This window comes from Streptococcus suis (assembly GCF_002964045.1).
Taxonomy (GTDB): Bacteria; Bacillota; Bacilli; order Lactobacillales; family Streptococcaceae; genus Streptococcus; species Streptococcus suis_U.
Map to the genome: position 1 here is coordinate 1 of NZ_POPB01000322.1, position 57,671 is coordinate 57,671.

The 57,671-nt window shown below is 40.4% G+C and carries 54 protein-coding genes, 2 pseudogenes and 1 riboswitch (1 of these 57 running past the window's edge); of the genes and pseudogenes, 2 read left to right on the forward strand and 54 right to left on the reverse strand.

Going from position 1 to position 57,671, the window contains the following annotated elements:
* The 40 genes and pseudogenes from C1E99_RS14960 to C1E99_RS06065 form a co-directional block, all read right to left on the reverse strand.
* Positions 1 to 126, reverse strand: a pseudogene (locus tag C1E99_RS14960) (ISL3 family transposase); the annotation flags it as partial.
* Positions 127 to 561: 435 nt separating this feature from the next.
* Positions 562 to 706: riboswitch (adenosylcobalamin (AdoCbl) riboswitch) on the forward strand.
* 382 nt (positions 707 to 1,088) lie between these two features.
* The gene (locus C1E99_RS05875) at positions 1,089 to 6,791 is read right to left on the reverse strand and encodes a discoidin domain-containing protein (RefSeq protein WP_161951160.1); all 5,703 of its coding nucleotides are present in this window, start codon (positions 6,789 to 6,791) and stop codon (positions 1,089 to 1,091) included.
* Between the two features lie 359 nt (positions 6,792 to 7,150).
* The gene (locus C1E99_RS05880; protein WP_105206930.1) at positions 7,151 to 7,723 is read right to left on the reverse strand and encodes a flavin reductase family protein; all 573 of its coding nucleotides are present in this window, start codon (positions 7,721 to 7,723) and stop codon (positions 7,151 to 7,153) included.
* Between the two features lie 33 nt (positions 7,724 to 7,756).
* A complete protein-coding gene (locus C1E99_RS05885; protein ID WP_105206931.1) occupies positions 7,757 to 8,857 on the reverse strand; it encodes an NADH-dependent flavin oxidoreductase in 1,101 nt (366 codons plus the stop codon).
* Positions 8,838 to 9,443, reverse strand: a complete 606-nt coding sequence (locus tag C1E99_RS05890; protein ID WP_105206932.1) for a histidine phosphatase family protein — start codon at positions 9,441 to 9,443, stop codon at positions 8,838 to 8,840. The genes C1E99_RS05885 and C1E99_RS05890 overlap by 20 nt, the downstream gene beginning before the upstream one ends.
* Positions 9,440 to 10,162, reverse strand: a complete 723-nt coding sequence (gene cobS, locus C1E99_RS05895; protein ID WP_105206933.1) for an adenosylcobinamide-GDP ribazoletransferase — start codon at positions 10,160 to 10,162, stop codon at positions 9,440 to 9,442. The genes C1E99_RS05890 and cobS overlap by 4 nt, the downstream gene beginning before the upstream one ends.
* Positions 10,159 to 10,743: a bifunctional adenosylcobinamide kinase/adenosylcobinamide-phosphate guanylyltransferase gene (gene cobU, locus C1E99_RS05900; protein WP_105206934.1), complete on the reverse strand. Its 585-nt coding sequence runs from the start codon at positions 10,741 to 10,743 to the stop codon at positions 10,159 to 10,161. Before cobU ends, cobS begins: the two co-directional genes overlap by 4 nt.
* Positions 10,736 to 12,022: a glutamate-1-semialdehyde 2,1-aminomutase gene (hemL, locus tag C1E99_RS05905; protein ID WP_105206973.1), complete on the reverse strand. Its 1,287-nt coding sequence runs from the start codon at positions 12,020 to 12,022 to the stop codon at positions 10,736 to 10,738. Before hemL ends, cobU begins: the two co-directional genes overlap by 8 nt.
* A gap of 4 nt (positions 12,023 to 12,026) precedes the next feature.
* Positions 12,027 to 13,001 (reverse strand): porphobilinogen synthase, encoded by a 975-nt coding sequence (gene hemB, locus C1E99_RS05910; RefSeq protein ID WP_105206935.1) that lies wholly within the window; start codon positions 12,999 to 13,001, stop codon positions 12,027 to 12,029.
* Positions 12,988 to 13,710, reverse strand: coding sequence for a uroporphyrinogen-III synthase (locus tag C1E99_RS05915; protein WP_105206936.1), 723 nt, complete (start codon positions 13,708 to 13,710; stop codon positions 12,988 to 12,990). Before C1E99_RS05915 ends, hemB begins: the two co-directional genes overlap by 14 nt.
* Positions 13,707 to 14,615, reverse strand: a complete 909-nt coding sequence (gene hemC / locus C1E99_RS05920) for a hydroxymethylbilane synthase (RefSeq protein WP_105206937.1) — start codon at positions 14,613 to 14,615, stop codon at positions 13,707 to 13,709. Before hemC ends, C1E99_RS05915 begins: the two co-directional genes overlap by 4 nt.
* A complete protein-coding gene (gene hemA / locus C1E99_RS05925; RefSeq protein ID WP_105106650.1) occupies positions 14,602 to 15,861 on the reverse strand; it encodes a glutamyl-tRNA reductase in 1,260 nt (419 codons plus the stop codon). Before hemA ends, hemC begins: the two co-directional genes overlap by 14 nt.
* A 16-nt stretch (positions 15,862 to 15,877) precedes the next feature.
* On the reverse strand, positions 15,878 to 16,312 hold the full coding sequence (locus C1E99_RS05930) for a precorrin-2 dehydrogenase/sirohydrochlorin ferrochelatase family protein (RefSeq protein WP_105206938.1): 435 nt from the start codon (positions 16,310 to 16,312) through the stop codon (positions 15,878 to 15,880).
* Between the two features lie 2 nt (positions 16,313 to 16,314).
* Positions 16,315 to 16,899: a cob(I)yrinic acid a,c-diamide adenosyltransferase gene (locus C1E99_RS05935; protein WP_105206939.1), complete on the reverse strand. Its 585-nt coding sequence runs from the start codon at positions 16,897 to 16,899 to the stop codon at positions 16,315 to 16,317.
* Between the two features lie 20 nt (positions 16,900 to 16,919).
* On the reverse strand, positions 16,920 to 18,407 hold the full coding sequence (locus tag C1E99_RS05940) for a cobyric acid synthase (RefSeq protein WP_105206940.1): 1,488 nt from the start codon (positions 18,405 to 18,407) through the stop codon (positions 16,920 to 16,922).
* Positions 18,370 to 19,209 carry an energy-coupling factor ABC transporter ATP-binding protein gene (locus C1E99_RS05945; protein WP_105206941.1) on the reverse strand — a complete coding sequence of 280 codons (840 nt, stop codon included), beginning with the start codon at positions 19,207 to 19,209 and terminating at the stop codon, positions 18,370 to 18,372. The genes C1E99_RS05940 and C1E99_RS05945 overlap by 38 nt, the downstream gene beginning before the upstream one ends.
* A 9-nt stretch (positions 19,210 to 19,218) precedes the next feature.
* Positions 19,219 to 19,884, reverse strand: coding sequence for a cobalt ECF transporter T component CbiQ (gene cbiQ, locus C1E99_RS05950; RefSeq protein WP_105206942.1), 666 nt, complete (start codon positions 19,882 to 19,884; stop codon positions 19,219 to 19,221).
* Entirely contained in the window at positions 19,871 to 20,152 is a 282-nt protein-coding gene (locus C1E99_RS05955) for an energy-coupling factor ABC transporter substrate-binding protein (protein WP_105106644.1), read from the reverse strand. Before C1E99_RS05955 ends, cbiQ begins: the two co-directional genes overlap by 14 nt.
* A 1-nt stretch (position 20,153) precedes the next feature.
* The gene (locus C1E99_RS05960) at positions 20,154 to 20,876 is read right to left on the reverse strand and encodes an energy-coupling factor ABC transporter permease (protein ID WP_105106643.1); all 723 of its coding nucleotides are present in this window, start codon (positions 20,874 to 20,876) and stop codon (positions 20,154 to 20,156) included.
* Positions 20,877 to 20,895: 19 nt separating this feature from the next.
* Complete coding sequence (locus tag C1E99_RS05965; protein WP_105106642.1) at positions 20,896 to 21,591, reverse strand: cobalt-factor II C(20)-methyltransferase; 696 nt, start codon at positions 21,589 to 21,591, stop codon at positions 20,896 to 20,898.
* A gap of 9 nt (positions 21,592 to 21,600) precedes the next feature.
* Entirely contained in the window at positions 21,601 to 22,368 is a 768-nt protein-coding gene (locus tag C1E99_RS05970; protein ID WP_105206943.1) for a sirohydrochlorin cobaltochelatase, read from the reverse strand.
* The gene (cobA, locus tag C1E99_RS05975; protein WP_105206944.1) at positions 22,365 to 23,819 is read right to left on the reverse strand and encodes a uroporphyrinogen-III C-methyltransferase; all 1,455 of its coding nucleotides are present in this window, start codon (positions 23,817 to 23,819) and stop codon (positions 22,365 to 22,367) included. The genes C1E99_RS05970 and cobA overlap by 4 nt, the downstream gene beginning before the upstream one ends.
* Before the next feature lie 27 nt (positions 23,820 to 23,846).
* A complete protein-coding gene (gene cobK, locus C1E99_RS05980) occupies positions 23,847 to 24,605 on the reverse strand; it encodes a precorrin-6A reductase (protein ID WP_105206945.1) in 759 nt (252 codons plus the stop codon).
* Positions 24,602 to 25,327 (reverse strand): precorrin-3B C(17)-methyltransferase, encoded by a 726-nt coding sequence (gene cobJ, locus C1E99_RS05985; protein WP_105206946.1) that lies wholly within the window; start codon positions 25,325 to 25,327, stop codon positions 24,602 to 24,604. Before cobJ ends, cobK begins: the two co-directional genes overlap by 4 nt.
* Positions 25,328 to 25,347: 20 nt before the next feature.
* Positions 25,348 to 26,409, reverse strand: a complete 1,062-nt coding sequence (locus C1E99_RS05990) for a cobalt-precorrin 5A hydrolase (protein ID WP_419580075.1) — start codon at positions 26,407 to 26,409, stop codon at positions 25,348 to 25,350.
* Entirely contained in the window at positions 26,384 to 27,157 is a 774-nt protein-coding gene (locus C1E99_RS05995) for a cobalt-precorrin-4 methyltransferase (RefSeq protein WP_029997866.1), read from the reverse strand. Before C1E99_RS05995 ends, C1E99_RS05990 begins: the two co-directional genes overlap by 26 nt.
* Before the next feature lie 5 nt (positions 27,158 to 27,162).
* Complete coding sequence (locus C1E99_RS06000) at positions 27,163 to 27,726, reverse strand: decarboxylating cobalt-precorrin-6B (C(15))-methyltransferase (RefSeq protein ID WP_029997868.1); 564 nt, start codon at positions 27,724 to 27,726, stop codon at positions 27,163 to 27,165.
* Positions 27,716 to 28,330 (reverse strand): cobalt-precorrin-7 (C(5))-methyltransferase, encoded by a 615-nt coding sequence (locus C1E99_RS06005; protein WP_161951162.1) that lies wholly within the window; start codon positions 28,328 to 28,330, stop codon positions 27,716 to 27,718. Before C1E99_RS06005 ends, C1E99_RS06000 begins: the two co-directional genes overlap by 11 nt.
* The gene (gene cbiD, locus C1E99_RS06010; protein WP_105206949.1) at positions 28,321 to 29,445 is read right to left on the reverse strand and encodes a cobalt-precorrin-5B (C(1))-methyltransferase CbiD; all 1,125 of its coding nucleotides are present in this window, start codon (positions 29,443 to 29,445) and stop codon (positions 28,321 to 28,323) included. Before cbiD ends, C1E99_RS06005 begins: the two co-directional genes overlap by 10 nt.
* A 1-nt stretch (position 29,446) precedes the next feature.
* A complete protein-coding gene (locus tag C1E99_RS06015; RefSeq protein ID WP_105206950.1) occupies positions 29,447 to 30,142 on the reverse strand; it encodes a cobalt-precorrin-8 methylmutase in 696 nt (231 codons plus the stop codon).
* A 9-nt stretch (positions 30,143 to 30,151) separates the two neighbouring features.
* Entirely contained in the window at positions 30,152 to 30,835 is a 684-nt protein-coding gene (locus C1E99_RS06020) for a cobalt-precorrin-8 methylmutase (protein WP_105206951.1), read from the reverse strand.
* A gap of 9 nt (positions 30,836 to 30,844) precedes the next feature.
* Positions 30,845 to 31,792, reverse strand: a complete 948-nt coding sequence (cbiB, locus tag C1E99_RS06025; protein WP_105106633.1) for an adenosylcobinamide-phosphate synthase CbiB — start codon at positions 31,790 to 31,792, stop codon at positions 30,845 to 30,847.
* Between the two features lie 3 nt (positions 31,793 to 31,795).
* Complete coding sequence (locus tag C1E99_RS06030) at positions 31,796 to 33,151, reverse strand: cobyrinate a,c-diamide synthase (protein WP_105206952.1); 1,356 nt, start codon at positions 33,149 to 33,151, stop codon at positions 31,796 to 31,798.
* A 180-nt stretch (positions 33,152 to 33,331) separates the two neighbouring features.
* Positions 33,332 to 33,940: a cob(I)yrinic acid a,c-diamide adenosyltransferase gene (locus tag C1E99_RS06035; protein WP_105106631.1), complete on the reverse strand. Its 609-nt coding sequence runs from the start codon at positions 33,938 to 33,940 to the stop codon at positions 33,332 to 33,334.
* Positions 33,941 to 33,955: 15 nt separating this feature from the next.
* On the reverse strand, positions 33,956 to 35,002 hold the full coding sequence (gene cobT, locus C1E99_RS06040) for a nicotinate-nucleotide--dimethylbenzimidazole phosphoribosyltransferase (protein ID WP_419580076.1): 1,047 nt from the start codon (positions 35,000 to 35,002) through the stop codon (positions 33,956 to 33,958).
* Positions 35,003 to 35,021: 19 nt separating this feature from the next.
* Positions 35,022 to 35,888 (reverse strand): kinase, encoded by an 867-nt coding sequence (locus C1E99_RS06045; protein ID WP_105206974.1) that lies wholly within the window; start codon positions 35,886 to 35,888, stop codon positions 35,022 to 35,024.
* Complete coding sequence (gene cobD / locus C1E99_RS06050; RefSeq protein ID WP_105206954.1) at positions 35,881 to 36,975, reverse strand: threonine-phosphate decarboxylase CobD; 1,095 nt, start codon at positions 36,973 to 36,975, stop codon at positions 35,881 to 35,883. Before cobD ends, C1E99_RS06045 begins: the two co-directional genes overlap by 8 nt.
* Before the next feature lie 9 nt (positions 36,976 to 36,984).
* Positions 36,985 to 37,434 (reverse strand): EutP/PduV family microcompartment system protein, encoded by a 450-nt coding sequence (locus C1E99_RS06055; protein WP_105106628.1) that lies wholly within the window; start codon positions 37,432 to 37,434, stop codon positions 36,985 to 36,987.
* A gap of 201 nt (positions 37,435 to 37,635) precedes the next feature.
* Positions 37,636 to 38,103, reverse strand: coding sequence for an 8-oxo-dGTP diphosphatase (locus tag C1E99_RS06060; protein ID WP_105206955.1), 468 nt, complete (start codon positions 38,101 to 38,103; stop codon positions 37,636 to 37,638).
* On the reverse strand, positions 38,096 to 38,599 hold the full coding sequence (locus tag C1E99_RS06065; RefSeq protein WP_161951163.1) for a GNAT family N-acetyltransferase: 504 nt from the start codon (positions 38,597 to 38,599) through the stop codon (positions 38,096 to 38,098). Before C1E99_RS06065 ends, C1E99_RS06060 begins: the two co-directional genes overlap by 8 nt.
* Before the next feature lie 219 nt (positions 38,600 to 38,818).
* Here C1E99_RS06065 and C1E99_RS06070 point away from each other — a divergent pair.
* A pseudogene (locus C1E99_RS06070) lies at positions 38,819 to 39,128 on the forward strand (type II toxin-antitoxin system RelE/ParE family toxin).
* Positions 39,115 to 39,390, forward strand: coding sequence for a helix-turn-helix domain-containing protein (locus C1E99_RS06075; RefSeq protein ID WP_105106626.1), 276 nt, complete (start codon positions 39,115 to 39,117; stop codon positions 39,388 to 39,390). Before C1E99_RS06070 ends, C1E99_RS06075 begins: the two are co-directional and overlap by 14 nt.
* Positions 39,391 to 39,530: 140 nt before the next feature.
* Here C1E99_RS06075 and C1E99_RS06080 read toward each other — a convergent pair whose 3' ends face one another.
* The 14 genes from C1E99_RS06080 to C1E99_RS06145 form a co-directional block, all read right to left on the reverse strand.
* Positions 39,531 to 39,773 carry a hypothetical protein gene (locus C1E99_RS06080; protein WP_105206956.1) on the reverse strand — a complete coding sequence of 81 codons (243 nt, stop codon included), beginning with the start codon at positions 39,771 to 39,773 and terminating at the stop codon, positions 39,531 to 39,533.
* Entirely contained in the window at positions 39,770 to 40,033 is a 264-nt protein-coding gene (locus C1E99_RS06085) for a hypothetical protein (protein WP_105206957.1), read from the reverse strand. Before C1E99_RS06085 ends, C1E99_RS06080 begins: the two co-directional genes overlap by 4 nt.
* A complete protein-coding gene (locus C1E99_RS06090) occupies positions 40,030 to 40,956 on the reverse strand; it encodes an Rpn family recombination-promoting nuclease/putative transposase (RefSeq protein ID WP_153060166.1) in 927 nt (308 codons plus the stop codon). The genes C1E99_RS06085 and C1E99_RS06090 overlap by 4 nt, the downstream gene beginning before the upstream one ends.
* Positions 40,957 to 41,271: 315 nt before the next feature.
* Entirely contained in the window at positions 41,272 to 42,240 is a 969-nt protein-coding gene (locus tag C1E99_RS06095; RefSeq protein ID WP_202863391.1) for a glycosyltransferase family 2 protein, read from the reverse strand.
* Between the two features lie 12 nt (positions 42,241 to 42,252).
* On the reverse strand, positions 42,253 to 43,749 hold the full coding sequence (locus tag C1E99_RS06100; RefSeq protein WP_105206959.1) for a hypothetical protein: 1,497 nt from the start codon (positions 43,747 to 43,749) through the stop codon (positions 42,253 to 42,255).
* Positions 43,750 to 43,760: 11 nt separating this feature from the next.
* Positions 43,761 to 46,232 (reverse strand): LTA synthase family protein, encoded by a 2,472-nt coding sequence (locus tag C1E99_RS06105; protein WP_105206960.1) that lies wholly within the window; start codon positions 46,230 to 46,232, stop codon positions 43,761 to 43,763.
* Complete coding sequence (locus tag C1E99_RS06110) at positions 46,229 to 48,004, reverse strand: rhamnan synthesis F family protein (protein ID WP_105206961.1); 1,776 nt, start codon at positions 48,002 to 48,004, stop codon at positions 46,229 to 46,231. Before C1E99_RS06110 ends, C1E99_RS06105 begins: the two co-directional genes overlap by 4 nt.
* Positions 48,001 to 49,407: a glycosyltransferase gene (locus tag C1E99_RS06115; protein WP_105206962.1), complete on the reverse strand. Its 1,407-nt coding sequence runs from the start codon at positions 49,405 to 49,407 to the stop codon at positions 48,001 to 48,003. The genes C1E99_RS06110 and C1E99_RS06115 overlap by 4 nt, the downstream gene beginning before the upstream one ends.
* 11 nt (positions 49,408 to 49,418) lie before the next feature.
* Positions 49,419 to 50,663 (reverse strand): ABC transporter ATP-binding protein, encoded by a 1,245-nt coding sequence (locus C1E99_RS06120; protein ID WP_105206963.1) that lies wholly within the window; start codon positions 50,661 to 50,663, stop codon positions 49,419 to 49,421.
* Entirely contained in the window at positions 50,663 to 51,466 is an 804-nt protein-coding gene (locus tag C1E99_RS06125) for an ABC transporter permease (protein ID WP_161943240.1), read from the reverse strand. Before C1E99_RS06125 ends, C1E99_RS06120 begins: the two co-directional genes overlap by 1 nt.
* Before the next feature lie 2 nt (positions 51,467 to 51,468).
* Entirely contained in the window at positions 51,469 to 52,401 is a 933-nt protein-coding gene (locus C1E99_RS06130) for a glycosyltransferase family 2 protein (RefSeq protein ID WP_105206964.1), read from the reverse strand.
* Positions 52,398 to 53,546, reverse strand: coding sequence for a beta 1-4 rhamnosyltransferase Cps2T (cps2T, locus tag C1E99_RS06135; RefSeq protein WP_105206965.1), 1,149 nt, complete (start codon positions 53,544 to 53,546; stop codon positions 52,398 to 52,400). Before cps2T ends, C1E99_RS06130 begins: the two co-directional genes overlap by 4 nt.
* A 161-nt stretch (positions 53,547 to 53,707) precedes the next feature.
* Positions 53,708 to 54,223 carry a glycoside hydrolase family 73 protein gene (locus C1E99_RS06140; protein WP_238146213.1) on the reverse strand — a complete coding sequence of 172 codons (516 nt, stop codon included), beginning with the start codon at positions 54,221 to 54,223 and terminating at the stop codon, positions 53,708 to 53,710.
* A gap of 11 nt (positions 54,224 to 54,234) precedes the next feature.
* On the reverse strand, positions 54,235 to 57,671 hold the 3' portion of the coding sequence (locus tag C1E99_RS06145) for a GBS Bsp-like repeat-containing protein (RefSeq protein WP_105206967.1). It continues 667 nt past the right edge of the window; only the last 3,437 of its 4,104 coding nucleotides appear in the window; the start codon falls outside the window, past its right edge; it ends in the stop codon at positions 54,235 to 54,237.

Genomic DNA, 57,671 nt, shown 5'->3' on the forward strand with positions numbered 1-57,671 from the left:
GCTAGGACTGTCGTAATCTAGCTTTGCCCTGATTTCTAGATGGGTTTGATGTTTCAAAACGAAGAGAATTTTAATGTTTTTATCTTTGATTCCGATTAGTTCTGTGGTATGATAAAGCTGTTCCATATGAACCCTTTCTAATGAGTTGTTTAGTCGCTTTTCATTATAGGTCATATGGGACTTTTTTTCTACACTCAAAAAGGCTCCATAATCTCCACGGTGGATTTACCCACTACAGAAATTATAGAGCCACTTTAGTGTACTCTTTTTTTCAACAATTTCAATCCTAAAACTCACTATTATCAACATTTTTAGTCAAAAACAGAACTTAGTCTGAGACTAAATTCTGTTGATTTTATGCAGTTTTCTCAAAGTAACTTCTGGAAGGACGGGAACTAGAACTTACTTTGAGAATTTACCATTTCTTTGTCTCAGTCTAATTTCCAGCTTTGGTATTAGACTAGAACTTACTTTGAGAATTTTAGTCTCCGTTCAAAAAAATAAAATTAAATCATTTCTGTTGAAAATATTAAATCTATAGGTTATAATAATAATGCTAGAAATTGATTTTAGTACTTTTGGAAACATGGAAGTTTGGTGTAAATCCAACGCGGTCCCGCCACTGTGATAAGCTTTGCTTTAAGTCAGGTCTTTGGTTTCAAATTTTAGTAGATTACATGCCTCGATGTAAGGTGTGTTGTCAGTTTGGATAAGGCATTTCGAATACTTTTCCATTATTGGCTCTACATGTAAGTACCTTTCATTTTCTAAAGATAAGGAGACTTATCTTACTGCAATGGAGCAGGGCCGATAATCGGGAAAGCTACCGTTAACCAATGATGCTTAACAATCCATACACTGTTGTATAATCGCTTTCTTAACGTGACCATCAAGCCATCTTTGATAGACTTATTAAGGTGGCTTTTCTCATACAGTCTGAAAAACTCGACACAGTAAATTGTGTCGAGTTTAATCATTTTTCAAGTTGTAAAAGGAAACATTCAATAGCTAGAACCTGAATACATCGCCAGTGCTATTCACCGACTAATGACAAATCAATATTCAATCAGGACAACATGCAAAATACATCAGTAATTGGTATTCAACATTGATTGAATTCGAGTATCCAGTGTTCTTGTTGACAAAGTTCTACCTACCAAAGCAGCACGAAGTCTATCATTTGCAGTATTAATTGCTACCTGACTCTGTCCTTGCAATGCAGTACGAGCTGCTGCTAGTTCCGTTTGGATAGTGCGGCGTTGGGCAGCGGTATAACGACTCGTTACAATGCTATGAGCTTGGTCAATCGCATTTAATAGATAACCTGTTGTTAAACTTACGACAGTATTTGAAGGAATGACCTTCAATTCTGCTACCGCTACAATTTTATTGACCATACTTGGACGCCAGTGATGTGTTTCCAGAGCAGTTAAGCGGAAATACTTGGCTTGTACAGCTGCAAATCTAATCGAACTTGTTGCAGTTGTTGTTTGGAAGCTAATCGTATTATCAGTATTGCCATTTGTAATCGTAACACGTTTCCATGTTTTTCCGTCTAGACTGTATTCCAAATAGGCTTTCTTGATATTGCCTACCGCATTTGCTGCATCTTGACGTGGTGTGTACTGAACTTCTGCAATGGACTGAGCTGTCTGCAATCCAATAACAACCTGTTGCTTGGTCTGACTGTTATCTTGAGTTGGAGAACTTACCCAATAGGTGTTTTTGTTTCCGTCTGAAAGGAGGGAAGCACGTCTTTCTCCACCATCATTACTATCAAATGACGTTGCGGATGTAAGGCTGGTATCTAAAGCAGCACCTTTTTTACCTGGATTTAATTGCTGGTATAATTCCAAGGCGGTTTCAAAATCCCGTGCCTTATTTTCAAGAATAAATCGACTAAAGGTTCCAGCAAAATTTGTACCTGCTAGTTTGAGTGTCGAACGGCTGAGCTGTTGATTTAACTTAGAAGAATTGTAGTGACTATTATGCAATTCTCCGTTGATGTACAAGCGTAAGCTACCGTTAGCAACACGAACAGCTGTAATGGTTACTTCTTCTCCAACTGCAATCAATTTATCAGCTTGACCACGGTCTGCTGTACTCAGTTGTGTAAATGGAGCTGAGGTAACTTTCTCACCCTTGACTTCAAAGACAGCTCGACCAGCCTCATCAACAGATAATTTCCATTGATTCGATTGCTCTGCGAGTATTTGACCAAGTCTATTTAATTTGGCCTTGACTGTCACTGAGAAAACTCCTCGTCCTTCTACACCGTCATTATCCAAACTATAATTATGAGAAAGACGACTGATATCTTGAACGACTCCATTACTGAAGGTCGTAAAGCTCACTTTTCCGTTCGATAGGTTTGCAAGCCCAGCATTGTCTTTGACATTTGAATAGCTCACCGATACTTTTTCTCGGTCTGTCAAATTTTTACCTAGTTGCAAGGTTACAGTTCTAAGGTTCTCATTTAATTTGACTGATTTTACTGTATGTCCAGCAACTGTGAAACTTGCCTTATCAATCACCACACGCTCATCAAATTCAAGTGTAATGGTATTATCAGTAATTGCTTTAGCTTCGAAAACTTGGGCAGGTCGTTTATCCTGACTCGTCGAATATTGGAAGATAACCGTTTCATAAGGTTTCAGAGTGATTCGGAGAACATCGCCATAATTTGTTACTGAACTTGTATCATGTCGTTTGTCACCTAAAACTGTCACTCTGTGCAAACCTGTTGTTCCTTCTCGCATTCCGACAATTCGGTCTAGGCGCAATTCATAGCTCTGTTCTTTATCTATTGGGTTGCGGACAGATACAATTCCATTATTCGCATCCCAAGCAGAGTAACCATAGACTTCTCCCTCGCGAGGTTGACCACCATGGTAAACTGCATTTCGAAGTGTTTCAAAATTAGACTCTATCCATTTGACAGCTTCACCATTGACCTGCCACTTGGCGTCGTCCAACATACTTGGACTATAGTAAAATTCCCAGAATCCTGTACCACGAGTGCCCAGCATGTAGAGATAGGTTCGGAAGTCTTCGGTAGAGAAATTGATTTGACCACGTGCTGGTCCAAGCGGTGTCATCTTCTTACTTGTATGGGCTGTTGCTCCATAAACTGGATCATGGTTATAAATATTTGAAAATGGGATCTGCCACTTACGATCACGGACTAACTTTTCATAAGAATCATCCCGATAAGTCAGTGCCTCATTGACATCGTTACCAAAATCAAGGGTATCATACGGAGCCTTCTTGACCCCATCCTGATAATCTACATCGGCAGTATTTTGCATCCAAATCGAATTGACCCATTGCAAGAACCATGGTGACGGTGGAATGTAGGATGTCAGATTGATCCACATCTGATCAGCACTTGGAGCATTGTCACGAATAATATGATACAATTCAATCCAACGCTCATGAGCTTCTGTCATGGAATACATATTTTTGTATCCACCACCGATGTAATTGCCAGCAGTATCTGTTGTCTGTTGCGGATAGCGGAGCATCCCGTCCAATTTCCAATAGTTAATATCAAATTCCTGGCCATAATTTGCAAACAATTCTTTCAAACCATCGACATATCGTTTATCTCCGATGTAGACATCGCCTGCTGGTGTTTTTGAACCGAGATTATTTTCTGCTAGGTAATTGGCCATGGTTCCTTCTGTTCCATAACCACCACGTGGTCCCATCCAGAGTCCAAAATCCGAACCAAAACGTTTGACCTGTTTACTTGAATCATAGAGTTTGTTAGGGAACTTGCTATTAAAATCCCACAAGGAACGAACATTTTGCCAACCATCATCGACAACAAATGAATCAAGAGGGGAAATTCCGCCGTTCGTAAAGCCACGGTCAATTTCGTTGAAACTTGATTGAATATTTTCTGCGGTAATATTCTTCATCAAGTCATACCATGAATTATACTGCTTACGGAAATAAGTCTTTGTACCAATTTTAGCGATGTAATCGTAGAAGTCTTGTTGCAAGACACTATAGTCATTGGAACGAGCAACACCCACAACTGTATTCCATGTCCGGTAATTGCCATTTTCATCCAAATCTAGTTCCGCCAAGGTTTTTCCTGAATAATAGCGTGACAACAACTGCTTGTTGGTACTTTCAACCGTATTCCAAGAAATCGGGAATTCCGAACCTGTGTAGAAACTCCCTAAATATACCGGCTGACCTAGGCCAGCATGGAAGCCATCAAAATTTGCCATTTCAGCAATTGGTGCCTGTTTTGAAAATTCTTCATACTTTTGATTTTCAACTAACTGGAATCGTTGAAGGTCAATTGTATCAATGGTTAAGGTAGAACGGTACTGTTCTGGAACAGAAATGGAGATATGTGACTGGCTAAATTTAGCTTCTTTTTTTAGATTCATCACATACTGAACAATTACAGGTACATTTTTATAGGTAAATGGTTTAAAGGTATAAGTTATAGTCTCTTCCTGGGCAGTTTTAACTCTTACTACACCATCTTCAGCCAAGGTCAATTTATCAAGTGAGATTTGGGTACGAGCTTGGTAGGCATCCAATTCTTTCTGGTAGGCCTTTTGACGGGCTTCCTGACGTGCTCGAACTTGAGCAACGGTAGAGCTTGATATATCTAATTCAGCAATGGCAGCATAGGGTTGACCATTTTGAGAACTAATTGCTTCAAAACGAATGGCTTGGACATTCTTTTTGGTTTGTCCAAAGTCAATGTATTGGGCCTGTTTAGGATTTGAGGTGATTGTTCCTTCCTTGAATAGAGTAAAGTCACTCTGCCCCTTTTCCTTAATATAGAGTTTATAGTCCTTAATCAGACCATTCACATTTTCTGGACCGTCTTGACGAGGTAAATAAATCAACGTGCGAATATCTTTGGCAGTTGGGAAAGTAATATCAACATAGGCTGGCAGGGTTTTATGAGGGCCGGTACCTGCATTGTGGTAATTACTGTGCCAAATTGTATTCTGATCTCCATCAAGAACGAGCTGAACATTCCCTTCTCGCTTGCTAGCATTCGCTTGACTATTAGTGGAAACAAGCCATTGGCTACGGTCTTTTGATTCTGGCTCATATAAGGGTTGACTCGGAACTGGCGTCGTATCCGTCGCATCTGGTTTAAACTGGATGACAAACTCTTTTGACCCCTCTAAAAATTCAACAGTTTCCTTGTTATTTCCTGGTAGTTTGTTGACAATATTAACCGTGCGAAGTTTGCCATCTCTGACAATCATGTTACGACTCATATAGTCATTTTCAAGGACAATATCCTGATTTTCAACAGTAGGATTGCTATTGATTTTTCGACCAGTAATTGAGACCTCTGCTACTGCAACGAGTGTATTATGTTTCGCTGCAGATTGCCAGTGGTAAGTATCAAGTGCAGCAATACGGAAAAATTGTGCCTCAACTGGACTAAACTGCACAATCTTTGTTTGCTTGCTAGTATCAAATACAAACACATTGTCTGTACTTCCAACAATGTTCACACGTTGCCAAGTATTCTGATCCGTTTTGTACTCGATATAACCTCGCTTGATATCGCCAGTCGCATATTGATTGCTTTCACCATCCTGACGAGGTGTAATATCGATTGAGTTGACCTTTGCCTTCTCTGTCAGTCCTACAGTTAGGTACTGGGTAGCGTTCTTGTTCCAATCGCTTTCAGCATTATTACTTTGCCACAGAGTATTTGGATTTCCATCGGTAGCATAGCTGACTTTGCGACCACCGCCATCTTTAGCATCCCAGCTAGTAGCTGTTGTATAGCGTGGGTCAATGGTGACCAAGGAATCAGCTGAAACTCTTTTAACTCCTATCGGCTTAAATTCCGCAGCAGCAACCACTTGATTGAGCTTTGAAGGATTCCAATGGTAGGTCTCTAAACCAAGTAATTTAAAATAGCGGGCAGTCACTGGTTCGATTTCAATGGCCTTAGTGACACGATTAGCATTTAAATGGAAGCTATTATCATTACTTCCCACTAAACCTTCACTATTTCCAGTTTCTGGATCAATGATTGCTGTCGGAATGGCTTCCTGCCAATTTTTCCCATCAATACTATGGAAAATTTTCCCGACCTTGATATTCCCAACAGCTCTAGCCGTTTCTTGTCTAGGGGTGTAGAGAACTTGGCTAACCTCTGCTGTTTCTGTCAAACGCACAGTTACAGTTTGAGGATTGCTGGTTGAATTTGGACTTGATGGATTTGATGCCCAATGAGTAGTAGACTTGTTATCAATAACATGGATCTTATCACCTTCAGGATCATTCGAAGTTACTTCTACATAAGTTGGGTCAACAGGAATTTCTACCTCAACAAGAGCTTCCGCTACACTTACAGGAGCTTCCGCTACACTTCTTGATTGGTAAACAGGAGAAGTTTCAGTAGCGACAGGAGCTTCTAATTCAGCTGAGCTTGTTGTCGCCTGCGTATTCACATCTGATGGCAGGTTTTGTGCAGCAACTTCTTGTTCAGCTGGATTCAAGTCGGACACTGGAACGGTTTCTGTCCCAGCCTGAGTCGATGAAACAACAACCTCTTCTGTGCTTGCTGCTGGAGTAACACTGGTCTCTGTTACTGCTTGAGTAGCTTCTGTTTGGCTTGTAGCCACTGTTGTCGAAATCGTTTCCGTTCCTGACGGTGTCGAAATTGTATCAGCTGCCACCTTTGGTGCTGAAGATAAGCCCGCAAGCAGGACACCAATCGCTACCGAACCAATTCCCAGACTCGTTTTACGAATCGAATATTGATAATTGCGATTTAATCGCTTCATTTTCATTCTCCTATTTCATGTATGTCAAACACTTTTTTCAAAAAATAATATGTATATACACTAAAATACTTTTAAAATCTTTTGGTCAAAATGTATTTTGTGAGCTTTTATAGTATAGAGTAAACTCCTTAATAAATCAAGTAAACTCTCCTTTATATAAGATATAACAATACTTTGTTTTTAAGTGTTAATAATAAAAAAACGAATGATTTCGAAGCGTATTTAAAAACTTCCAATCAATCGTTTGTAAAATATGACACAAGTGTTCAATTAAGTTATTTACCAGAAAAACATTATTCATCCAGTTGATGATAAAACTCAGAAAACTCATTTCCATTTTATTGCCAGAGTCTGAAAGTTTACTTTTCAAGGTCTTTCTTTTTCTTAATAAGACTCCCCATTTTAATAGCATGATCATTATAGTAACGATAGTGTCGACCTGAACCATCACCGATATAGCTGATCGGTGAAAAATCACTGCCCTTAAAATCACCATGCTCATCAAGCAAGTCTTCTTCTACCACTCTGCGCGTTACTTTTCCGATAATATTGGTCAACTTACCACATTCCACAAGTTCAACAACTTCGCACTCAATAGAAATGGGGCATTCATTGACCAAAGGAGCATCAACCGTTTCACCAACTGTATAGGTCAAACCAGTCAAGGCAAATTTATCTTTACGGCTATTAAAACCAGCTATTTCTACTTCTTCCAGCAAATGTTCTCTTGGAATATTGACAGTGAAGTGACCATGTTTGCTGATTTCTGTCACAGCATTTCCCTTTGTCCTCACGCCAATCACCATCATGCTCCCAAGGGAATAGACGGAACTTGAGGTCGTTATATTGTATCCATGAACATCATCCTTGTAACCCAAAAAGAATACCGGAAAGCCAAAATATAACTTACGTGTCTCAAATGTTTTTTTCACCTTTAACTCCTTTAGGTAGTTTTTTGAACATCATTAATTTCCCTCTAAATAATCCCGTAAGGAATTGACAAATGCTGTCGGTAGTTTCAGTTCTTCTTGCAGGTCATCTCGATAGCGGGTAATGATGTCAGACTCTCGTCCCTGAGAAACCTTGATTGGCCAGTCGGGATCTAGGAGCATGGCCTTACCAACAGAGAAGAGTGGGATGTCTTCTGCTAGAATCTCTTCTACATCTTGACGGGTCTGAATCCCACCAACTGCAATCAGGGGCACTCGTCCATTGATTTTTTTTATGACGGAGTGAATGATAGGCTCTAATGCATCAGGATTTCGCAGGGAAGGTCGGAAAACATGACTTAAGGAGAGATGAAGATAGTCTACCCCCATTGCTATCAACTGCTCTATCAGCTGCAAACTATCCCATAATTCAATACCTGGATCTTCAATCTCTTCTGGGGAGAAACGGTAGCCAACCATAAACGGTCTATCTGCTTCTTCCTTGACTAGTTTTTTGATCTGCTTAACCAAGGTCTTGGCAAACCGCATACGGTTATTCAAACTACCTCCCCACTTATCTTGTCGTCGATTGGAATGGGGAGAAAGGAATTGCTGGATTAAGTAAGTATTGGCCCCATGTAACTCCACTCCATCAAAACCTGCTTTGATGGCTCTTCTGGTTGCATCAAGAAAGGCCTGTAATATCTCATCTACTTCCAAATGCTTAAGAGAACGAGGTTCTACCACATGACCATGGGAACCAATAATAGCACTAGGGGCTACTGGTTTTCCTTCAATTAGAACTGGGGGAACCATGCGGCCTCCATGATAGATTTGTAAGACTGCTAAAGCTCCTTGGTCCTTGATGGCTTGGGCCAGGCGAGCCAGACCTTCAATCTTGTCATCTTCTGCGACGCTGAAACTATCTCTGAATGCCTGCCCTTGCGTATGCACATAAGCACTGCCTGTAATGACCATGCCCACTTGGCCAGCACGACGAGTGTAAAAGTCAATATCATCTTGCGATACATAGCCTCCCGGCTGACAGACACTTAGGGTCATGGGAGCCAACACCACTCGATTTCTAGTGTACAGCTGATCCGTCAGCTGTACAGAATCATGAATTGTTTTTATCATCTACAACCTCTTTTCCTAAAAGATATGCAGTAACATTTGTTCCTTCTTTTTCTACCACTGTCACAGTTCCTTGGGGGAAATCAATATCCCAAAATAGGGCCGATGGATCTACTAAACGCTGGTAAATCAGCCTTAGGACACCTAAGTGAGCAACAAGGGCCAGTGACTGACCTGGATGTTCATTGACCAATCTGTCCGTTTCAGTCCAAACCCGGTCTTGAAAGTCTCCAAAGGCTTCCGCTTCTGGTGGTCTGTAGGTAAATGGTGCTGCCAACCAGGCCTCCCATTCCAACGGAAATTGTTCCTGAATCTGATCGGCAGTCAGGCCTTCCCACAGTCCAAAACCTTTTTCATCCATGTTCTTTAAGGGGATTGGATGATGTATAGGAAAGACAAGCTGGGCTGTTTCCTGGCTGCGTCTTAAAGAGCTAACATAGACCTTGTCAATCGGAATAGTTTGCATCAGAGTGTGCAAGGACTGAGCCTGATCTTTCCCTGTTTGATTGATGGAAACATCCAAGCTTCCGTAAAAACATCGTTTTTTGTTCAAATCGGTTTCACCGTGACGCATGAGATAGATTTTCATATGATTAACCCAATAATAAATAGGAGTTGAGCCACTTCGACAAAGGCTCCCAAGGTGTCACCTGTATGGCCGTCAATTTTGTGGTAGACAAACCGGCGATAGATCTGTGAACCAAGCAAGACAAGGCCGTAGGCAAGCAAGCCTTTGTAGCCAAAGACATACATTAGACTGGCTAGTGGCAAGAGTTGAGCTAGAACGATTTGGCCACCTGTCGTCCCTGAGAAAAAGTTACCTGTTCCACCTTCAGCCCGTGCATAGCGCATACGATAGAGCTGCAGGGCTAGTCCAGCCTTTCCAATCATGGACAGGGCCGCTACTATAAACCAACCTGGCTCAGGAAGATAGGGATAGACCACCAACATCAAAGCATAGTAGAGAATCAAGGCCAGGACACCATTGCTACCGATTCTGCTGTCCTTCATGATTTCCAACATTCTCTCCTTTTTCCTGGATGAAAAGAGTCCGTCTGCAGTATCTGCCAAGCCGTCTAGGTGAAACCCTCCTGTCAGCAAGACATCAAAGAGAAAACTAAGGCACCAAGCAACAATGCCTGGCAAGACCAATTGAGCTAGGTAGTAAAACAGGCCTGTAATACTCCCTAGTAAAAGTCCAAATAGGGTCAGATAGGGAACTCCTTTTTGGATATGAGCGATATCCACTTCCTTGTTGATGGGAATTCGGCTAAAAAATTGTGTGTAAATAATCAGTGCATGTATCATTTTAAGCGTTGAGCAAGGCCACAAATCACCAGATAGACCTCACTCGCCTCCTTCGCTAAGAACTGATTCACCTGTCCAAGCAGATCTCTAAAATACCGTCCCAACTTAGTATCTGGAACGATGCCCAGTCCAATTTCGTTGGTGACAATGTAGAGCTGGCTCTCCCTTGTCCCATGAGCAAGTAGGATATCCTGCCATTGATCCTGAATCTGTCGACTGATAAAGGCCTGTTCTTCCTTGCTGAGAAAGTTACCATCCTCTAGAGCTATTTTCTCAGGGAAATAGGTTTCAACCAGCTGAAAGAGGAGATTGGTCGTCAGCATGGTAGCACAGTCCAGCAAGTAGTAGTCGTAGGTTTGGTCTTTCAACCAGGATCCAAGATCTGCAAACTGCTCATGGGTTGTCCAGGAGGCTGGACGGCGTTCTTGGTGAAGCCGAACCCGCTCCTGCCATTCACTGTCGGTGCCTGAACTCATTCCTGTCGCTATATAACATACTCGCTCTTTCTCCCAGATTTGCTCTTCTGTGAACTGCGATTTGCCACTTCGAGCTCCTCCAGTTACCAAGACAATTTTACCCATATATTTCTCCAAAAACAGTATCAAAGGCCTGCAAGGTCTGCTCAATATCTTCCTTGGTATGAGCTGCGGACATGAAATTTGATTCATACTGGGAAGGTGCTAGGTAAATCCCTTGTTTGAGTAAACCTGCATGGACACGGGCAAAGATTTCTTGGTCGCTGGCTTTAGAATCTTCAAAATTCCGAACAGGTCGCTCGTTAAAGAAAAATCCAAACATGGTACCAACCTGTACAACCTGAAGGGGAATCTGATACTTGACAGCCAGTTCTTTCAAACCTTGGCAAAGCTGATTGGTTCGTGCCTCCATGTCCTTGAAGATTTCCGGTGTCAAGGACACCAAGGTTTCATATCCAGCTGTCATAGCAATCGGATTTCCTGACAAGGTACCTGCCTGGTAAACCGCCCCCATTGGAGCGATATAGTCCATGTACTTCTTCTTACCTCCAAAGAGGGCCATTGGGAAGCCTCCCCCAACAACCTTACCAAAGCACAACAGGTCAGGCTCCACACCGTACAAGCCCGTAGCTCCAGTGTAGCTGGCCCTAAATCCTGTCATCACCTCATCGATAATAAACAAGGCACCATATTGACTTGTGAGGTCACGAATAGCTTGGATAAAGTCCTGCTCTGCTGGAATCAGGCCCATATTTCCTGCCACAGCTTCGATAATAACGCAGGCAATTTCTGAGCCCATCTCTTCAAAACAGGCCTGAAGGCTGGCCTTATCATTATAAGGAAGAGTAAGAGTATCCTGAGCAGTTGCTTCTGTCACTCCAGGAGAATTTGGTAAGCCAAAGGTGGCAACCCCAGATCCTGCTTGTACGAGGAAGGAATCACTGTGTCCATGGTAACAGCCAACAAACTTGACGATTTTATCCCTCTGGGTCACTCCACGGGCCAAGCGAATAGCACTCATGGTAGCTTCCGTCCCCGAACTGACCATTCTCAGCCGTTCCAGATAGGGAATTCGCTCCTGTAGGTGTTGGCCCAAGCGGGTTTCCAAGGGACTTGGTGCTCCGAAACTAGTACCGCATTCCACGGCTGATTTGACCGCTTCAATGACCCGATCTTCTGCATGACCTAAAATCATTGGTCCCCAGGATAGAACGTAGTCTATGTAGCGATTTCCATCTACATCATAGAGATAGGCTCCCTTGGCTTTGTCAATAAATACTGGATTGCCCTCTACGGCCTTAAAGGCTCGAACTGGACTATTGACTCCACCTGGAAAAACGGTTTGGGCTTGTTCGAATGCGAGTTTAGATTGTTGAGTCTGCATCATCTTATCCTTCCTCTTTCAAATAGCGGGCTACATCTTTTGCAAAGTAGGTGATGATCAAGTCTGCACCCGCACGTTTAAAGCCTGTCAAGGTTTCAAGGACAACTGCCTTCTCATCAATCCACCCATTTTGAGCTGCAGCCTTAACCATGGCATATTCTCCACTGACATTGTAGGCAACTAAGGGAAGCTTAGTTTGCTGCCTTAATTCTCGTAGAATGTCCAAGAAGGCTAGACCTGGCTTGACCATGAGGAAGTCAGCACCTTCTTTCTCATCGCTCTGGGCCTCTCTCAAGGCTTCTAAGCGATTGGCTGGATCCATTTGGTAGGTCTTCCGATTGCCAAACCTTGGAGCACTTTCGCCAGCGTCACGAAACGGTCCGTAAAAGCTAGAGGCAAACTTAATGGCATAAGACATAATGGGAATATCTTCAAAACCAGCTTGATCCAACCCTTGACGAATAACCTCAACATAGCCGTCCATGGCATTGGACGGAGCAATGATATCCGCACCAGCCCTTGCTTGACTTAGGGCAACTTCTACCAAGCGGGTCAAGGAAGCATCATTGTCCACCTCCTGACCTTTTAACACCCCACAATGTCCATGACTGGTAAATTCACACAAACAGGTATCTGCAATCACGACCAGTTGAGGGAAGTGCTTCTTAATCAAGCCAATCGCTTCTTGAACAATACCCGTTTCAGAAGACGCCTGGCTACCAATCTCATCTTTTTCCTTGGGAATACCAAAAAGTATGATACTCTTTAACCCTAATTTTTCTACTTCTGCTACTTCATCCACTAACTGATGCAAGGGGAATTGATAAACTCCTGGCATGGAAGCTACTTCCTGCTTGTCATCAAGACCTTCTTTCACAAAAATAGGATAAATCAAGTCTGTGGTCAGCAGTTGGGTCTCCCTGACTAGATCACGAATCCCTTCTGTCCTTCTCAGACGTCTGTGTCTAAAAAATACCATATCGTTTCTCCTTATCCATGATGGTTTCTAGCATGGCTGTGATAGAAGGCTTGTCTGGCATGAGGTCTACCTCATAACCAGATTCCATCACCGCTTGGGCTGTTGTTTTTCCAATGACTGCTATTTTATGGCTGGCAGGGAACTTTTTGACTACCTCTGTAAAACTGTGCCAAGCAGATGGACTGGCAAAGGTCCAAAGGACCCTATCCAATTCCAAATAGGGAGCAAGCTGAGCCTGACCTGCCTGATTGGCAACCGTATCATACATCTCCCAAGCCAGCACAGCATGCCCCTCCTGCCTCAAACCTTCTGCTATGATAGGATTGGCCAAGTGACTTTGCGGAAACAAAATCTTTTGCCTTTCTAAGCCAAGTACCAACCACTCCGCTACAAAATCTTTTCCATACTGGCTAGTCGACTCAAAAGCCACTGACCGTCCTGCTTCCCTTATGGAACGACTGGTCTGCTCACCAATACTGGCAATCTGTATAGAAGATGGAAGATGGGGCAGGAAGCACTCAAAGGCTGTTGCACTGGTGCAGAACAGCCAATCAGCCTTTTCCAACTCCTGTTTGACTTGTTGAGGCAGAGGATGGGCCTGAAAAGCTATTAGGGGAACAGTTGCTAGCTGAAAGCCTACATTCTCCAAAGCTGCTCGCAGGTCCAAATCTATGGCCCCATCTCTTGTTATTACAATCGTTGCTGTCATCTTGCTGGCTCAACCCCTAGCTGATTTAGTTTCTCCACGGCCTCCTTGGCCAACTTGAAGCCGTCATGACCAGATAGGCTGATGCGGTGGCAGTTCTTCTCACTATCTGCTAGCATGACCTCTAACTGATAGTCAGCTCCAACTTGTTTGGCCAAGGCAGCGATTGGGAAGGTGCAGTCAGCCCCCATTCCTCGTAAAAATTCCCGCTCAATGCCGGCGCAGACTGCAGTTTCAGGATGGTTTATGCTCGATAAGATGTCCAAGACCTGCTGGTCATCCGCCCGACATTCGATACCCAGAGCTGCCTGGGCAACGGCAGGAAGACAAATGGATTCATCCAAATATTCGATGTCCAAGTCAGCCTGGCTGGTCCAGCCAAGCCGATTGATCCCCGCAACAGCTAAGACAATGGCATCGTACTGGCCGGCACGGACCTTTTGGATACGGCTGTCGATATTTCCACGCAGGGACTTGTAGACCAAGTCAGGCCGAACAGCCTCAAGCTGAACTTGACGGCGAAGACTACTAGTCCCCACTACTGATCCAGCTGGCAAGCTAGCCAAGGTCATACCTGCTTCTCTGAAAATCAAACAGTCACGCACATCCTCACGCTCCGGACTGGCTCCAATGACACATCCCTCTGCTAGTAGCCCTGGAACATCTTTCAAGCTATGGACTGCTATATCAATCTCTTTTTCCACAAGTGCCTTTTCAATATCCTTGACAAAAACACCTTTTCCACCAATTTTTTGGAGACTGACATGGACTAGCTTGTCCCCTGTCGTTTTATAATGAACCAGTTCAAATGCAACATCTGGATGCAAGGCCTTAAGGGCATCTACAACCATATTGGTTTGAGTCAGTGCTAGTTGGCTTTGGCGGGTTCCCACTCTAATTACTGTCATGGTCTTCTCCTAGTCTATCTGCTTGTAAGCCAAACAGTTTACAAACCAAGGCAATGTCGTAGTCAGACCTTTCTCCAACAGACATTTCCTTGAGTTGTAAAATGGGCTCACGAATCAACTGATTGACAATTCCTTTCATGTGTTTGGAAATCTGTTTCTGTTCCCTCTCGGTCAAATCAGGTATCTTCCGATTGATGCTTTCTAAGGTTGTGGCATGAATTTGCAAGGCTTTCTCTCTCAGTTCACGGATGAGAGGCACAATTCCCAACTGAGCTTGCCACTCTTGGTATTTAACCAACTCCCCCTCTATTTCCAAAACAATCTGATCAGCAATCTCTCTCCGTTCTTCATTATAGACTTCCAGTTGATTGCTGAGATTCTCGATGGTGTAAAGGGTCATCTGCTCACTTGGGTGAATGGTCCTTGGCAGGCAAAGGTCAAAGGCAATGACACTTTCTTTCAACATAGGCGGAAAGAGAATGTAGCCTCCTACTTTTACAGCTGAGAAAATGACATCCGCATCCGCAACTGCCACTTCAAGCTGATCCCAGCCAAAAGCCCGGACACGTTTGTCTTGTAGAAAATACTGGGCTTTAGAAACTGTCCGATTGACCAAACGGATTTGATCAAAAGGCTTTTTCATCAAATACTTGGTCACCAGTTGGCCGATTTCACCCAGGCCGATAACCGCTACCCTTTTTCCAGAATAGTCAAAATCAGTCTGTTCCAACAGTTGCACTGCTGTTAAGCCTATGGAAATAGGCCGAGCATTGATGCGGTATTCGTCATGCATTCGTTTGGCAAAGGTCATGACCTGCTTAAAGACTTGATTTAAGATGACACCAGTCGTTCCTACTGTCTGAGCTCGGGCAAAGGCCCGTTTCAACTGACCTAGAATTTGAGTTTCCCCTAAAATCTTCGATTCCAGGCCAATAGACACTCTGAGCAAGTGTTCTAAGACCTGATTACCTTCTTTGAAGATTAGACAAGCTTCCACTTCCTCCGCTTCTAGCTGGAACCAGTTCAGTAAAAATCGTTTAGCGTAATAGCGTCCTGTATGGAGCTGGTCCACCACTAGATACAGCTCGGTTCGATTACAGGTCGATACAATGACCGTTTCAAAAATACTTTTCTCTTGGTTCAGTGCCTCTAAGGCCTGGTTCATTTCCTCGTCGGAAAAATGTGCCCTCTCCAGCAAACTAAATGGCGTATTTTGATGGGTCAATCCAACATATAATAGGTCCATAACATACTAACCTTTTTCATTCTAAGTCTTCTAATAGTGCTTCGATTTTCTGACGTATAGCTTTTGAATAGGCAGCTGAAGCACCATTTGTTGAAATCATGACAGAAAAATTTTTTCCCTTGGCCATTGCGACATTATAAAAATCAGAATGGTTCTTGTCACCAGTATTGTTGACCAACTGACTAGGACTGGCATCCGCCATTACCTGCAGATTGACACTGGCTTGGTCGGTACAGGCAAAGGCTAATCTCGCCCCCTCTAAATCACCTTTTTGATAAGGTCTAGCAAGCCAGGTCACCTTCGTCGCATCAATGCTTGAATGCAGGTCTGGGCTGACAACAGTCACCAAGGCTCCTTGGTCTAGCAGGCCCTTAATTTTCCGGGAAGCAACCTTTCCCCCACCTATTACAACTACTTTTTTTCCCTTTATGTTGATCATAACAGGGTACATGTTTATGCCTCCTTTTTCCGACTTCGAAAAATCTTAGAGCTGCGTTCATAGACAGTATCAGCAACTCCTAGTCTAAAATTAACCAATCGAGCTATGACAAAAAAGTAATCGGATAAGCGGTTGATATAGACCAGACCAACGGGATTCACCTTCTCTTCTATTTCCATCAAGGCCACCATCCGACGTTCCAAACGTCGAGTGAGCGTCCTTGCCATATGGAGAGAACTGGCAATCAAATGCCCACCTGGTATGATGAACTTCTCCAACTGCGGTGGTTGGTGCATATAGGCATCCATACGTTCTTCCAGCCAATTCACAGTAGCTTCTTCCTGCTTGTAGGGCCGCAATTCCCTTGGTGTAGCTAGGTCGCTGCCACAATCAAAAAGCTGTTGCTGGATTTGCTCACACTCTAGTCGAAGGTCGTCCAGTTCTGCGTATTCTCTCATCTCCGCAACAATTCTTCCAAGCAAGGAACACAGTTCATCCATAGTCCCGTAGGCTTCCACGCGCTCATGGGTCTTGGAAACTCGGTCACCACCATAGAGACGGGTCTTTCCACTATCTCCGTATCCTGTATAAATCCGCATACATTTTCCCTTCCTAACTGTCAAGCTAAGATATCATAGATAGCTGTCATATCTAGCGACTCTCTCAAAATAGCTGCCAACTTATCGTACTCTCTATCTTTCATGGTCTGAATGGTTTCTACTTGTTGGTCAAGAGCAGGCAAACCTTTTTTGATCCTCAGTTGATTGAGGTAGTCACGAGTCCAGGCCACATTGTCAAAAATACCATGTAGATAGGTCCCTTGAACCTGGCCTCCATGTCCAATGGCTCCATCCTGACGTTCCGTCACTTCTCCATTTTGCAAGACAATAGTTGAAAATGGTTGAACACCGTCAGCTAAACGTGTTTCCCCCATGTGAATTTCATAACCTTCTAAGCTGTAATCTCCCTGCTGAGCCTGAACTTGTGTGGTGCATTTGTTGGCTCGGAAAACGGTGGTCGTTTTCAGAAGGCCTAGCCCTGCTATCTTCTCAATGCTCGATTCCACCCCTAGAGGATCGGAGAGCTCTTGCCCCAGCAACTGATAGCCACCACAGATGCCAAAAATAGCACTTCCTTCTTGGAAACAACGATAAATTTCTTTATCCAAGCCTGACTCTGCCAAATAGACCATATCTTCAATGGTATTCTTGCTTCCTGGAAGAATCAAGAGGTCTGGGCTACCAAGCTCATCAGCAGGTCCAACATAGCGGACAGATACATCTGGATGCATTTCCAGACTATTAAAATCTGTAAAATTGGACATCCTGTTCAGGTTGATAATCGCTACATCTAAGTCTTTATCTGGATTGAATTTCCGACTTTTCTGTACAAGAGCCACGCTGTCTTCACTATCAATGTGGAGCTGGGCATAAGGGACTACACCCAAGACAGGAACCTTGGTCAACTCTTCAATCATATCAATTCCTGACTGAAGTAGGGCAACATCCCCTCGGAATTTATTGATAATCACTCCCTTGATCCGCTGGCGGTCCTCCTCTGGCATGAGCATGATTGTCCCATAAATCGAGGCAAAGACACCGCCCTTGTCAATATCTGCAACCAGGATAACCGGTGCATCAACCAGTCTCGCCATGCCCATATTGACAATATCCCTGTCGTTCAAGTTGATTTCAGCAGGACTACCTGCCCCTTCAAGAAGGATGACATCATTTTCAGCACAGAGTTCCTCGTAAACTTCCTTAATCTTAGGAAGCAGTTCCTGCTTAAATTCGTGATATTCAACAGCATCCATATCGGTCAAAACCTGACCCATGAAAACAACCTGGGATTTTCGGTCCGAAGTGGGTTTGAGGAGTACAGGATTCATGCGAACATCTGGTTCAATCTGAGCCGCCTCTGCTTGAAAGACCTGGGCCCGCCCCATCTCTTGACCTGTTTTGGTGATATAGGAATTCAGGGCCATATTCTGTGATTTAAAGGGTACAACCCGTAGGCCATCTTGCTTAAAAATACGACACAAGCCCGCTACGATAATACTCTTACCAGCATCAGATGCAGTTCCTTGAACCATCAATGATTTTGCCATAGTCTTTTCCTAACCTTTCAAAAAATACCTGTTCATTTTCTGCCAATGGAAGGCCCATTGCTAGATGTAGTTTTACTAGCCAAGGTAAAGATAGGCGCGCCTTCTCTAGTGTCTCCTTCTCTAAAAAGACACTGCCCACATCTCCTTCCAAGACCAATCTTCCCTTATCAAGTAGATAAACGTAGTCACAACAGTCATACATCAAATCCATATCGTGACTGGTCAAGATAATCTTAGTACCTTGCTTGGCCAACTTTTTCATCAAAAACATCATGTGATCTCGCCCACGCGGATCTAGTCCTGCAGTCGGCTCATCCAGAAGTAAGTACTTGGGTTGTAAGGCTAAGACACCTGCAATCGCAACCTTTTTCTTCTGCCCATAGCTCAGATAGTGAACAGGCCGATTTCGCAGATGTTCAATATGCATATCCTTTAAAGCCTTATCCACCCGCTCCCTGATTTCTTGCTCAGGATAGGAAAGATTGCGAAGGGCAAGAGCCACATCATCTTCCACGACTGAATAAAACAGTTGTTGTTCAGGGTCTTGAAAAACAATTCCGACCTCTTGGCGATAGGCATACAATGCTTTTTTAGAATAAACGATCGGTTTATCTTGGTAAAATACCCTCCCATTCTGGGGCTGATAAAGTCCCATGATGACCTTCATCAAGGTAGATTTACCAGAACCATTGGCTCCTAAGACACCGACGATTTGCCCCTTGTCAAAGTCCATACTCACATCTTCTAGGACCTTGCCAAAATCGAAATTATAGGTATAACTGATATTCTCCACACTCAGCATGATGACCTCCTAACGATCAAAGCGAAATTCTAACATATCATTGATCTGTCGATTTGCTCTCATCAATCTAGTAAATAATTGACTAGCTAATAAGCCCATGGTTTGATAGCTCTGTTTCATTGTTCCAAAACCAAATTTCAAATCAAGTGTATCCCGCATGACGAGAAACTCTTCCAAAAACATGAAGATAAAACGATACATAAAGACAATAACTTCCAATAATTCGTTTGGAATACGAAAACTTCTTAGCAAGTCAATTAACTGTCTAAATGGTACAGTAAGAACAAAAAAGTAGGTAGACATCAAACAAGCATAACTTCTCGCAAACACCTCAAGGGTTTGCACTAGACTGGCCTGGCTGATGACTGCATAGCCCTTCCATAGAGGCAAGGTGAGAAGGACATCCTGCGATGGAGATGCTTGAAAACTCACGGCCATGGTTACTAAACTGATAAGAACAAAAGGAAGGGTTAACAATAGCCATTTTGCATAGGTTTTCCAATGTAACTTTGCTACATAACAAGTCGCTGGAAATAAGGCTACTATAATAGCCCATTGTAGGCTAGGAATTCCTGTAAAAGAAATTCCTAGCAACAATAGGTAGATCCCTAATTTTACTTTGGGAGATAGCCCGACCAGTCTGTTCTGGTAGGCATATTGATCAATGATTAACATATTTCTTTCCCTTATGATAACCGATGACATAGGTAATAATTCCGACACCAATACTACCTTGTAGCGTGAAGAGAAGACTTTCAATTTCACCACTAGCTGGTTCGTAAATAGAAGCAAACCAAGGCTCATAATCTGGATTAACCTCTGTAATGGCTACTTCAGCTCCTCCATCCGAACCACCAAATTCAGCATCTTTAGGTGCTAGGAAAAAGGCAGCAACAGCAATCAAGACACAGGTCAATAACAAGAAAATATTTTGCTTTTTCATCTTAGAATACCCCTACTTCTTCTTTTTTAGCATTGGCTACAACCAAGTTATACAGTACCACTGACAAAAGACCTTCAATAATTGCAATTGGGATTTGTGTAACCATGAATACACCCATAAATTTCACTGCCGCACCAACGACACCCGCTTGAGCATCTGGGAAGGCCAATGATAATTGTAGTGAAGTAGTTAGATAGGTTGCCAAATCAGCTACAAAGGCACAGAGGAAAATGGCCACGCGCTGATTGACTTTCATTGACAGAGCTAATTTATAGACAAAGTAACCAACAAATGGTCCAACAACTGCCATTGAAAATCCATTTGCTCCCAGAGTTGTCAAACCACCGTGAGCCAAGAAAAGAGCTTGGAAAAGCAAACAAATTGTTCCTAAAACCACCATGACACTTGGACCAAACATAGCTGTACCAAAGCCGACACCAGTTGGATGAGATGTTGAACCTGTTACAGATGGAATTTTCAGGGCTGACAGAATAAAGACAAAGGCTCCAGATAGGGCCAAGCCAACCTTGTTTTCAGGGTTTTTCTGAACCGATTTTTTTAGTTGAAATAATCCATAAAGGAAGAAGGGTGCAAAGATAGCAAACCAAAGCAAGGCATGAGCAGGAGGTAAATAACCTTCCATAATGTGCATGGCTGCTACTGGCGTAGCTGTAACTAGGGTCAGCAAAGCAACAAGTGCTAAAAGATTCAATAACTTTTTCATGTTATTCTCCTTTAATTTTTTAATGTTTTTTGACTAACATAGTTGAGAAATATGATAATGTTTCATCCTGAGAAAGATTGGCAATGCCACGACGGATTTCTTGTTGTTCTGTGCTAGAACGGCTAACAAGAATCGTTTTTTCAAGCAGATCAAACTGTTTTAACAAGGGAAGCACTTCAGCAAGATGATTGGCCACCTTCATGATAACAACCGTTTCATGTGTTGCTAATACAGCCTCTAAGTGTTGAACACCTGCAGTCGCTGGAACAACTGCAAAGGATTCCTCATCCATGACCAAGGGCAAGCCTACTTCTGCAGCGATACTGTTATAAGAAGTGATTCCAGGTATGGTCTTGGTTTCGATACGGTTTCCGATAATATCTAATAGATAACTATAGGTACTGAAAACCATGGGATCACCGAGAGTGATAAAGCCAACATTCTTACCTGCTCGAACATCTTCAACAATTTCCTCAGCGATTTCTAGCCACTGACCTTCTTTATGCGACTTATCCCTTACCATTGGAAAATGCCGTTGCTTGATGGTCAAGTCTTCACTAACATAGGGACTTGCAATTTCTAGTGCTAAACTTTTGGTGCCTTTCTTGGCTTCGGGAGTATAAAGAATATCAAGCTCTCCTAGGATACGACTGGCTTTTACTGTAACTAACTCACTATCACCAGGTCCAATACCGATTCCATAAAATCTCGCCATAAGCTACTCCTATTCAATAATTTTACTAAGGTGTTGAATATATCTATCCCGAATAGCTGCATATTCTCCTAAACCAATTAAGTGAGGTATCACTTCATAGCCGCGTTGGCTAAAGTAGGTATTCCACGAATCTTCATCATCTGACACCATATCATTGGTCGCATGTTCTCCTGCCACAAGCATGAATGGTGCTAAATGCACTTCTTTGATTCCCTTAGATTTTAATTTCTCCTCAATCTGCTCAACAGGTGGATAGCTTTCGACGCAGCCCAGATATACCTGGCTTCCTTCCAGCATATGGTCTAAGGCAGCGTAAGCAACAAATGCATTGTGTTGACTTCCATGTCCCATTAAAACAGTAGCTGCCTGTTCACCAAAATGGCCATATTGGTCAATCAGTACTTGCTTGACTTGCTGATAGTCGTCCTCACTGTGGAGCAAGGGCTGACCAACTTTTATGATGTCAAAATAGGTTTGGAATTCTTTTGATTGATTCAAGATTTTTTCAAATTCAGATCCAGCAATAATGTGTAATGGCTGAATGTAAACTTCTCGAATACCCTCATCCTTCATTTGTTCCAGAGCTTGTTTAACAGTTGGAATATCCAGTCCCTCATTTTCCTTTATGCGTTTTAAAACAACTGTGGAAGTAAAGGCTTGATAAACAGCATACTGAGGGAAGGCCTCCTTGATTGCCTGTTCACAGGCACCAATCGTTTTTTGTCTAGTTTCTGGATGAGTTGTTCCAAAACTCACCAATAAAATAGCTTTTGTCATTGGTTCTCCTTTATCAGAATGTCACGACACTTGTCTCGTATCGCCAAAATAGTCGGCTTGTCCGTTTCAACAATATTTGAAAAGCCTGCTTCCACCAGCTTATCACGTGTTGTTTCTCCCATAACGATAATTGGCAGTTCCTGAAGGTCTAGTCCTGTTTCCTCCACGAGAGTCACAAAATTAGCCGCAGCAACTGAATTTGGCAAGCAAACACAATCAAGATTCGTCCAATCTTGAGGACTTAATTCCTTATCAAATGCAAGACTATGGGTGACTAGCACAGGGAAGTCATATAAGCTTCTTAAATCTGCTAGCTTGTGTTCTGGAGCCACTAAATACCAAGATTCCTCAGTCTTTTCTAGTAAATCCTTAATGACCGGATCCTTACTTTGTATCCCTTTTGCCACCAATAAAATCCCTGCTTCTTCCAGTGTCTTAGCAGTATGGTGACCAATGGCTGCAAATTGAACATGGGATAGACTTCGTAAATCAATCCCTTCTTCTCGTAATTGAGCTAAGAACAGATCCCAACTCTGCCTATCAGAAAATACCATTCCATCAACTTGTGACCAATCTGGTAATTCAAAGGCCAGCTTGTTAACCCGTGTACGACTTGGAAATTTAACCAGGGTCGCTCCATCATCTTTTAAGTAGGTTGGTAACTTCCCTGTCGCAGAATCCTGTAAGAAGATTCGCTTGCCATGCAAGGGAAGATGTTCATAGAAATTTAATTCTTTCCTGAACGAAACCACATCACCTACTACGATGATAGACGGAGCTTTCATATTCTCTTGCAGGGCTAAGTCTTCAATGGTAGCTAAGGTTCCGTCTATCGAACGCTGGTTTGGATGGGTAGCCCATTCTACAATAGCAACGGGAGTGTCCTTGGAAAAACCATTGTTGATAAGTTCTTGTGTAATAACCGAAAGATTTTTCATCCCCATTAAGAAGACTAGGGTACCTTTGAGCTGACTAATAGCTGCCCAATTCAGACTTTCCATTTCATCCTGCAAATGACCTGTAAAGACATGGAAGCTGGTCGCCTTATCCCTAAAAGTCATTGGGATGCCTGCATAAGTAGCTCCAGCAATAGCGGATGTGACTCCTGGGACAATCTCAAAAGGAATTCCAGCCTCTACCAAGGCTTGTGCTTCCTCACCACCTCGCCCAAAGATATAGGGATCTCCACTTTTCAGTCGGACAACACGTTTATTTTCCCTAGCCTTCTCAATGAGAATACGCTCAATTTCTTCCTGGCGAATGCACGGCATTCCTGGTTTTTTTCCAACGTCAATCAACTGACACTTGTCTGATAGATAGGAAAACAAGTCCTGATTAACTAGACGGTCATAAACCAGAACATCTGCTTCACGCAATCTTCTAGCCCCCTTGACCGTTATCAGTTCAACATCACCAGGTCCCGCACCCAGCAAGCTTACAAATCCTGTCATTCTAACTCCTTTCATTGCAAAACTATGTTATTTTTGAACTATTTTTATGTAGTCTTTTAATTCTTCTATGGACGATACCTTCTTAGGATAGTTCACCTTAGGCCTTGCGATGATAATGCAATCAACACCTAGCTCCTGACAGCCTGTGATTTTTTCACGAATACCGCCAACACTGCCACTTTCTTTGGAAACAAAGGCTTGAGCCTTGGACCGTAAAATCAGTTCCTTGTTGCACTCCTTGGAAAAGGGTGCCTTAATAGCATCAATCTGATCCGCGACCATGCCCAATCGCTCACAAGCCAGCAAAACCTCAGAAGTTGGAAGAACACGAGCTACAATTCGTACATCAGGCAAGCCCTTAACAAAGAGGGGCAAGGTCTTACTTCCTGTTCCCAAATAAACAGTAGAGTAGCCTTTTTCTTTTATCAGAGAAATAGCTTCTTCTGTAGAGTTTACCACTAGGGCTCCCGTCAAATTCCCCGTTTCCTTCCGCTCATACCGCAGGTAAGAAATGCCAGCAAGCTCTGCTGCTCTCATCGCCTCCTTGGAAACCAAATCTGCAAAAGGGTGGGTAGCATCAATGATTTCATCGACTTGGTGTTCTTGGACAAAACTGACCATATCCTCTGCTGTCAATCGGCCCTGAATGACAGGTTGACCGAATTTGGATGCCAGATGTTTCCCATAGTCTGTCACCACCGATGTTGTTACCTCGATACCCAGATCATTTAGCAGAGCCAAAATCTCTGTGCTATCTGAGGTTCCTCCCAAGAGTAATTTCATCATAGAGTGTATCCTCTAGGAGTGACCATTCGACCATTTTTAATATAGGTTTCTTTGTTTCCAACGATAACAATGGTCGTCATATCAACTAAGGACTCATCCAAGTCTTTAATGGTTGTTAAGATATACTCCTCTTTCTTTCGACCAATATCCTTACCGATGCCGACAATGGTTTCTGGTGATTTATACTCTGCAATGATGGAAAGGGCTTTGGACAGGTGGTCTGGCCGACCCTTGCTACGTGGATTGTATAGACAAATCACAAAATCACCCTGAGCAGCTGCGTGGAGTCGTTTTTCAATGACTGGCATAGGAGTCATCAAATCACTCAGACTGATATGACAAAAGTCATTCATCAAGGGAGCCCCCATGATTGCTGCAGCCCCCAAGCTAGCTGTAATACCTGGAATCACCTTGACTTCCAAGTCAGAATCATCACCAATCAGCTCTAAAATCAAGCCAGCCATGCCGTAAACGCCTGCATCACCACTCGACACCACGCCGACATTCTTACCTGTTTCCAGAGCCAAATCAATCGCTTTTTGGCAGCGTTCAATTTCTTTCCGCATACCTGTCGCCACTAATTCCTTACCTTCCACTAGGTGCAAAATCAAACGCATATAGGTCGAATAACCAACAATAATCTCACAATCCTCGATAGCCTTGAGGGCTTCTCCAGACATTAATTCCTCTTTCCCAGGACCTAAGCCAATCACATAGAGCATAGCATTCTCCTTTATATCTATTAGTTTATAGGGACTTTACCTAAAGCAAAGGTACACCCATCTTTTGCAAATCGATTTGTTAGAACCTGGCCCTTGCTGGCAAGATCTGCACTAGCAAGTGCCACACTTCCTACTCCAACTGTTTTTTTCACAAAATCCGAACAAGGATACTTGTCAGCAACCTTCTCTAAGTCCTCCTTGCTATATACATCAAAGGGACAGGATAGGCTTTCTGCCAAGTCCAAAATTGCCTGTTCATCCTTCTTGACATCAATACTGACAATCCTCGCAATTTCGGTTTGCTCAATTCCTTGTTCCTGACAAAATAGTTGAAAATTTTGATGAAAAATCTCAGAAGAAACATTTTTTCGTGCCCCAACTCCAAGTACATAGGGCTTGGGATAAATGACCGCAAGATGTTCGCGCTTGCTGGTCATTTCCTTCGTCTGTAAGAGGATAAGGGGGGCATCTCCAGCTAGGACTTCATCCACTTGATTGGCTTCAAGAAGGCTTAAGCCCCGCACATCTTCTATCCAAGGTTTTTCTTGATAAAAATAGACCTTTTCACGATTGGCCAACAAACCATTGAAAACCTTGACCAAGGGACGTAGGTCAGCTCGCCATCCATTGACGGATTTGGCAAGGGTATCTAAGGCAACAACATTTTGGACATCGGTCGCCGTTGTAATGACTGGATTAGCTTCCAGAAGAGTAGCGATTTCCCTAGTCACTTCATTTGCACCACCCAGGTGGCCACTTAAGAGACTAATAACATTTGTCGCCTTTTCATCTAGAACAATGACGGCTGGGTCTGCCGCCTTGTCCTGAACAACAGGGGCAATAGCACGAACAACAATTCCCGTCGCCATAATACAGACCAGAACGTCCACTTGTTGAAAGAGCTCTGCTATTGCCTGAGTAGGACGCTTATCAAAAGCTGTCACCTGGTTATCTGCCAATTTAGGCAGGCTATAGATATGACAGGGTCGTGCCCACTTGCTTTTCAACCTTAGAGCCGTTTCTTTGCCAGTTTCTGTCAGGGCGACAAGGGCAACCTTACTGGGCATGGCTACTTTTCCCATGGCGATACTCGTGTTCAAATTCTTCATGGTAGAGTTTTGAATAATAAAATTCCTGTCCTAGAAAATCACCAACCAGAATCAGAGCTGTCTTACTGATATCCGCTTCTTTGACCTTCTCTGCAATGGTTTCAAGTGTGCCGAAAACCTTTTTCTCCTCTGGCCAAGTTGCCTTATAGATGACCGCAACAGGTGTAGTGGTCGGATAGCCACCTTGAACCAATTCTTCCACCACTTTTTCAATGCCTTGAATCGACAGGAAAATAGCCATTGAAGTACGGTGTTGGGCATAGCTTCGTAAGGATTCGCGTTCTGGAACAGGCGTACGGCCAGCCATGCGGGTAATGATGACACTTTGGGAAACTTCAGGCACTGTGTATTCTGTTCCAATACTAGAAGCCGCTCCTAAGAAGGAACTGACACCTGGGGTACAATCAAATGCAATACCTCGCTTCTTCATCTCCTCAATCTGTTCACGGATAGAGCCGTAGATGGAGAAATCACCTGTCTGTAATCGAACAACCTCCTTACCCGCTTTGACACCTGCTTCCATGACATCAATAATTTCCAACAAATGCATTCCAGCACTGTCATAAATTTCTGCACCTTCCTTGCAGTATTCCAATAGGGCTGGATTGACCAAGGAACCTGCATAAATCACAACATCCGCCTGAGATAACTGCTTATAACCCTTCAAGGTAATCAGTTCCACATCACCAGGACCTGCACCAACAAAATGTACTTTCGACATTCTCTCTACTCCTTTTTAGCTTTTTGACAAGAAACCACGATTGTTGGATTCTGTGGTTTGAAGTAATGACCTTTTCCTAAACTTGTCCAGTTGCCAACTTGTACTGAGGTGAGCTCTAGGTCTTCCCAATTCATTGTTCCAGCAATCTGGGCTGCCTCTAAGGCATTTTCCAAAAGTATAAAATTCAAGACCAACCTGCCTCCAGGAAGGAGAAGTTTCTGACACCAGTCAAAAATTTCCTGCATGTTTCCACCAGTCCCACCGACAAAAATAGCATCGAAGGGACCCTGCAGTTCAATCGGTGCCTTCCCTTCATAAAGAGTGATGTTTTTGCACTGAAATTTCTCTATATTTTGTCTGGTCAGGGCTAAAGCATCAGGATTCTGCTCCACAGCTACAACCTCTAATTGAGGATAGCTACAAGCCGCTTGAATCGTAACACTACCAGTCCCAGACCCCACATCCAGCATCCGTTTAGCATGTGTTAAATCTAGTTTATCAATGCTAATGGCGCGAATCTCTGACTTGGTCATAGGGACCTTGGTTCGAATAAATTCACTATCCTTCATCTACAATTACCACCACATTCATTTTATAATCACGATCAACCACATCTTCTGCTGCTAGAATACTGATTTCCTCATCTTCGTAGCTCAGATGTTCGCCGATAATGATTTTCCGTTTAAGTCCTCTTTTGAGAACCTCCTGTGCAATTTGATAGGGACCAACATGGGCATCTGTCACCATGAAGACCTTGGGCAAACTCATGATCAAATCAAAGTTTGGAAGTTTAGCATGGCTACTGGTTAAATAAGCATCATTCATAGGCAAGCAAACCTTGCTGGCTAGGTATTGCATGGAGCTAATCCCTGATAAAATCCTGACTCGACCAGGAAATTTTTCAGACATCCATTTTCCCAACCCGTAAATCAAGGGATCTCCTGAAACCAAGTAAACAATAGAAGCTTCTACAGGATATGTTTCCAATAAGGTTTCTAGTTCCTTCAATTTTTTAGGAGCTATAACCCCTTTCTCCTTGAGCCTATCAGGAAGGACTTCTAAATGACGCTCGCTTCCCAAGATATAGTCTGCCTGCTCACAATGCACCAGTTGACCAACCAGACAGTAGGCTGGATTCCCTGGACCAATGCCAATCACATCTATCATGACCACTCCTCCTGGATTTCCGCTAAGCTTTTGGTTGAAGCTAGGTAGCCATCCTCTGTTCCAAATAAGACAACATCAATGGTTACCGTAGGTTGACGATACTTGAGCAACCGCTCTGTTTTAGCCTTAATCTTGTCTGCTAAAATCTGATAAATCCCTTCATATCCATATTCTTTGATAATGGTTGCTGCTGCATCTGTTGTCAAACAAGCATTGACCTTCTGTAACATTTCCAGGGGAGCACCCATGAGGGCTAAATTTGCTATTAAGGTATCAATGCGTCCGTCAGAATCCTTACTATGAGTGGACATGGTTCCCGATGCAACCTTGACTAACTTGCCCATATGCCCAACCATCAGTACCTTTGTAAATCCAATTCTTTGAACTTCTTTCAGAACGTGCCCCACAAAATTACTCATATTGACAATCTGCTCTTTGGGCAGGCCTAGACCATCCATTCCAAAGGCTTCACCATATTTGCCAGGCGATAGGACAACGGAACGATAGCCTTTGTTATAAAGCATGGTCAATTCGACTGTAATGGCTGCTTTCCAGCTATCTTCAGACATGGGATTGACAATCCCTGTGGTACCTAAAATGGAAATACCTCCCAGAATGCCTAGCCGCGAATTATAAGTCGCCTTAGCAACCTCCTCACCTCCTGGAACAAATATCAAGACCTTAGCCCCACAATCTGGACCAATCAAGTCACGAACGTGTTCTTCAATCATCCTGCGAGGAGTTGGGTTTATAGCTGCCATACCGACCGCATTGGCCAGACCAACCTCCGTCACCCGACCAACTCCCTCACCTCCATCAATTTCAATTTCCGTCTGATGGGGCAATAAGGTAACTGTTGAAAAAATCAAGAGTCCATGGGTCGCATCGGCATCATCGCCTCCATCTTTTTGAATAGCTGCCGTAGCTGTTTGTTCAGAAAAGGAAGGCTTGTGAACGTCCATAGTAACTTGAACGCCTGAAGCCGTTTTTACCGTTACCTTCTCCTCGATTTCCTGTTGTAAAATCATGTTTACAGCTGCAACGGTCGCCGCTGTCGCACAGGTTCCTGTCGTAAAGCCTCTTTTTAGCTTTTTTCCATCAACATAAACATATTCATCCATCTTATTTACCTTGACAATAGCCTTTTCTTGAAGGGGAGAAAAGTTGCCCTTCCTTATCCTCAGCTTTCAACTGATAGAGTATGGCATTCACGATTGCTGCTGCAATCGTACTGCCACCCTTTCGACCAAGCGCAGATATGGCTGGTAACTGGCTCTCATGGAGCTGTAATTTTGATTCTGCTGCTCCAACAAAACCAACTGGAACTCCGATGACTGGAACAGGTTCTAGTAGACCTGCTTCAACCATTTCCAAAACCTTGAAAATAGAGGTTGGAGCATTTCCGAAAACAAAGAGCTTAGGACCATCTACCTTGGCTGCATGTTCCACAGCCGCCATTGAACGGGTAATTCCCTTCTCCTTGGCCTCTTTGAAAATTTCTGGCTCATTCACTAAGCAACGGTAGGCAACACCAAGTTGATCCAGCAATTTTTTATTGAAACCTCCCAACACCATAGTCGTATCTGTGAAGATGGTCCCCTTATTTTTCAAGACCTTTACAATTTCCTCGATAGCATGATTGGAGAACTGTATATTGTAGAGGTAATCAAAATCAGCACTGGTAAAAACAACTCGCTTTAAAACAGCTTCTTGATAGGGATCTGTAAATACAATCTCAGAGTGTTGCTCAGTGATGATTTCCTGAATTTTTTTGTAACTTGCTGCCTCAATCTCATGTGCATTTGTCATATAAACCATAAACATCTCCTACTTGTTTGTTGGGGTAGAATAGCGAACATAATCCCCCGTCAAAACTTCTTTTAACTGATAAATGATAGCGTTTACAATTGCGACGACAATGGTGCTACCACCCTTTCTACCAATCGTTGCAATGGCAGGAATTGGCGAAGCAAGCAAGTCTGCCTTAGATTCCTCAACATTGATAAAGCCCACTGGTACACCTATGATTGCCTCAACATCTACTTGCCCTGCCTCAACCAATTCCAACAAATAAGATAGGGCTGTAGGAGCACCGCCAAAGGCAAAGACTTTTGGACCTGGAATCTTAGCTGCCACTTCCACAGCAGCCATCGCCCGTGTAATTCCTTTTTCCTTAGCTAGTTGAGCAACAGCTTCGTCGTTTATCAGACAAGTATAGGTTACACCCATTTGATCCAAGACTCGCTTATTGATACCATTGAGAGAAATGCTGGAATCCAGTACCAAGGTCCCTTTATTTTTTAAAACCTCTACAATTTTCTGATTAGCGTCATGGGTAAAACGCAGATTATAAAGATAATCAAAGTCACCTGAAGTATGGATAGCCCGCTTGATAATAGACTCTTCCATCTCTGTTTGAAAACGATAATCTGGATGCTCCTCATCAATAATGGACTGGATAATCTTAAAACTTGTTTCCTCAATAGAGGATGGATTTTGAATGTAAGTCATGTACGGCTCCTAAAAATTAGTCAATAATAAATAAATCACACTAAATAGCATCAGAGAAACTGTTGTACTCATATATAGTAAGTGAACAGTCGTTTCAATATCCGAAAATGCTACGGGACGAACAGCTTCACCAATGGTCGGTTTTTCAACCCATTCGCCATGGTAAATATGGGCACCACCAAGCTGAATACCTAAAGCACCTGCAACCACAGCTTCTGAAAAGGCACTATTTGGACTGGCATGTTGGTAACGATCTCTAAAACCAATGCGACAGGCTTCCTTGCTATCCAGCTGTAAAATATGACTGGCAATCATCAAGCAGAACCAGGTCAGTCGAGCAGGGATCAAGTTTGCTACATCGTCCAACTTGGCAGATATAAAGCCAATCTGCCTGTATTTTTCCGTCTTGTAACCAACCATAGAGTCCAGGGTATTAACGGCCTTGTAGGCCATCGCTAGAACTGGTCCACCGATAAACAAGCATAGCAAGGGACCAATCACGCCATCGCTTGTATTTTCCGCCACTGTTTCAATAGTAGCCTTAGAAATTTCCTCTGCTGTTAACTGGCTAGTATCTCGTCCAACAATCATACTAACCTGATATCTAGCCTCTTCAATTGTCCCCGTCTTTAAGGTATTCAAGACCTTCAAGGCCTCAAAAGCCAAACACCTTGTCGATAAGGTGGTATAGGCTAGATAGATCCACATTCCCCAATAAAGAATAGGTGAAAAACGTGCAGATAGGGCCAGCAAGAAATAGGTGACTCCCACTGTCAGACCAACTGTAATCAACCATAATAATAGCCCGTAGACATATTTCCCTTTTGGATTATTAGGCTGGCCTTTCAAAAACAGGCTGATGAAATGACCGATCAGCTTGACTGGATGAGGCCAACTATAGGGATCACCCAGTAGCCAATCCAACAAAACGGCAATGAATATCGCAATCAAATACATAGGCTATTCCTCACCAATACTCCTGAGCCAATTTTCCAACAAAGACTGATTTTGATAAAAATGAACATGCAGATAGCTAGCAAAGGTTTTACCAGTTTGATAGCCACCTGTCCAGCTAGAAACAACCTGCCCATCTCGAACTTTTTCCAGTTGCAAGACGGTTGGTTCATTGGTCTGGAATACAGAATGGTGAAATTCATGGCCCCTAACAACCGTATCCTTTGGACCAAACAAGCTCCTAACCTGAGTCTTAGCTTGACAATAACCAAAGCTTTTTAGCCGGTCTGTCATAAGACTGACACCATCAAATATCCCTACCATGTCGTAAGAACCATCTCCAGTTTGCAGCTCCTTGCCTAGATACATCAGGCCTCCACATTCTGCGTAGATAGATTTGTTCTCTTGATGGGCCTGCAAAACAGACTTCCTGAAAGATTGATTGTCCATCAACTCTTTTGCATAGACCTCTGGAAACCCTCCTCCAAAATAGTAAGCATCTGCTTCAGGTAATTCTTTATCGTTAAGAGGACTAAAGGGAATCAAGTCCACCCCATATTCCCTTAACAAATCCAAATTATCCTCATAGTAAAAATGAAAGGCATCATCCAGAGCATAGCCAATTTTTAGCGGGAAATGTTTTGAAGTGCGGAAAGGATTTGACGGTTCTTCACCAGCTATATCTACCTTCTCAAGCAAGCGGTCTAAGTCAATATGGTCTTGAGCCAACTGACCTAAGATAGAGAAATGTTTCTCCAAGTTTTCCATCTCAACATCAGGCACTAGGCCCAGATGACGTGAAGGCAGTTCTACCTGCACATTCTTAGGAAAGTAGCCTAAAACTTCCACATCCGTATAGCGTTCAATGGCTCCTTTTATCAGTTCATAATGCGTTTGAGAAGCAACTCGATTGATAATTACTCCTGCAATCGTCAAGTCTGGATCAAAGGTTGAAAAACCATGTACCATGGCCGCCGCTGATGTTGAAGTGGCTTTCCCATCGATAATCAAGACAACAGGTATATCCAATTTCTTGGCAATCGCAGCTGACGAAGCACAATCTTTATCCGTACCCAAACCATCAAAAAGTCCCATCACCCCCTCAACAAGAGCAATGTCAACATCCTGATGCCATTTTCTAAACGACCAGTTCAGAGCAGCTTGATCAGGAATCATAAAGCTATCTAAATTACGGGAAATTCGCTTGCTAATCCGACTATGATAAGCCGTATCAATATAATCCGGACCGACCTTATATGGTTGTACTCGTAGACCTTTCTCGGTCAAAGCTTTTAAAATCCCTAGAGTAACAGTTGTTTTTCCAACTCCACTAGAAACACCTGCTAACATAAATTGTTTCATGTATTTCCACCTCTATCAAACAAAAAAGGGCTACAAAAAATATCACTATTTTTTGTAGCCCCGTTGCTCACCTTCATTGATTTTAACACGCCGTTGTGTCAAATGATTTTCTTATAAAATCATTCTACACCTTATGGAGCATTATGTCAATATGTAAATATAAACGATTCAAAAATGCTCTTATCTTCCTTCTTCTCTTGCCTTCGCCCAACGCTCCACATCTGCTTTTGTAATATTATGAAAGACTTTTGCCCCTCTTTCATAAGCAATATCTGGCTGCTGATGGGTAAAATTAATTACACGCGCCAAGGCAAAGAAGTAATCGGACAGACGGTTTACAAATACCAAGACTTCCTTATTGATTTCCGTAGTCCACATGGTACCTACAATATGACGTTCTGCACGTCTAGCAATTGTGCGTGCGATATGAACCATTGCTGCAATTTCATTTCCACCTGGCAAGATGAACACTTCCAAGGCTGGTGGGATATCCGCATAGGTATCAATGCGCTCCTCTATCCAATCAACCATGGTTTTGTCAACCTTGTAGGGATAGACACCATGCGGCGTTGATAAATCCGAACCACAGTCAAAAAGATAGTGCTGGAGTTGCAACAATTCATCCTTCAAGGCATCTTCTGGATCCATTTTAGTAATGATATACCCAATCCAAGAATTTAATTCATCAATGGTACCATAAGCATTAACACGCTCTGCATCTTTTGCAACACTCTGACCACCAACCAGCTTGGTCAAGCCTTTGTCACCTGTTTTTGTATATAACTGCATTTGAATTCTCACTTTCTATTTTGATTGACGAATGTCGATATAATCATCCCTACTCAACTTTCCCTCTGAAAAAGTAGGCATTGATTCAATCGTATAAACTGCATTGCTCATTAAAAAGAAGGCTAAAGGACAACCCGATCCCTCTCCCAATCTCATATCCATCAAGAGCATGGGGTCTAATCCCAAGTGCTCACAAACCAAACGATAGGCAGGTTCTGTGGAAAGGTGGGAAGCAAAACAATAATCTAAAACATGACTATTTAGTTGACTAGCGATCAGCAAGCCTGTAATGGAAATCAAGCCATCCACCACGCAGGGAAGTTGATGATGAGCACAGGCCAAATAGGTTCCTACCATACCCAGCATATCTAATCCACCAACTTTTGCAGCAATGTCCAGAACGTCACTGTAGGGAGCATGGCGAGCAACTGCTGAAGCAATCACTTGTGTTTTATGGGATTTCATTCCTTCTGTCAGCCCAGCTCCGTAGCCAGTAACCTGACTAGCTTCTACATTCAAAAGAGCGCTAATCACAGCTGCCGATGTTGTCGTATTGCCAATTCCCATCTCTCCAGTTCCAAAAAGTCTATAGCCTTTCTGAATACAAGCTACCGTCTCTCTATAGCCAACCAAAATCGCTTCGACAGCTTGCTCCCTAGTCAAAGCAGGTTCTTTCAAGATATTGCCTGTCCCTCTCCTGACCTTACAAACCTGGTCACTATAAACATCTTTCATGCACCCTATATCTACTACCTTGACATCTGAACCTACATGTCTTGAAATGGCACACAGACCTGTTTTGCCTTCTAGCATATTCCGGGCTACGAAATAGGTCGTTTCTTGCGGGTTAGCAGATATTCCCTCTGCAACAACACCATTATCAGCTACATAAACCATTACCATCTGTTTAGAAAGGTCAATGTCTCCATGAAACATGGCAAACAAGCGTGCATAGATGGTCTCCATTTTACCAAGAGCACCTAGTGGCTTGGCTAGCTGGTCACAAACCTTCTTGCCCTTTTCTATTTCAAACTTTTCTAGTGGCCTAATTTCACTCAAAATATCTTGTAGTTCTTCCACCTTAACCTCCTTTCACCCTTCGAACACCTTCAAAACAAATCTTTGAAAGGTAGCGTTGGTCATAATACTTACCAATTTCTCCCTTAGAAAAATTAGCTTCTATTGTAGAAATCAGTGGTAATTGACTTTTTGTCATCAATATACCTACAACCGTTCCACTGTGAGCCACATTGACACCTAGCAGTCCCAATGAACTCACAATGGACAGGATGTCTGCCAAATAGGGCTTGGGCAGACGAATATTGTTCAACAAGGCACTAGTGGTCGCAAGCTGTCCCAAAAGAAGTTCATTTTGTGACTGACAAGCCTGCAGAAACATCTCTAACAATCCTTCTGAGGCTTGAACTGGATAAGTAGGACATTCTGTCATTCTAGCTAGCTCGACTGTCCACTCAGTCTTTCTGGGTTCAAGAATATAGACATAAAGTTCTGGCTTCCAATCTGTTTGGAACAATATCTGCCCCGTCAAGGGATTGATGACCGTCCAGTCAGCAAAGGCAATTGAATCCGTTGGCTCAATCTGACAACAAAACTTAGTCACTTCTTCGGCAGTTAAATGCCTATTTTGAACATAGGCTAAGGCTTGTAGGCTTGCAAGCATATCTGCCGTGCTACTGGACATTCCTTTACCAATCGGAAGACTGGATTTCTTCTCGAGTTTCCATCCATCCTCTATGGGATCAAGATAATCCAAGACCTTGACAACCTTTTCTCCTATTGCAAACTCCGTTTCTTCCTCCTCTCTAATAAGTCTTGCATAGGACTTGCGATTGATACCATAGGTCAGCAAAAATTCTTGACCATCCTTAACCCCCTGAAACAATTCCCCACATGAACCTGGACAGGAAAACCATTTGTTCCTAGACATGACCATCACACTTTCCTAGCACAGATCTTAAAGCCTCAATCAAGCGACCATTTTCCTCTCTTGATCGAATGGCTACTCGATAGTGGCGGTCGTTAAGATGATGGTAATTATGGCAGGAACGAATAAATATTTTTTCTTGAATTAAAAGCTCCCTCAGACTGTCATTTCCCTCGTATTCAAAGAAAATGTAATTAACAGTCGGTGGCAAGACTTTCAAATAAGGCAAGGCAGCCAATTCTCTATAAAGGAATTCCTGCTCACTCTTGAGCCACTCTTCTGTCGCATGGTGATACTCACTATCCTTGAGAATAACAGGTAGCAAGGCATCCGCCAATGCATTGATGGTCCAAGGTGGTCGCATGTCATCCATTGCTGCAATCAAGTCTGTATTACTTGATAAGGCATAGCCCAACCTCAAGCCAGGAATAGCATAAAATTTTGTCAAAGAGCGAACAACAATGACATTTTGATAGTCCTTCAAATGATCCTCCAGGGAATAGGCAGCCTTGTCTAAAACAAAATCCATAAAGGCCTCGTCAAGAACCAAATAGGCTCCTTTTTGCCTTAGAAATTCAGCCATCAATAACAAAGATTGATTGGATACCAAAGTCCCTGTCGGATTATTTGGGTTACAAATCAGGACCAAATCCCCAGATGACAACTTCTCCAAGTTGGGTAAGATTGATTCAAAAGTCCAACTATAGTCTGGCCCTTCCAATACATGAAAGATAGGCTCTGCACCAACTAGTTTAAATGCTTTTTCATATTCCATAAATGTCGGACTCAAAAGCAAGATCTTCTTTGGTTTCAAATACCTAGCCAGGTCATAAAAGATTTCTACCGCACCGTTCGATAGAAGGATTTGCTGGGGCTGACAAGAATGATATTCAGCCAGGGCTGCCTTGGACTGTGAATAAGTCACATCAGGGTAATGGACCAATTTATCTAAACTTTGTATGACACTTAATCTTACCTTATCTGAAAGACCAAGAGGGTTGATATTGGCTGAAAAATCCAAACACTCCTCTGGATGAAAGCCCAAATCACAGGCAAGCTGAGTCATATTTCCACCGTGCTCTACCTTCATCCCATCACCTCAACTTTCCTTGGTCAAATAGCGCCGAATCTCGTCAATTCCTTGATTATCTGTTAATGATACCTCAAAAATTTCCTTGGCTCCTGCTGCCCGCAACTGTGCTCTAGCCTTCTCAAGGCTGCTAGAATCCGTCACCAAATCTACCTTGGTGATAATTCCAATCACTGGTTTATTAAACAAAGATGAAAAACCTTGCGGGAAAGTCTGCATGGTGGCTGTTGCTGATGCCAATAAACCAATCACTTCTGCTTCTGCTGCGGTCACAGATAAGGCATTATAGTATCGCCGATGTTGTAAAAACTCACCAGGCGTATCAATTATTGAATCATAAAATTGAATGGCTTGCGTTTTGAAGTAATTGATATCAAGCCCTTTCAACCGTTGTGTCAGAGTTGTTTTCCCAACCCCTACTGGACCTACAAACATTATTTTTTTCGATTCAAGCCCCATGTAATCATCCTCTCGATTCATATTTTTTCAAAAGAGAAATGCTCCGTCATCAACTATTTTAGAAATAAAAAAAGGCAAAGTTATCCCGTTGTTCCAAAATTTCCGCTTCATTGCGAACAACAGGCTCCTTTGCCGTTTATATATTAACAAGTATAGTATAAACTATCTTGAACACTTCGTCAACATGAATTTGAATGATATTTACCTAAAATTCCTATCCCACTCTCCATCGTCATTTTTTCTAGTATAAAAGAACTCGGACAAATCTGGCTCATCCATGACTTTTAGGATTTCTAGCAAATCATAGGCCAAATCCATCTGAGGCAGCTCCGACTTCTTGACCCAACGCACCTCTCCCTCTTCAGTTGATTGGAGGGTTCCAGTAAACTCCGTCGCCTTATAGAGAAAGACCAGATAGCGATGCCCTTCCTTGTCAGGCCAATGCTTTATTCCGACTAATCGAGCATTTGCAATCCTCAATCCAGTCTCCTCAAAGACCTCACGAACAACAGAATCATGGAAATTCTCTCCTTCTTCAACGTGACCACCTGGAAAGGCAACTCCAGACCAACGATAGCGTTCTGGGTCCCTAATTTGCACGACGACATTCCCTTCCTTGTCCTCGATTAGACACATGTTAGTCAAAGTGACCATTTCTTTTCTAGCCATTTTCTCCCTCTTTCTGTTTTAACATCATTCTATATTCTGTAAGTTCTGCACCTAGATGGACTATTTTTTTGACACCATCAAATCGGAACCCCACTTTTTCATAGAAGGCAATGGCACGCGCATTCCCCTCTAATACCCAGAGAGTAACGGTTTCGTAGCTCTGCAATTTTTCTAAAGCCGCCTGTATGAGCTGATAACCAATTCCTTGGTCATAGTAATCTGCTAGCACATAAAGGGCATAAAGTTCGCCAGCCTCCTGTAAATCCTCCTGACTAGACGAGCCGTAACAGGCAAAGCCAACCACCTTTTCATCCATCACGGCTATCAAGATATTCTGAGGATACCGAACAGCCCAATCTTGACACCGTTCTAAGGTATAGGTATTCTTTAAAAATTCCTGAGGTAACAAGTCAGCATAGGCCTCCTGCCACGATTTCCAATGAACATAGGCCTTGCCTAGCATTTCCCTTTCCGTTTCCAGTGGTTTAATCATCATCTCGAGGTCCTCCGAATTTTTACCTCTAGTATACATTAAAAAACAAGTTGGCACAAGACCGACTTGTTCATGAAACCAATTCGAAATTGGACATCAACTTCTATTTTCAAAACCCAACATTACATTATTGCTCAATTGAACAATATATGCTATCAAGGAGTTAGGATGAAACACCCAAAATTTGAATTTTAAACACGTCCAAATGGGCGGACAGAATTTATCGAATTTCTACAAACCATACCGACTAAGACAGGCTCAACTCCTAGCTACTATCAACATGATTCAAGAACAGGGGTTGTTAATAGCTCAACGCATGGAATGGGTCAAAAAGCTAGACAGTGACATTTTCGAAATCCGTTCCAAAGTGTCCAATAACATTCAACGTGCTCTATATTTCCATATTGTTGATGACCGTTTTATCATCACGTATGGTTTTACCAATAAAACACAAAAGACACCTACTGCTGAAATCAAGCATGCTAAAGCATTGAAAAAAGAATTTGAGGAGAACAACAATGGCAACCATTAAATTTGATGACTTTCTGCAAGAAGAATTGAAAAACGATGAATTCAAAGCTGGATACTTGGCTGAGAAAGCTATCTTAGAAAGTGCCCTAGCTGTCTACAATGCACGCCAAAAGGCTGGACTTACTCAACGTGAACTGGCAGACCTCTCACATGTTCCACAGTCTACCATAGCCCGTATTGAGCGTGGAAACAATACCAGCATCGAAACCATGAGCAAAATCGCCTACGCTCTAGATCAGAAACTAACCATTAGTATCGGCTAGTTCCATCTTCAATACAACACAATAACAGCACTCCTAATTGACTTAGAGTGCTGTTTTCTTTTTAAAAAAATATTTTCTTACAATTTCAACTCTACTCTTTATTAAAGCTAAACTTCAGACAAATAATAAAAAATAATCATTTATTCAAAATCCGCTTTCATAGCTTTCAAATCCTCTTCGCTCAAACCTGTCAGTCTCACTATTGTCTCCAAATCAAAGCCCTCTAAAAACATCTGTCGTGCAATCTTCAGCTGACCATCCAGCAGACCTTCTGCTCTACCTACTGCTTTGCCTTCTTCCTGACCGCGCTTTCTACCTAATATGAAAGAAGTCTCCAATTCTCCAAAATGGTTTGCAGCACTGTATGCTAGTTGATCAATCATATACTCTCACCTTGCGAATCCAGTTTTTCAGCTTTCAACCCATCCAAATCCTTTTGGCTAAGTCCTGTCAATTCTTTTATCAGGTCATCTGTGAAATTCTTTGCTAACATCTGTCGAGCAATCTTCAGCTGACCATCCAGCAGACCTTCTGCTCTACCTACTGCTTTGCCTTCTTCCTGACCGCGCTTTCTACCTAGTATGAAAGATGTTTCCAATTCTCCAAAATGATTCGCAGCACTGTATGCTAGTTGATCAATCATATACTCTCCCCTTGCGAATCCAGATTTCCAGCTTTCAATCCATCCAAATCTTTTTGGCTAAGTCCTGTCAATTCTTTTATCAGGTCATCTGTGAAATTCTTTGCTAACATCTGTCGAGCAATCTTCAGCTGACCATCCAGCAGACCTTCTGCTCTACCCTCTTCCTGACCGCGCTTTCTACCTAATATGAAAGAAGTCTCCAATTCTCCAAAATGGTTTGCAGCACTGTATGCTAGTTGATCAATCATTTTCCTTTCCTCCTCTGTCCATGTATTTCTATCTAGCAGGTGTTCGGCCCTACTGATGGCTTCTGTTTGTTGCTGACTAAACTCTCGATTGGCAAAAAACTCCATCCATAAGCGTTGGTTCGTACCTATGTTCCCCTCGCTCAGCTTATTCAACTCGATAATGACCATTTCAAATGGTTTCTTCATCTCTCCTTGCTCGCCAAAGGGAATTTCCAACACCTGTCCATTTTCCTCAGCCGTCAAGACAAAGGAATGTATGGGATATTTGTCATCGAAATACTGCGTGGCAACCAAGGCGATAGCATAAATAGGCGAAATCTTATCATACATGTCATGTGTCAGCTCAACCTTATCACGAACATTCGGCAAATCCTTGACCAAATGCTGACATGAATAGGTCCAGAGCCGTTTAAGAAAACCGTGCTGATGGACCACCTGAATTTCAATGATAACCTGAGTATCATCGTCCAGCCTAGCCAAAACATCCACCGTAGTGCTGAAGTAGCCCTCCCGCTCTTTCTTCAAATCGGCGATGGTACCGTTCAAAATCTGAACAGACTTGGGACGAAAACCGAGAAATGTGTGAATGAAATCAATAGTAATCTCGTGGTCGTTAAATATCTTTTTTGCCACGATGTCAATCATAGGATTGATGCTATGTCGAAATCTTGTCAAATTTTTCCTCCGATAAATAGAATTGAGAAAAGTCTCTATCTATTTATTCGGATTTTCTAGTTATATTATAGCATGACTGACAAAAATTTTCCAATAAGATACAAATGACAAAAAGGGAACGAAAACCGTTCCCTAAAAATTAATACACTATTTGGATTCTTTGATAATATAAATCGGTCTTTTCTTTGTTTCAAGAAAATCATTGAAATATATTTCAAAATAATTCCTATAATCATCGGTATAAGCTAAATTATTACAGAAAATATTAAGCTCGAAAATAAATCTAGTTAAAGAATTAATAAATCATATCACGTTTCAGTTTTTATTATCTTTAATTTGACCTACACGTTCGCTAATAATATATTTTGGACGATTTTTCACCTCTAAATAGATTTTCCCAATATACTCTCCAATAATACCTAAGCTAATTAACTGAACACCAGCAAATAGACTTAGGAGAGTTGCGTTTGATGCCCAACCTGAAACTGTATCACCAGTAAAATAACTGATAAAAATCCAAACAATTATCAAAAAACTAATCGTAGACATCAATAAACCTAGGGTAGTAACTAATCGGATAGGTTTCACACTAAGACTAGTAATACCATCAAAAGCTAGATTTAACATCTTACTAAGCGGATATTTACTCTCTCCTGCAATACGTTCATACCGTTTATAGTAAACAGACGTACTTTTAAAACCAACCAATGGAAACATCCCTCTCAAAAAGAGATTGACCTCATTAAAACTAGCAAAGGATTGTAGAACTTTGGAAGATACCAAGCGATAATCTGCATGATTATAAACAGATTCTACTCCCATCCAATCCATTAACTTATAAAATGATTGAGCTGTTGTCTTTTTGAAAAATGTATCTGTATCACGATTATTTCTTACACCATAGACAATTTCTGAACCATTCATATACTCTTGAATCATTTCATCCATTGCATTTATATCATCCTGTCCATCACAATCAATAGATATTGTAATATCAGCATGATCTTTACTCTCCATCAAGCCAGCATAAACTGCATTTTGGTGACCTCGGTTACGACTCTGACGAATACCAATAAATTCTGGAAATTCTTGACATAATTCTGATATTATTTCCCATGTTCGATCTTTACTACCATCATCCACTAGCATAATCTTACTTACAGATGATATTTTAGATTGACTAATTAGATTAAGTAATTTTTGACGAAACTCCACAGACGTAATCGGTAAAACTTCTTCTTCATTATAACAAGGGATTACCATATATAAAATTGGTGCCTCCATAAATATAAACTCCTATGATTTTCTAGAAAAATATTTCATCAACCCTGCAGATGATACTGATGTAATTGCAGGCAAAAATTGTATAAGATAGCGAGTTCTTCCTCCTTCAAAAATCATGAGGAAAAGTAAACCACCAAAAATAGTTATCTGCATCCAAAGTAAATAATTATTATTTAATGAAAAGTATTTCCATGAATATACTGCCAACCCAAAAATGATAATGATCCAAATAATCTGCAAGATTCTAGCATAATGACTATATGATGAACCTGAAACATAGATAAACTGTCTAACTTTTGATGCTAAATTTGTCTGTTGAATTTTTTCAAGCCATGGAACAATAATTGGACTTTCCTCAGATAAAACTTGCTCCTGTAACCATCCAAACATCCCTTCATTAGTAATCCAATAAAATTTAAAAAAGAGATGGCCGACAAAACTATTGTATTGATAATTATCTAAACGCATATTTATCTCTTTTAATGCCTCTTTGTTTCTATTTTCACCAGTTGCCGACATTGCTTCTGGTGAAATATCACTATGTTGATTTCCTGAGTATGTTAACCCTAAATTGACATAGTGAAGAAGAGTGCGACTATAGTCTGGTTCATAACGAACAAACGACTGATTTTTAAGTAAAATATTACTACTTGTGTTAAAAATTGTAAAACCAATGGCAATAAATATAAGACTTTTTATCGTAATTTTTTTTATTTTTTTAGTCTCAAAGAATTTATATAGAAGCACAATCAAACCAGCAATGATAAAAATCATGACCGGAGGTCTAACACCATACGCTATGGCTACAAGAAATCCTGAAACAATTGAACTTATCCAATTGTTTTTTTGCAAACTTTGACTAATTGAAGCGATTAGGCAACTAACAAGAAATAAAGCTACTGGGTCTGAGTATGTATAAATATATTGAGGTGAACAACCAATAATCAAAACCATAAGAACAAATTGAATATCAGCCCAAAGTTGACTACCTAATTTTTTTGTTGTTCTATATGTAATCCAGATGGCTAAATCAATAAATACAATATTCCAAACTGCAAGTGCAAAAAGCATACTATCTTTAAAAATTAGATGGTTCAGCTTATACCAGATCAAAAATAAAAAATTATTTGGATAGATAGCAATATAATCACTTTGCGCTGCAAAATTAGGATCAACAGCAAGATTATAAACTATCGTAGTATCTGCCGATGCAAGTCTAAGGCTAGTAAAGATTATAAATAACTGAAATGATACTAAACCAGCTAATACAATCCACTTTTTAGCTAAAAGATAAGTAAATATTCTTTTGAAAAGTTTATGAAAACTACTTCTAAACAAGAACACAGCTAGAAAACTTACAGTAAGAAATATAAGAATTGTAGCTGAACCTGTATTTAAATTAGTTAAATCAAAATTTAAATATTGAAAGAAAAACATCAGGGTAGAATATACCCAAAATAGCATAATAACTGAAAAAATAGCATTCCCTATTTTTAATAATCTCGACATTAGAACTCCTTCTATTTCTCAATCTCAAAAAATTCTGGCGATGATTTTATATAACCTTTACCAATTGTTATATCATATTGTAATAATTTTAAATCATCAGCTATCTGCTGTTGTTCCTCAGTAAATTCCTCTTTGTCAATACTTGCTTGAATTAAAATATCTGTAAGAAGCGCATAGTAAGGTGAAACTTTTGAATCAGTGTGGGCAAAAAGTTCTGCAATGAAGTCACTTGAATTCACCAATGGATAATTCTGTTTTTTAGATGTATGATTACTCCAAATAAAATAATCTGTTTGATACTGACTTTCTGGATTGTCTTCAAATGCTTTATCTGGATATAAGCCAGGAAGATGATCACCATAAAAGACCACAGTAATATCTTTTTTGACCTTAGATAACTCTTTTAAAAACTTTTCAGTTGCCGCATCTGTATAACTTAATAAACGAGAATATTCTGTTAATGCACCATTTTGTTGGTCAGAAAAATTTGTTCCGCTAGCAACAATGTCACTTGGTTGCCCAACAGACCATGGACTATGATTTTGCATGGTTATTACAGAGAAAAATTGACTTTCTTGCTCATTTATATTCTCTAATATGTTTCTATAAACAGTTTCATCACTAATGCTGACGCCAGTTTTTTCAGGATTTGAAAACTTTTCGTTACTATCAGTATTAAAAATTAGTTTACTAAAACCCAAATCCTCATAGATAGTTTTTCTACTATAGTTGTTCGCACCTGACGGATGCATTACAATTCTATTTTCACTTTCAAATTGCTCACTAATTGAAGGAAATATAGACATTTTAGGTACTACTTCTGTATAAATTACAGAAACTGTTGAAGAATAATTATAGTATGGTAATCCAGTCAATGCTTGAAACTCCATATTTGCGGTTCCACCACCATATCCATCTGAACGCATCAAGCCACTGGAGGTACCTGACTTAATTTTCTTAATATTTTCCAAAATATCCTTATTAATCGAAACTCCATCTACACGCTCTGGGTCTGAAAAACTCTCACTTAGAACATAAATAATAGTTTGATCTGCAATTTGATTTTTTCTTGCTTTATTAATCTCTTCAGCACGTTTAGAATACTTATCAATTAGTTCTTCAATAGCTTTTTTACTATAGTTTTTAGGTTTAACCATTATTGGTTTGGTTAGTTGTTTTGTCCATACATAACTTAGGGACTTGTATCTTGCATTTGCTTCAAAACCAAACCAAGTAATATCATACCAATTATTTACTCGAGATAGTATCGGAATTCCACTCACCACTCTTGCATTTTCTTCGTTGGTAAAAACTTGTAAAACAAAAGTACTCATCAAAAATACTACCCCAAGCATACTGAAGCGTACTTTCCAAAATTTGATTATCTGCCCTACAAAAATTCTCTTGTTCAAATAAATTATTAAGAAAATTCCCAAACCAATAATCAAAATTGCAAGGAAGACATAAAATTGAGAAACAAAGCTTGTTACAGTATTTAATTCTTTTAACCAAATTAAATCTGTAACTAGTAGAGGTTCACTTCGCATACTAACTTTAATATTATTAATTATTGTAATGAAAGTACCTAACATTATCAAGAGAACAGTTGTTACCACATATCTATTAATAAGTAGATAAAGTACAAGGTTCACAACCGTTAAAAATAATAATTGATATAGTGTGGCTCCAGGAAAAATATAATGACCAAGTAATTCACTGTCTCCTCGAACTCCAAGTTGAAAAAAGTAATTGAAAACAAGAGACAATATAAGACTGGTTGAAAAAGCCAAAGAAAAACTTGATTTATTATTTGTAATATCGATTATACTTTTAAGTCCAGTTATCGTTACTATCGTTACAAACATTGTGAAAATAAATAACCTTGAACTAAGATAAGATACATATGAATAAAAATTTTGCGTTTCAACAATGCCCTGTAAAGACTCATTTAATATTGCTATTATTTTACTGTCTGATATAGTTAATATCGTCATCAGTAAAGCTAAACTATAATCTTTACCTTGATACTCTTGTAATGAACTATCAAGCCTTCTGATAATCGGATACTTATTAGATAATTTTTGAATGCTGTATCCCATTAACAAAATGATAGCTACAATACATAAACCTTGAATTTCAAAAAATTGATTCCCTATAATATCGTAAGGTTTAAAATTTTCATTATTGAGATTTCTAGTAATCAACAAAAGATAGGAAATTAACAAATATATAAAATAAGAAATCCTCAACTTCTGTAAATATAACTTATTTAAATCCCGATATATATAGAATGATAGTATTACAACCGAAAATATACTAAGAAAAAATAGAAACGTTTGTAAACTTTGAAATTCGCTATTAAGACTCACTCCTGATAACAATTGAACATTTGTAATAAAATAATTCAAACAAAATGTAACTAAAAACAGGACTAAATAATGTAAATTGGCATCAATATTAATTTGCTTTAATCGTTCAATCATGATTTTATCTTTTCTACACCTCGCTTCAAGATGTACTTTGTAGTGTTAACAATAGCTTTTCGAAGGTATTTGATTGCACCAGAAATGCCACCAAAATAAGTAAAATCTATGTAAGCGTATGGACTGAATTGCTCTAATTGTCTCTTATTGAGAACGCGATTATCTACATAAGCAGGGATGGCATTAGGATTTTGACGAATTCTAAAGTCATAACCTTGTGCCCAAGCAACATAGACAACCATACGCTCAATTGCGTGCAAAATCGTATTCTGTGGCAATGGTTCTTTTGGTACATCTTTATCATCAATATTAAGCTCAAATAAAGGTTTCAAAGCATCATATTTGAACCAAATAAATGTTCCATATGACATGACAAATACGTCACTATCCTTGAAAATCATCTCTTTGGTCATCCCCATATCCTTCCACATTTGCTCCATATATGGAACCATACCTAGTTCCGTCCATGGATCCATGCGAACAAATCGGAAATAAGATGGAATATCCGCAATCATCAGTCCTAAATCTTCATCTTCTGCAAAACTTGACAAAATTGCTGCAGATGGTTCGACTAACATGTCAATTAGTTCTGTACGCCAACTCTGACCAGCCCAATAATCTGCTTCCTTTGATTTTTTGGTGTGAAAGTGTCCAATATAATCATACTGTTCGAGGTGTTCTTTTAATTTGAACATAGGAAGGACATCGCGTCCAATATTACCAGTCAAAACAATTTCAGCTTTAACTTGGCGTTTATCTAAAATTTCCTGAATCTCAGTTTTTTTCGTCTCCGTATCTGTAGTCAGAAATAGGTCATATGAAAATTGAAACTTTGAAAAACTTTCTAAAAATTCTTCTAAGAGATCAACATAAAAAGTATGCAAGTGGATCGCAATTTTTTTATCCATAAATTTAGGATTAACTTGGCTAGATGTGTGATATTTTTGAGCTAAAAGATAATCTGCTGTCGGATCAAACATTTTAGACATGTGGTTAATCATAAGATTTTGCGGATAGTCAGAGTGTTTCGCTAGCTCTTTCAAGAAAAATGGAGCATACAATTGATTCCCCTCTAGTGCTTTCACTTTTAGGAAAGGGACACGTTTTTCAATGATTGCTGTTGGATTATAATAGGAAAAATCTGGATGTAGCATTCCCGAAATATCTTCATTTGTGGTGTCAAAAACAACACCATATGACAATCCAGCATCTAGTAAACTTGTAGTTATTTTTGTCTCATATTGGTCAATTACCTCTTGAACATCTGTTTTTTCAGTAATCCCCTGCCAAAATGTTTTAAATGCTGGATGAGTTATAGCTGAATTTTTAAATGATAAATAATAACTCTGTAAATGCTCGCGAAATCCTTGAGAAGTTAGCGACTTAGCTGTTTCTCTATTATTTGTCATTCCCCAGAAGTCAATAGTTCCATCAGATTCAAATCTTTCATAGATAGGTGCCATTTCCCATAGTGGTCCAAAGCATGTATCATTCATCAAGGTAACTGAATCATAATCTGATAAATTTTCAAATCCGACATGAGTCATAGCATCTCGCCAAGCTGAAAAATCATAACCTGAATTTTGACGTTGAATAAACTCATCAATAAGTGATTCATTTTTTAAAAGTTCAATCTTGTTAGCTGGAAACTGGCTATTAGAAATAAATATAACTTTCGAAAAAAGTGGTCGCATTTTGGTCAATTGATAATGAACATGCGAACTAAATTCATTATATTTATTAAAATGAACATATAAAAGCAAACGCTTCATTTGTTTCTCCTAAAGAAATTTATTATTTTAGTGGGAATAGTCCATCTTCTGGAACTAATAACGCTGTTGTATTGGTTTGTAATAGAAATAAGGTCCTTTTGTTGATTCTCTATTATTCTTTTCAATTGATTATTTTCAATTTCTAAACTCTCTGCACGAGCTTGTTTTTGTTTCAAATCCAAAACTTCTCGACCTAATACTTTCATACCAAAGTCTTCTGAATAAATATCATCAATTTCAAACATTTCATACTCCAAAATGAGGTTTTTACCAAAAAATTCTGGAATATCATAGATAATCTGTGGATCTGTATTTTGGAAAATAAATGAATGACCAAGTGAAATACCATTTGAAAAAGATGGAATAATTTCAGTTTGATATTTTGAACTGATTAATTTTACACTTGAAAAAAAACTAGGGTTTTCACTCAAATCAACACGAATTCTTCCGCAATTTTCTGGTAATTGAATCTCAATTGACTCTTTTTTAGAAAATGGAATTTGAAAGATTTTATCTTGCCTAAATTGATTGTTTTCATCCGCAAAATATATGGTCGTTTTCTCGAGTCCAATCTGCCCTAAGCCGCCTTCTTTCTTCGTTAATTCCAACTCATATCGGTTATTGCGATCTAATAGAATGTCCAACATCTTCCGATAATCACTTGTTGGATACTTAACTACATAGTCTTTTTGAGTCTCTAATAAGCGATTAAAACGGTATTCTATCTTTGAGAAATCTTTTGGACGAGAATCGGAACCGTGGTTAACACGATAGGCTACGCAAGCCTCTGGTAGGTAGGATAAGTCTGTTCTTTGAAACAATTCCAATTGTATATCAAAGGTATCATCAGATGTTGAAGTATCAATACTCTCATTTACTTCTTTCATCAGATTAGTATCAACCAACCACGTAGATGGAGCAGTAAATCCTCTGGTTGTAAGCATTGTTTCAAAATTATGTGCCTTTGGTACAATTTTTGATTCAAAAACAGCATTTGCAAAAATAACACCTTGTTCATCTACATAATCAATATCTGTACAATTCCATTTTGATGTTGGATGTAATTGTAACAGTTGAACCTGTTTCTGAAGTTTTTCTTTGTCAATCCAAAAATCATCACCGTCACATCGTGCAATATATTGTGAATTTACTTCTCTACAAATTGCTACCCAAGTTTTTGCAATGCCAATATTTTCTTGATTATAAAATGCTCGAATGCGTTCTGGGTATCGTTCAACATATTCACGAATAATTTTAGCTGAACCGTCTGTTGAGCAGTCATCTATTAATAAGATTTCATACGGAAATTCTGTCTGTTGAGCTAGAAAACTTTCAATCGATTCTCGTAGCCAAGGCTCCTTATTAAAAACCGTACACACTATTGATACAAGAGGATTTGACATAACTTCTCCTTCTACTCAATTATGTTCCAATTACCATTTCGTTTTACTAATCCTGCAGCTGAGTCATTTGCTGAAAAGTCATCATTTGTAATGTCTGTCCTTGTCACAAATATCATTGGAGCATGTTCAGAAGTCGCAAATGCCAACATTTCACGATTTTTTCCTAATATCGTAACTTGTAATTTCAATTTGACATCATTAATTGCTGCTAAGCTACAAGAATAGCGTAAGATTTTGTGTCCTTTTGTATTTGTTGGAAAATCATAGCTATTATCGTTATAAATCCAAATGTTACGATCAATATCCGTCATACAGAATACTGCATGCGTTTCAATCTCTTCCAATACATCATAAGAAATTTCAAATTCAACTTGTTGGTCTTGTGAAACACGTTGAGGCGATAGTAGTTTAACTTGCAAATTATCAACTAATACAGTCGGTTTCTCATCTTCAATTTTAACTTCTTCAACTATTTCTTCTTGCTTTTCATCAACCTTTGGTTGAGCTTGGACCACAGTATTGTCTAAACTGTACTGATTAGCTACATCGCTTGGGTCTCCCAGGGCTTTAACTAAGCCATTTTCAATCAATACCGCCTTGTTGCAATACTTCTTAACTGCTCCCATATCATGGGTTACAAGAATGGTTGTTTTTCCGCTTTTCTTCCGCTCTTGGAAGTAGTCATTACACTTGCGTTGGAAGGCCTCATCACCAACTGCCAAGACTTCGTCCAAAATCAAAACATCACCTTGAGCCTTTATGGCAACTGAGAAGGCCAAACGTACTTGCATACCACTTGAATAGTTTTTGAGTTTCTGGTTCATAAATTCGCGCAACTCAGCAAAATCAACAATATCATCATACATAGCATCGATTTCTTCCCTAGAAAAACCAAGTAAGGCCCCATTCAAATAGACGTTTTCACGACCAGTTAATTCGGGATTAAAACCAACTCCAAGCTCTATAAAGGAAACAAGTTTTCCATCAACTGTCACAGAACCTTTTTCAGGGACATAAATTTGAGAAATAATTTTCAATAAAGTTGACTTTCCTGAACCATTTCGACCAAGAATTCCAAAAAAGTCACCCTTTTCAACTTCAAAGGAAATATCTTTAAGAACATGTTGTTCCTTATAGCCTTTAATCCCTCTGAATCGATTCACCATTGTCGTACGCAAGCTTTGAGTAGCTTCGGTTGGTAATTTAAAAAACTTGCTGACGTGATCGACTTTTACTGCAATATTCTTTTCTGTCATTAGAGAATCTCCGCAAATTTCTTAGAATGTTTATTAAATACTCGAACTCCAATCACAAAAACAATAATTGGGATCAAATATGGAATCAATACAATGGCCTTGTTGTTGATAACTTGCCATACAGGTAGATTTGCTTTATCAATCACAAAATAACGCATATCCTGAATGATTTGTGCCATTGGGTTTAACATGATTAATTTGGCAGCTACTACACTTTGATTCATCACAAATGACAAGGAATAAATGATTGGTGTCGCATACATTCCTGCCTGCATCACAACTTCCCAGATTTGTGACAAATCACGGAATCTTACAAATAAAGTTGAAAGAATAAATGCAATTCCTGTTGCTAATAAGAACAACTCCAGAAATAATGGGATTGCCATGATAACGGTCCAAGTGAACTGAACACCGTTAAATAATGAAAAGATAAGTACAACGACTAAATTGATTGAAAAGTTAATAGCTGCTCCAAATACAGCCGACAAAACAATAATTTCCTTAGAAAAGTTTAATTTTCTCAACAAGTCGCCTCGTGTCACGATGGAAACCATCCCCATATTGGTTGCTTCTGAAAAGAATGACCAAATGACATTTCCCAGCAAAAGCGCTACTGGAAAGTGTGGTACATCCCCTCCCAAGCGTAAGAAATGAATGAAAACGACATACATAATCGCAAACAGCATTAGAGGTTTCAAAATTGACCAAAGATAGCCGATGACCGAACCTTGGTATCTCAATTTAAAATCAGTTTTAATCAATTCCCTTAAAAGAATTCGATTTTTTGTGGAAAATAAATCCATTATTACTCCTTAATATATGCAAATTTTGTCACAATCAGTGTTGAAAATACAAGTGTATGGAAAGCCTTGTTTTTTCTCAAACCATATTTTCTCAACGTTTTGAAGCGTTCTAGAAATGGCTTATCCATGATAGATACAAAGGCCTGAACCAAGTCTCTATCTGCATCTTTCAGAGGCATTTCTAAGAGATAAGATGCTTGTTTTTGGCTATTTTTTATCAATTCCCAATACACCTTAAATAGAATATGCGGACGAATCCATTTCTTGAAGCGTTTGGAGAGGGTCCTAGCTCCCAATACATTGTCAGAATGTTGTCGATAGAGTTCTCCAGCCTGATCGATATAGACTAGCTTTCCAAATGCAGAAGCTAGCAAGGCTAGGTACCAATCATGCATGAGGATGTCTTCCGTTCCGGACCACAAAGTAGAAAGCGAGTGGTTGATCATGGCAACGCCGCCTGTCACTGTATTTTCAGTCAATTCTTGAACAAGCTGTGTATTGGCATGATGGGACTGAGAACGAATCATACTCTCTACCATCACTTCTAACTCTTCATTGACCACTTTCAAATCCATATAAACCATCAAGGGTTGATCAACAGAGTAAGTCTGAGCAGTTTGTAAACTAACTTCCAACTTATCTGGTAACCAGACGTCATCCTGATCACTAAAGAAATAAAAGTCTGCCTTCTCATAGTGAAGGAGGCGATGAAAGCTCTTAATGACTCCAAGATTTTTATGACTGTCCTTTTCGATAAAACGAATACGGCTGTCTTCTTTTTCAAGTTCTTCGATGATTTCACGTGTTTTATCAGAAGAACCATCATCACGAATCAACAAGGTCCAGTCTGTAAATGTTTGTTCTTGAATCGAACGAATTTGCTCTCTCAAAAACTGTTGACCATTATAGGTCGACATCAAAATATTTACTTTCATTGTAAAAATAATTCCTCATATTCTCGGACAATTTTATCCCAAGTATAGGCATTTTTCATATGATTTTTCGCTCTCTGACCCATGTCAAAAGCCTCAGCTTCTTGATCAATGCGATTGATTAGTTGACTGAGATTGCCTGGCTCTTTTGTCCAGTAGCGTGCTCCGTCCAGAGCTACTTTTTGGTTAAAATCAACACCTAGAACTAAGTTTTCATTTGTCTGTGCTAGAGCTTCAAGTAGACTAGGGTTGGTGCCCCCTACTTCATGTCCATGAATATAGGCACGGCATTGATTACGGAGATATTTGAGTAAATTGGTATCGTAAACTGTGCCGACAAATTTAATCCGCTTATCTCTAGAAAAATCTGTCTCCTCTTCTAGTTTTTGAAAATATGCAGAGCCCTCATAGTTCGCAACGATAACCAAGTCTCTTTTGGTATCACTGGCCATGAATTCTTTAATAGCTGTTAAATAATTGTTCTCAGGCACGAAGCGACCGATAATTAAATAGTATTCCTTTTCCTTCACATTCCATTGACCAAAAAAATTCAATACGGCCTCGCTATCAGACTGATAGTCAGTCGGACTTAAATCTGTACCATAGGCGATAAATCGTGTATGAGTTCCTGGATAGGCTTCTTGAATGTAGTTTTCAATACCTTCATTATCTGCAATCAATAAGTCTGCATGTTTTGCCATGGCTTTTTCTGCATATTTTAGATAAGACTGGACTGGTTTGGACCACTTTGTCCGTTTCCATTCTAAACCATCAGGATTGACAAACAAGGTCCCGCCTACAGAGTGAATCTTCTTAGCAAAGGGAGCTATGAAACCACCTATGGTATTTCCCAAAATATAGAAAATAGGTTTCTCCATCTCTTGAGCTTTCACCAAGTCAAGGGCATAGGAAATGGCCATCATGTCATAGGCAATGACACGGGCTGGACCAAGTTTTGGGGGATTGATAGTAAAGCAATCAGCCCCTTTATAATCTGTATGTTGGTGGTGACTGCTGTCCGATAGACAGGCCACATGGTAGCGAATAGTGGGGCTTACTTGGTTGGAAACCAGTTGCTCGACAAAGGTTTCAAAACCTCCGTACTGAGCAGGTAAGCCACGGCTACCGATGATAAAAATGTGTTTCATAAAAATATCTCAAAAAAATAGTAATCAGATAATTATACCATAATTTCTACTGAAATTCATGAAATTCCTGTAACCCTTACACGATTGGGCATCCGTTGGACCAAAAAAGAGAGGACAAATCCTTGTCCTCTCCAAAATCAGAATATCATATTATACCACAACTAATCATACTGTTGAAGTCGATATTTCTCAATCAGTGATTTTAATTTATTTCCATAATTTGGATCCGTCGCATATCCAGACTTCTGTAGTGCGGCTACTGCATCTGAATAATTGCGTGCCTGTCTAAATTGTGAATAATTCTGCGTTCTCCATGGTGTAGATGTAAAGAATTTACTATAATCTAATAGACTTGCCGTTGCAGAGTCATAGGCTCTAAACACTGCATTCTCTGTTCTAGGAACGCCATTTCGAACTTCTGTAGTAGGTAGGGTAATAGTTTTCCCTTTCCAGCTGGCATCAGCTTTAATACCAAAGTAATTATTGGCTTGTTTTGCCAAAGTTGAATTACCCCAACCACTTTCTAAAATAGCTTGAGCAACCATTACACTTGGTAAAATTCCTGATGATTTGGCAACTACTTGAGCTGCTGGTGCTAGAGTATTGATGAAGCGACGCTGAGCATCAGTCATTTGCACTTGGCTAGACTGTGTCGAAGTACTACTTATAGCCGTCACTCCACCAGTGCTTACTTTCCCCCAACAATACCATACCAATTCGCAATACCTTGTGCTAAAGCTTTTGCGAGTTTTGTTTGATAAGAATCTTGTTTAATCACTTGCAATTCTGAAGGATTATCCATAAAGCCCATCTCAACTAGGACTGCAGGAATTTTCGTTTCACGAAGAACTGCAAATGTCTCACGTTTAACACCACGGTTATAGGCTCCAGTTTCCTTAATCAAGCTTGCTTGAACTTGGTTTGCCAATGTTTGACTCTCAGCAAGTCGAGTTGGATCATTGTGATAAGCTTGGTTAATTTTTGATGGGTATGATGGATTACTTTGATACCAGTAAGTCTCAATTCCTTTAGCTCTAGTTGTACCAGCACCAGTTGCGTTGAAATGAAGACTGATAAACAAGTCAGCATTACTGCTATTTGCCATACGTGAACGTTCTGTAACAAAATCAACATTGTAATCAGCTGTCCGTGTCATTAACACATTGATACCAAGTGCGAGCAAGTTGGCTTTCAATTTATTGGCTACGTTCATTGCAAGAGTTTTTTCATGAACACCTCCATAAGAAGCGCCTGAGTCTGCACCACCATGACCTGGATCAATATAAACAGTAAATGAGCGTTGCGGTGAGCGTTGTGAATATGTGCCGGCTGGTAAGTTAGCATGCGCAGCTCCAACCATTGCCATACTGCCATCTGTTCCACGGTAATAAACGTGTGAAGTGTAATTTCCAGACTCATTCTTATGCTGAGAACTTAAAACTGTCAGACGATAACTTCCATCTGATTGACGCGTCGCTTCATGCCAAATAATGTCATCTTGGTCATTTTTATCAGTCCAAGTTGGAACTAAAACTTTATCCAAAGCTACAGGTGAGATGACATCTTTAATAACAACATCAAATGAACCTCTTTGTGAATTAACATTTGTAACAGTGATAGTTCCTGATGCTTTCGCTGGTGTAGCAGGAGCCTGTAGTTCAGCAGTGACTGCTCCAACTCCTGTCATGCTTCCATCCGTGCCACGGTAATATACGTGAGAGATATATTTACCAGTTTCGTTGTTATGTTCGAATTTTTTAACTGTATATTTGTAAGTACCATCTGATTGACGACTGGCTTCATGCCAAATGATATCATCTTGATTTTTATTCTCAGTCCAAGTTGGTACTAACACTTTATCAATCGTTACTGGCGATTTTACTTCTGAAATAATGACATCATACGTACCAGTATTTGAATTAATGTTTGCAACAGTCACCTTAGCACTTGCAGTTTCAGGTGTTTTTTCTACAGTTTGTGAAGCTGGTAGTGTTACTGTTGTTGTTCCAACAAAGGTACGACTTCCATTGTTTCCTTGGTAATAAACAGTTGTAATATACTTCCCGGTTTCATTTTTATGCTCAGACTTCTTAACAAGAGCTTCATAACTACCATCTGACTGACGGACCGCTTCATAGAACACGATATCATCTACACTCTTATTTTCAGTCCAGGTTGGTACAATGACAGATTTGACACCGTTTGGTGACGATACATTTGTAATTTTAACTACAAATGAACCTTCTTCAGCATTTACATTTGAAACTGAGATTGTTCCAGAAAGCTTGTTTGAAGTCGTAGGTTGAGTTGGAGCTACTGGTACAGTCGCTGTCGTTGCACCGATATAGGTACGTTTGCCATCTTTACCTTGATAGTAAACATGGGAAATGTAACTTCCTGTCTCATTTTTATGCTCTGACTTTTTAACTGTGTACTTGTAGCTACCGTCAGATTGACGACTAGCTTCATGCCAAATAATATCATCTTGACCTTTGTTTGAGGTCCAGGTTGGCACGAGAACTTTATCTAGTGCGACTGATGATTTCACCTCTGAAATCACTACATCATAGGTACCTGCTGAAGCATTGATATTGGAAACTGTTATCTTACCGCTGGCTTTTTCAGGTGTTGGAGCTACTGGTACAGTCGCTGTCGTTGCACCGATATAGGTACGTTTGCCATCTTTACCTTGATAGTAAACATGGGAAATGTAACTTCCTGTCTCATTTTTATGCTCTGACTTTTTAACTGTGTACTTGTAGCTACCGTCAGATTGACGACTAGCTTCATGCCAAATAATATCATCTTGACCTTTGTTTGAGGTCCAGGTTGGTACGAGAACTTTATCTAGTGCGACTGGTGATTTCACCTCTGAAATCACTACATCATAGGTACCTGCTGAAGCATTGATATTGGAAACTGTTATCTTACCGCTGGCTTTTTCAGGTGTTGGAGCTACTGGTACAGTCGCTGTCGTTGCACCGATATAGGTACGTTTGCCATCTTTACCTTGATAGTAAACATGGGAAATATAATTTCCTGTCTCATTTTTATGCTCTGACTTTTTAACTGTGTACTTGTAGCTACCGTCTGATTGACGACTAGCTTCATGCCAAATAATATCATCTTGGCCTTTGTTTGAGGTCCAGGTTGGCACGAGAACTTTATCTAGTGCGACTGGTGATTTCACTTCTGAAATCACTACATCATAGGTACCTGCTGAAGCATTGATATTGGAAACTGTTATCTTACCGCTAGCTTTTTCAGGTGTCGTAGAAACTGTTTGTGCAGCTGGTAAGGTCGCTGTTTTAGTTCCGACAAAAGTACGATTCCCATTGTTTCCTATGTAATAAACTGTTGTAATATATTTTCCTGTCTCATTTTTATGCTCTGATTTTTTGATGATTGCTTCATAACTTCCATCAGCTTGGCGAACCGCTTCATGGAAGACAATATCATCAACACTCTTATTTTCAGTCCATGTTGAAACTAAGACAGATTTCACACCATTCGGAGATGACACATTTGTAACCTTGACTACAAACGAACCATTCTCTGCATTGATATTGGAAATAGAAATCGTTCCTGAGAGTTTATTTGAAGTAGTTGACCCTGAATTCGTCGTAGCTAGATTTGCTACTGTTGCTCCAATATAGGTTTGCTTCCCATCTTTTCCGCGATAATAAACATGGGAAATATAATTTCCTGTCTCATTTTTATGTTCTGACTTTTTAACAGTATATTTATAACTTCCATCGGCTTGACGACTTGCTACATGCCAAATGATATCATCTTGACCTTTATTTTCAGTCCAGGTTGGGACATATACTTTATCTAAAGCTGTTGGTGAATATACATTTTTAATAACAACATCGTAAGTACCAGCTTGAGTGTTTACATTCGCAACCGATACTGTTCCTGTTGGTTTTGGTTCCTGTAATGTCGCCGAAGTCGTACCAATACCTGTCAAGGCACCGTCTTTTGTTAAATAATAAACATGTGAATGATATTTACCAGTTGTGTTCTTGTGCTGTGCTTTATTTACAGTTAATTTGTAGCTTCCATCTAATTGACGCTTTGCTTCATACCATAAAATATCGTCTTGACCATTAACTTCAGACCAGG

What these genes read in the sequence shown, in the direction of transcription:
- C1E99_RS05875 (WP_161951160.1), bottom strand. Translation starts at nt 6,791, where the DNA reads ATGAAGCGATTAAATCGCAATTATCAATATTCGATTCGTAAAACGAGT.
- C1E99_RS05885 (WP_105206931.1), bottom strand. Translation starts at nt 8,857, where the DNA reads ATGATAAAAACAATTCATGATTCTGTACAGCTGACGGATCAGCTGTAC.
- C1E99_RS05890 (WP_105206932.1), bottom strand. Translation starts at nt 9,443, where the DNA reads ATGAAAATCTATCTCATGCGTCACGGTGAAACCGATTTGAACAAAAAA.
- cobS (WP_105206933.1), bottom strand. Translation starts at nt 10,162, where the DNA reads ATGATACATGCACTGATTATTTACACACAATTTTTTAGCCGAATTCCC.
- cobU (WP_105206934.1), bottom strand. Translation starts at nt 10,743, where the DNA reads ATGGGTAAAATTGTCTTGGTAACTGGAGGAGCTCGAAGTGGCAAATCG.
- hemL (WP_105206973.1), bottom strand. Translation starts at nt 12,022, where the DNA reads ATGCAGACTCAACAATCTAAACTCGCATTCGAACAAGCCCAAACCGTT.
- hemB (WP_105206935.1), bottom strand. Translation starts at nt 13,001, where the DNA reads ATGGTATTTTTTAGACACAGACGTCTGAGAAGGACAGAAGGGATTCGT.
- C1E99_RS05915 (WP_105206936.1), bottom strand. Translation starts at nt 13,710, where the DNA reads ATGACAGCAACGATTGTAATAACAAGAGATGGGGCCATAGATTTGGAC.
- hemC (WP_105206937.1), bottom strand. Translation starts at nt 14,615, where the DNA reads ATGACAGTAATTAGAGTGGGAACCCGCCAAAGCCAACTAGCACTGACT.
- hemA (WP_105106650.1), bottom strand. Translation starts at nt 15,861, where the DNA reads ATGGACCTATTATATGTTGGATTGACCCATCAAAATACGCCATTTAGT.
- C1E99_RS05930 (WP_105206938.1), bottom strand. Translation starts at nt 16,312, where the DNA reads ATGTACCCTGTTATGATCAACATAAAGGGAAAAAAAGTAGTTGTAATA.
- C1E99_RS05935 (WP_105206939.1), bottom strand. Translation starts at nt 16,899, where the DNA reads ATGCGGATTTATACAGGATACGGAGATAGTGGAAAGACCCGTCTCTAT.
- C1E99_RS05940 (WP_105206940.1), bottom strand. Translation starts at nt 18,407, where the DNA reads ATGGCAAAATCATTGATGGTTCAAGGAACTGCATCTGATGCTGGTAAG.
- C1E99_RS05945 (WP_105206941.1), bottom strand. Translation starts at nt 19,209, where the DNA reads ATGCTGAGTGTGGAGAATATCAGTTATACCTATAATTTCGATTTTGGC.
- cbiQ (WP_105206942.1), bottom strand. Translation starts at nt 19,884, where the DNA reads ATGTTAATCATTGATCAATATGCCTACCAGAACAGACTGGTCGGGCTA.
- C1E99_RS05955 (WP_105106644.1), bottom strand. Translation starts at nt 20,152, where the DNA reads ATGAAAAAGCAAAATATTTTCTTGTTATTGACCTGTGTCTTGATTGCT.
- C1E99_RS05960 (WP_105106643.1), bottom strand. Translation starts at nt 20,876, where the DNA reads ATGAAAAAGTTATTGAATCTTTTAGCACTTGTTGCTTTGCTGACCCTA.
- C1E99_RS05965 (WP_105106642.1), bottom strand. Translation starts at nt 21,591, where the DNA reads ATGGCGAGATTTTATGGAATCGGTATTGGACCTGGTGATAGTGAGTTA.
- C1E99_RS05970 (WP_105206943.1), bottom strand. Translation starts at nt 22,368, where the DNA reads ATGACAAAAGCTATTTTATTGGTGAGTTTTGGAACAACTCATCCAGAA.
- cobA (WP_105206944.1), bottom strand. Translation starts at nt 23,819, where the DNA reads ATGACAGGATTTGTAAGCTTGCTGGGTGCGGGACCTGGTGATGTTGAA.
- cobK (WP_105206945.1), bottom strand. Translation starts at nt 24,605, where the DNA reads ATGATGAAATTACTCTTGGGAGGAACCTCAGATAGCACAGAGATTTTG.
- cobJ (WP_105206946.1), bottom strand. Translation starts at nt 25,327, where the DNA reads ATGCTCTATGTGATTGGCTTAGGTCCTGGGAAAGAGGAATTAATGTCT.
- C1E99_RS05990 (WP_419580075.1), bottom strand. Translation starts at nt 26,409, where the DNA reads ATGGGAAAAGTAGCCATGCCCAGTAAGGTTGCCCTTGTCGCCCTGACA.
- C1E99_RS05995 (WP_029997866.1), bottom strand. Translation starts at nt 27,157, where the DNA reads ATGTCGAAAGTACATTTTGTTGGTGCAGGTCCTGGTGATGTGGAACTG.
- C1E99_RS06000 (WP_029997868.1), bottom strand. Translation starts at nt 27,726, where the DNA reads ATGAAGGATAGTGAATTTATTCGAACCAAGGTCCCTATGACCAAGTCA.
- cbiD (WP_105206949.1), bottom strand. Translation starts at nt 29,445, where the DNA reads ATGGATGAATATGTTTATGTTGATGGAAAAAAGCTAAAAAGAGGCTTT.
- C1E99_RS06015 (WP_105206950.1), bottom strand. Translation starts at nt 30,142, where the DNA reads ATGGTTTATATGACAAATGCACATGAGATTGAGGCAGCAAGTTACAAA.
- C1E99_RS06020 (WP_105206951.1), bottom strand. Translation starts at nt 30,835, where the DNA reads ATGACTTACATTCAAAATCCATCCTCTATTGAGGAAACAAGTTTTAAG.
- cbiB (WP_105106633.1), bottom strand. Translation starts at nt 31,792, where the DNA reads ATGTATTTGATTGCGATATTCATTGCCGTTTTGTTGGATTGGCTACTG.
- C1E99_RS06030 (WP_105206952.1), bottom strand. Translation starts at nt 33,151, where the DNA reads ATGAAACAATTTATGTTAGCAGGTGTTTCTAGTGGAGTTGGAAAAACA.
- C1E99_RS06035 (WP_105106631.1), bottom strand. Translation starts at nt 33,940, where the DNA reads ATGCAGTTATATACAAAAACAGGTGACAAAGGCTTGACCAAGCTGGTT.
- C1E99_RS06045 (WP_105206974.1), bottom strand. Translation starts at nt 35,888, where the DNA reads ATGTCTAGGAACAAATGGTTTTCCTGTCCAGGTTCATGTGGGGAATTG.
- cobD (WP_105206954.1), bottom strand. Translation starts at nt 36,975, where the DNA reads ATGAAGGTAGAGCACGGTGGAAATATGACTCAGCTTGCCTGTGATTTG.
- C1E99_RS06055 (WP_105106628.1), bottom strand. Translation starts at nt 37,434, where the DNA reads ATGGGGCTTGAATCGAAAAAAATAATGTTTGTAGGTCCAGTAGGGGTT.
- C1E99_RS06060 (WP_105206955.1), bottom strand. Translation starts at nt 38,103, where the DNA reads ATGGCTAGAAAAGAAATGGTCACTTTGACTAACATGTGTCTAATCGAG.
- C1E99_RS06065 (WP_161951163.1), bottom strand. Translation starts at nt 38,599, where the DNA reads ATGATGATTAAACCACTGGAAACGGAAAGGGAAATGCTAGGCAAGGCC.
- C1E99_RS06075 (WP_105106626.1), top strand. Translation starts at nt 39,115, where the DNA reads ATGGCAACCATTAAATTTGATGACTTTCTGCAAGAAGAATTGAAAAAC.
- C1E99_RS06080 (WP_105206956.1), bottom strand. Translation starts at nt 39,773, where the DNA reads ATGATTGATCAACTAGCATACAGTGCTGCAAACCATTTTGGAGAATTG.
- C1E99_RS06085 (WP_105206957.1), bottom strand. Translation starts at nt 40,033, where the DNA reads ATGATTGATCAACTAGCATACAGTGCTGCGAATCATTTTGGAGAATTG.
- C1E99_RS06095 (WP_202863391.1), bottom strand. Translation starts at nt 42,240, where the DNA reads ATGGAGGCACCAATTTTATATATGGTAATCCCTTGTTATAATGAAGAA.
- C1E99_RS06100 (WP_105206959.1), bottom strand. Translation starts at nt 43,749, where the DNA reads ATGTCGAGATTATTAAAAATAGGGAATGCTATTTTTTCAGTTATTATG.
- C1E99_RS06105 (WP_105206960.1), bottom strand. Translation starts at nt 46,232, where the DNA reads ATGATTGAACGATTAAAGCAAATTAATATTGATGCCAATTTACATTAT.
- C1E99_RS06110 (WP_105206961.1), bottom strand. Translation starts at nt 48,004, where the DNA reads ATGAAGCGTTTGCTTTTATATGTTCATTTTAATAAATATAATGAATTT.
- C1E99_RS06115 (WP_105206962.1), bottom strand. Translation starts at nt 49,407, where the DNA reads ATGTCAAATCCTCTTGTATCAATAGTGTGTACGGTTTTTAATAAGGAG.
- C1E99_RS06120 (WP_105206963.1), bottom strand. Translation starts at nt 50,663, where the DNA reads ATGACAGAAAAGAATATTGCAGTAAAAGTCGATCACGTCAGCAAGTTT.
- C1E99_RS06125 (WP_161943240.1), bottom strand. Translation starts at nt 51,466, where the DNA reads ATGGATTTATTTTCCACAAAAAATCGAATTCTTTTAAGGGAATTGATT.
- C1E99_RS06130 (WP_105206964.1), bottom strand. Translation starts at nt 52,401, where the DNA reads ATGAAAGTAAATATTTTGATGTCGACCTATAATGGTCAACAGTTTTTG.
- cps2T (WP_105206965.1), bottom strand. Translation starts at nt 53,546, where the DNA reads ATGAAACACATTTTTATCATCGGTAGCCGTGGCTTACCTGCTCAGTAC.